The organism is Coprococcus sp. AM11-30B, from assembly GCF_027674365.1.
Classification (GTDB): domain Bacteria; phylum Bacillota; class Clostridia; order Lachnospirales; family Lachnospiraceae; genus Allocoprococcus; species Allocoprococcus comes.
Genome location: NZ_JAQDVB010000002.1, coordinates 1 through 57,671, shown reverse-complemented (window position 1 = coordinate 57,671; position 57,671 = coordinate 1). Strand labels below are relative to the sequence as shown.

Sequence of the window (57,671 nt, the reverse complement as noted above, 5' to 3'; positions counted from 1 at the left end):
GGGTGTAGGCACTTGGCCAGGGATTTAAGCCGCGGATCAGGCGTTCGATTTCTACTGCTGTTTTCGTCCAGTCGATCTCACCGGATTTTTTGTTGAGCATTTTTGCGTATTCGGTGGTGCTTTCGCCCTGTTTTTGTGGAGTAATGGTTCCTTTTTCCAGTTCTGCAAGGGTATGGACGCAGAGTGCGGCTCCTTTTGCGGAAAGTTTATCGAAAAGGCTTCCTCCTGTTTCTTTTTTATCTAATGTGATTTCTACTTTCTCCAGCATATCACCCGTGTCAAGTCCTTCATCCATCTGCATCGTTGTGACACCGGATACTTTTTCTCCATTGATGACCGCCCATTGGATCGGTGCAGCACCGCGGTATTTCGGCAGAAGGGATGCATGAACATTGATACATCCGTACGGTGTCATTTCCAGAATCTCTTTTGGAAGGATCTGTCCAAATGCCACGACTACGCAGACATCTGCCTGATATTTTTTCAATTCTTCGATACATTCCGGTTCCCGGATCTTCTTTGGCTGATAGACCGGAATATTATGTGCAAGTGCACATTCTTTTACCGGAGTGAACTGCATTTCTTTGCCTCTGCCCTTTGGCTTGTCCGGCTGTGTGACAGCGAGCACTACTTCATGTCCTGCTTCTACCAGTGCTTCCAGTGTTCCGACTGAGAAATCAGGAGTTCCCATAAATATTATCTTCATCTTATCTTCCTCCCGCTTCCAGCCTAGGCTTCTTCGTATTCTGTGCTGTGAAGTTCGCCTTCTACTTTTTCTACATAAAGATGACCGTCCAGATGCTCCAGTTCGTGACAGATTGCTCTTGCCATCAGTCCTTCGCCTTCGATCTCGTATTCTTTCATATCTTCATCAAGTGCTACTGCTTTTACATAATTCGGACGGGTAACAATACCGGATTTACCTGGTACACTAAGGCATCCTTCTTCCCCGGTCTGTTCTCCGCTGCTCTCTACGATGCGTGGGTTGATCATGACAACCGGACCTTCTCCGATATCGATGACAACGATTCTTTTGAGAATTCCAACCTGTGGTGCAGCAAGACCTACCCCCATTGCCTCGTACATGGTCTCTAACATATCATCGATCAGTTCTGTTGTTCTTGGTGTCATCTTTGTTACTTCCTTACACACCTTTGTCAGTACTTCATCGCCTATTTCTCTGATTTTTCTAATTGCCATTTGTTCTTCCTCCTGCCTTTTCTTTTAAAATCCACTCATCGGATCAAAATCAAACTGAATCCGCATCTTTGCAAATCCCCGGTTCAATTCAATATATTGTTCCATTTTATCTTTCATTTCAATCAGGATCTCATAGGATTCCTGCTTCAGATACAAAACTTTCCGGTACACATCCTTGACCTTTTCGACTGCCGGAGCTGCCGGACCGATCACCTGTACCTTGCGGTTCTTCGTGATCCGCATTGCATATAATTTGAGATAGTGCATTCCTTTTTCCAGAAGTGCTTCATCCTCACAGGCTACCAGTACCGCCATCAGATGCTCTGCCGGCGGATACCCCATCAGTTCCCTGTAATTCATCTCTTCTGTATAAAATGCCTGATAATCCTGACGTGCTGCCGTCTGGATACTATAATGCTCCGGGCTATAGGTCTGAATCACGACCTCTCCTTTTTTTTCCCCTCTTCCGGCCCTTCCCGCTGCCTGCGTCAGAAGCTCGAATGTCCTCTCTGCTGACCGGAAATCATCCGAGTATAAGGACATATCCGCGGCAAGCACGCCAACCAGGGTCACATTTGGAAAATCATGTCCTTTTACGATCATCTGCGTTCCGACAAGAATATCTGCCTCTTCATTTGCAAATGCAGATAGAATCTTTTCATGTCCTTCTTTGGATCTTGTAGTATCCAGATCCATCCGAAGTACCCTTGCCTGCGGAAATTCCTTTTTTACCAGTTCTTCAATCTGCTGTGTTCCTGCGCGGAAACCTCCGATATGAGGAGAGCCGCAAGACGGGCATTTTTTTGCAACCGGTTCTTCGTAACCACAGTAGTGGCACACCATTTTCCCATTATTGTGCGCTGCCAGTGAAACATCACAATGAGGACATTTTACTACATATCCGCAGGACCTGCAAGAAAGGAATCCGGCATACCCTCTTCGATTCAGAAACAAAATGATCTGTTCCTTCTTTTTCAGACGGTCTTCCATCAGCTCATGGAGCCTGTCACTTAAAATAGAACGGTTCCCTTTTTGCAGTTCTTCACGCATATCCACCGTGTAGACCTCCGGGAGTTCTGCTTTTGCAGTCCGCCTCTTTAATTCCAGCAACGTATACTCTCCCAGCTCGCACCGGTAAAATGCTTCCATGGAAGGGGTTGCCGATCCCAGTACCACACTTGCCCCTTCCAGGCTTGCGCGTTCGATTGCCGTCTCCCGCGCATGATACCGGGGAACCTGTTCACTTTTATAAGCTGCCTCATGTTCCTCATCGATCACGATCAGCCCAAGACTCGGAAACGGGGTAAAAAGCGCAGATCTTGGACCGATCATCACATCAATCTCTCCTTTTTTCGCCCGCATCATCTGGTCATACCGCTCTCCCGCTGAAAGTCTGGAATTCATGATGGAAACGCGTTCCCCAAATGTCCTGTAAAAGCGCATCACCGTCTGGTAAGTCAATGCGATCTCCGGGATCAGCACGATTGCCTGCCGCTTTTCCTTTACCACCTGCCGGATCATTTCCATATAGACCTCTGTCTTGCCGCTTCCAGTCACACCGTATAAAAGATAGGTCTTTCGGATCCCTTTTTTATAATCGTTTTCAAACGTCCGGATTGCTCTTTCCTGCTCCTCCGTGTAGGTAATAAAATGCCGCTGCTGCTCTTTTTCTTTCACAGGATTACGGTAAATCTTATGATTTTTGATTTCCAGAACCCCCTGCTCTTCAAGAGCTCTCACCACCGTCAGCGTGATATTCAGCTTCTGGCTGATCAGAGAATATTCTACCTCTTCATCATCCAAAAGTGCTTCCATCAGTCTTGCCCGCGCTTTCTGGTTCTTGTGAAGATATTCTTCCAGCTTCTTTTCGCCTGCTTCTCTGGAAATACATCTTTTTAAAATCCGCTGTTCCTTCTGCTGCTCGGTACGCTTGATCGGAAGCACCGTTTTCAATGCCTGGATCATTGTACCTCCATAATATTCTTTCATCCACGCTGCAAGTGCAACCAGCCTTGCCTCAATCGCTACACTTGATGTATCTGTGCGCAGAATATCCTTTATTTTTTCCGCATCATAATCACATGTTTCCGAAAAACCGACAATATACCCCTTCGTTTCCCGGTTCCCCCGTCCAAACGGCACAATGACGCCTGCACCGGTTCGTAAATCTCCTTCCAGTTCTTCCGGTACACGGTACTGAAATACTTTATCCAGTTTTTCATGTGTAATATCTATAATAATGTCTGCGTACATTCTGTCTGTTCCTTTTTTTGTCTCTTTTGTGCAGCAAGCCTGACGGCTTTTCGCACCAGTTCCCGGTCATCCATCGGATACCTGACTCCCTGGATCTCCTGGTAATTTTCATGTCCCTTTCCCGCAATCAGTAGGATATCCCCTTGTCTTGCCATTTCCACCGCAAAGAGTACTGCCTCTTCCCGATCCTGGATCATCCGATAGGCTCCGGAAGTTTCTTTGATGCCTTCTTCAACGTCTGCCATAATCTTCGCCGGCTCTTCCCATCTCGGATTATCTGAAGTGATGATCGTCAGATTCGCAAGCTCTCCTGCCACTCTTCCCATCCCGCTTCTTCTGCTTCCGGCACGGTTGCCTCCACATCCAAACACCAGTAAAATACGTTCTGGTTCGTAAATTCTCAGCATTTTAAGCACTTTTGCAAGACTCATGGCATTATGCGCGTAATCAATGTAACACAGGATATTTTCTCCTGCATCTACCCGTTCCATCCTGCCTCTTACCACCAGATGCTTTAACACGTCTCCTGCTTCTTCTCTTTCAAATCCAAGACAGCTCACCGTCTGTAAAGCAGCCAGTGCATTGTACACATTAAATTTTCCAGGAAGGGCAAGCTCATATTTTCTATCATCTGCATAAAATACCGTTTTAAGTTCTCCACCTTCCATCAGAAAACTGATTTTTTCTGCCGTCAGTACATGACTGTTTCTAAATCCTCTTTCCTGCCCTTCTTCTTCCCGACAGGTAAATCCGTATTTCGTGCAACATTTTCTCTGGAACATATAGCTGCACTGTGCATCATCCAGATTCCCTATTCCAATCCTGCACTGTTCAAAAAGACATGATTTGTAATATCGGTATTCCCCAAGACTTGCATGCTCGCCTGGTCCGATGTGATCCTCCCCGAAATTAGTGAATACCGCAATTTCAAACCAGATTCCATCGATCCGATGCTGCTTTATTCCCTGTGAAGATACCTCCATCACCGCATAGTGGCAACCTGCTTCTACCATTTTAGCAAAATACGACTGAATGGTAAAGGCATCCGGAGTCGTATTTTGCGAAGTTACCACTTCATTTCCAAGATGGTGGCCGATCGTACCGATCAGTCCGCATTTTTGGCCAATACTTTCCAACATCTCCCAGATCATCACTGCCACCGTACTTTTCCCCTTTGTGCCGGTCACGCCAATCACTTTCAACTTATCAGCAGGACTTCCAAACCAGATCCTGCTGATCCCGGCAAGAGCTTCCCGTGTATCTTTTACCAGAACGACGGCAACATTTTCCGGAAACTTCAGCATCCTTCCCCCAGATACCAGTTTTTCTATCAGAATGCAGGATGCCCCAAGGTTGCAGGCTTCTTCTATATAATCATGTCCATCTGCCCGGCTTCCCTGAATGCAGACAAACAGACTGTCTTCTTCTGCCTTTTGGGAATTACAGGTAATCCCCCGGATTTCCATCTCTTCTTCTAATTCCGGCATTTGGATCACCGCATGCTGAATCCTTTTAAACAGAACCGAAAGCTTCATAAGGCTCCTCTTTTTGGACTCTTTGTTTTCAGAATATGCTGTTTCCCATCAAACGTCACACCGGATATGAAAATATATAAAATGGGTGGATTTCCTGCTTTCGTTTTAACGCATCCTGTGCGTTTGCAGGAACACCCACCCATCTCTCAGTCTCTATTGATGCTTTTTATCATACTCGGCAAGATATTCTTTAACATACTGTGTATCTGATTTGCAGTCCAGATACTCACAGCCATATTTCTGCCTTGTCTCATTTCCTTTTCCGGTAATCAGGAAAATAGTCTTTCCCTCTGCTTCATCCATCGCTGCTTTGATTGCCTCTCCCCGATCCTCGATCATGGCATACGGACAGTTTTGTGCTTCCACATACTGTGCGATTTCTTTGGAAATCTGCTCTACCGGCTCATATCCCGGATCTTCCGCTGTCAGATAAACCTTTTTCGCATACTGACCAGCTACCGTTCCAAGGTCTCTTCTCCGGATAAATGCTTTCTTTCCTGGGCATCCGAAGATCGATACGATATTATAATCCGGATATTCATCTTTAATTGAAGAGAACAGCTTTTCAAAACTAAGCTTGTTGTGTGCATAATCCACAACAGCGATCAGATTCTTATCTGCACTTCCATAAAGCTCCATACGTCCGCTGGATCTTGCCCTCAAAAGACCGCTGTGCATATACTCCTTCGGGATTTCAAGAAGAATGGATGCCGCAATGACAGCCAGTGCATTTTCCACATTGAAAAGTCCCGGCATCGTCAGACGGAATTCTTCATCAAACAGCTCTGTTTTTACCATAAATACCGTTTCATGTCCGTCTTTCTGGATCTCATAACCATAAACATCCGCTTCCGGATTCTTTGTACTGAACGTCAGCACCTTCTCACAGACCTTTGACTCTTTCAGAATACGGTCTGCAAAATCTGCATCCATGTTCACAACTCCGTAACGTGATTTTCCGAAAATTTTCAGTTTAGACGAAAAATAGTCTTCAAAATCCGGATGCTCGATCGGACTGATATGGTCCTCTGAAATATTCAGAAAAATTCCCACATCAAACTGCATGTTATCGACACGATTGTATTTTAACGCCTGTGAAGATACTTCCATCTCGGCAAATGTAATACCACTTTCTACGGCATGGCGCAGATGCTCCTGCAATTCTACCGACTCCGGCGTAGTAATATGGGATTCTTTCTTGATCACTCCGTCATAAATATCGATTGAAGAAAGGACTGCACTTTCCTTTCCACCGGTTGCTTCCATATAATCATCCACGATTGCTTTCATATAGTAAGCAGAAGTGGATTTTCCTTTTGTTCCGCCGATTCCGGTGATCGTCAGTTTCTTCCACGGTGCATTATTGAACTTCTCTGCAAGTGGAGGCATCGCCTTACGGATATCGTCTACCAGAAAATATGGAACATCTTCTTTCGTTTCATATTTTACTTCGCTGACATAAGCAATCGCACCTTTTTCGATCGCTGCATCCAGATACTCAGCCTTAAATGCCGCACCTTTGCAAATAAACAATGTCCCTTCCGTCACCTCTCTGGAATCATAGGTCAGATATCCTACGTTTTTTTCTTCTTCCCCATTTGAATAAAATTCTTTCATCATACGCAGGTTCTGTAACAGATTTGCGTACTCCTGTAATGTGTATTTTTCCATCTGGTATTTATCTCCCTTATATTCTTTCCGGTATTATTCCCGGTACTCTGCGCCGGATCTGATGATGGATTCTCTTACCAGAACATCCATTGCATCCATGCAGTCTGCCGGTACCTGATAATATTCTTTGAATACCGAAATCTCTGTGCATGCAAGAATTACTGCATCACAGCCTTTTGCCTTCAGATCATTATAGGCACGGTCAAATTTGTTCTTGTCTCCCGGCTTTCCTTTTTTGATATCATCATAGATCAGCGACATCACATCTTTCTGGCAGGCTTCTCCCGGAACTACCGGTGTGATTCCAAATTTTTCGCAGGCTCGGTGGTAAGTCTTTGCCTGCATCGTTCCATCTGTTCCCATGATCCCGATCTTCTTCACTTTTGGATGAGCCTCTACTACATATCTGACACTCTCCTCTACCATATTGATGATCGGAACACTTGTAGATTTCTGGATATCTTCCAGGAAATAGTGCGAGGTATTGCACGGAATCGCAATATTTTCCACTCCCAGCATCTCCAGATCTCTTGCGTCCTGTGTGATTGCTTTCAGAAACGGAAGCTTATTTCCTGTAAGGATTGCCTGTGTCCTGTCCGGCATTGTCGCATGACTTAAAATGATCATGTTGATATGCTCCTGATCACTCTCCGCCTTTGTCCTCGCGATCACTCTTGCATAATAAAAACTTGTCGCCTCCGGTCCCATTCCGCCGATAACACCTAATTTTTTCAGCATATCATTCTCCCTGTTTCAGCTTCTCTTAGCTGTAATATTTCTTAAAGTTACCAAACTGTCTGAGATGATTCTTCACCATAGCAAGATAACGTCTTGGTTTAAAATCACCTCTCTTAAATACCGGATTGACCATCTTCTTTTCCTTAAGAAGGCGTCTCATCTTCTCACGGTTTGCTTCTTCTTTGATATATTTGAAAGCAACTGCCTTCGGTACTGTCATCCAGAGATGTTCTTCTTTTGCAAATTCAAACGGCAGTTCTTTTCCGTAAACATATTCTTCTACTACATATTTTGCAACATTGAATCCAGATCCTGTCACATAATAATTACTTCGTCCCTGGCGGGTGTTGATCTCGAAGAAACGGTATTTGCCATCACGCCTGTCATACTTGATATCAAAGTTGGAGAATCCTACATAGTGCAAATCTTCCAGCAGATTCTTCACCTTCATCATCAGCTCTTCGTTTGGCTCTGTGATGATAACTGCATGATTTCCAAGTCCGTGTGGTGTGTGTTCTTCCAGGAGTACATGTCCCAGACACATCATTTTAACTTTTCCATTCCGGTCAGAATAAGAAGTCAGAACACGCATATATTCATCATTTCCCGGAATCATATCTTGGATGATCAGTTTATCTGTATAACCTGCCCCATAGATATCCCGAATTACTTTTTCCAGTTCTTTTCTGTCCTTGATCGTGTAGATCTTATTCTGGGTTGCAAACGGATGCTCCCAGTAAGAAATACTGTCAGACGGCTTTAAAATTACCGGGTACGGGAAATTCATCTCAAAATCCAGTCCCATGGACTGATCGTAAATAATCGTTCCCGGATAATCTACCCCATGCTTTTCGCACAACTTGTAGAAAGTCTCTTTCTGCTGCAGACTGTTCATCAGATCAAAATCGATATATGGTGCGATAATATTTTTCTCAAGCTCTGCCTTATGCTTACTGATCAGCGCCACATAACTGTCACCACATCCGATGAGCATAATCTTTTTGTCTTTATGCTTTTTTGCAAATCCATTGACTGTCTGAAGAAAATAATCGTCCGTATCAATCTTCGGATTCGGATGATATTCGATGATCTTACTTCCGTAACTCGGTCCTGTTGCAAACTTTCCAAATATATATGTCTTCACCTGATACTGCTCATAAAATGCGCGGGCAACACTGTAAGTATTGATATCTCCACCAAGCAGTACCGGAATAAATTCTCTGTCTTTAAATTCCATTGTTTAAAGAAGCTCCTTTCTATCCCCTTATATTTCTACATATCATCTCATTATACTCCAGGGATTCTTTAGGTGTCAAGGCATGGAAACAGCTCTGAAAGTTTCCCGGGAAATTTTCAGAACTGTTTCTTTTCATATTTCTTCTCTTTTTCTCTCTGCTCCAGAACACTGCCCCGTATCACCGCATCCGCCCCATACTTTCCGCGGATCTCTCCCATTGCCGCACTGAGCTTTTTCAGCTTTTCCATGCTCTTCTTCGGCTTCTCAGATTTCACCTCGAATTGCAGGTCAAACAGGCTTAACTGCTCCGGTTCATCTTCATCCACAAGCTTCGCTGTGCGAACACCAAGCAATCTGATCGGCTCACCGTTCCACAACTCATCGAACAGACTGCAGGCCGCCTCGTAGATCACCTGATCTGCACCGGATGCTCTGCCAAGCTGCTTCTGGTGAGATACATTCTGAAAATCACTGTAGCGGATTTCCACACTAACCATATTGGCTTTCTGCCCTGCTTTCCTTAGTCTCTTTCCCACACTTTCTGCCAGAGAAAATAGAACCTTTTTTGCATCCTCTGCCTTTTCCACATCTTTTGGAAGTGTAGTGGAATTACCGACACCCTTTGCTGCGGTCTCCTCGGATTGCACCTTCGCGTCACCGATTCCATTTGCAAATTCCCACAGCGTTCTCCCATGACTTTTCAAATGAAATTCCAGAAGCTTCGGATCTGTCTGCGCAAGCTCACCAATTGTCCGGATTTCCAGCTTTTCCAGAATTGCCACACTGGACTTCCCTGCCATAAAAAGCTCACTCACCGGGAGCGGCCACATTTTTTCCTTGACCTCTTCCGGGAAAAGAGTGTGGACACGGTTTGGCTTTTCAAAGTCTGATGCCATTTTTGCCAGAAGCTTGTTTGTCGAAATTCCCACATTCACGGTAAACCCAAACTTTTCATAAACCCGGGCTTTGATTTCATACGCAGCCTCCACCGGCGAAGAAAAGCGCTGTGCGATTCCGGTAAAATCCATATAGCACTCGTCCACACTGACCTGCTCGATTTCCGGTGTATAGGTTTTCAGGAAATCCATCAGTCTCCGGCTATACTCCCTGTACATCCTGTGATTTGGCGGATCCATGTGAAGATTCGGACACTTGCGGAACGCATTTACCACCGGTTCTCCCGTCCGGATGCCAAATTTCTTTGCCGAAGGAGATTTCGCCAATACGATCCCATGGCGTGATTCTCTGTCACCGCCGATGATCGCGGGGATCGTACGGATGTCCACATCGGCACCATTTTTCAGTTGTTCTACTGCCGTCCAACTAAGGTAGGCTGAATTGACATCTATATGGAAAATGATGTGTGACATTCCTGCTGTCTCCTCTCTCTAAATAATCGAGCAGGCTGACTCCTGCTCGATTTGTATACTTTGTACACCATCTCGCTTAACAGCCAGGTGATGTACATTCGACAAATGCAGATCCTTGTGCAAGCACAAATCTGCACTTGGCTCGTCGTATACACAAAAAATACGGAATATGATATTCATTTTATCATATCCCGCATCCATTTTCATTATTTTATCTTTTATTTATCAAGCTTACTGCCGATTTCACTCCATCCACAGTTAAATACATATTGTGCAAATTCTTCCATCTGCTTTTCATTATATAAACTTAAATCCATCGTTTTCAGCTTGGATTCTACTATTTTTTTGTTGTATCTCAGATCGGATACATATGAACAGTCCACTCTCTTTATCATATCATCAAATATATCTCTTTCCATATGTTCCCTCTTTTCTACATAATGTTAATTATGTTGTAGTTTTCGATATAGGTATTTTGACTCGAAAATATGAAAATAAAAAGGAAAAAATAAATGTTTTACATAATTAAAGTGAAAGGACTGTTTTGCGTTTTTATAACGTTTTTTAATGTTGACAGTCTTTGTAATACAGACTAGAATATAGTTGGACTGAGTTTGGACGATTTATATTACAACATAATTAACATTATGTCGTCATTCTACAAGCATCTCTAACATTTCCATGCTCTTTTTCCATTCCATAATTCCATCCGAAGCATAAATCCTTGTCACCTCGATACTGCTGTGTCCCAGAATATCCGCAAGCTGCAACAGATTCCCAGTAACCCTGTAAAAAATTCTTGCAAACATATGTCTGAAATTGTGCGGAAATACTTTTTCGGTTTCCACCCCCGCACTTACTGCAAGCTGTTTTAATTCTCTCCATATATTCGACCGGTCTTTTTCATGACCCGATCTCGTTATAAACACATTTCCCTTTTGAATCCTGTTTTTTCTTATATAATATAACAGTCTTTTTCTCAACTGATCCGTTAAAATAACCGGTCTGTATTTTCCTTTATTCCACACCTTCACGATCCCGCTTTGAACACTATCAACTGAAAAATATCTTAGCTCACTGATCCGGATTCCTGTACCTGCAAGCGTCTCCATAATCATTACAAGCTGTTCCTTTCCCTGCTCTTTTGCTTTCCGCACCAGTTTGATATAATCGGATTTCTGCAGTTCTCTTTCCATCATCTTTGAATTACAGCCCTGTACACGGACTCTGCGGAGCTTCCATTTTCCAAGCCCAACGGCAAGTAAATACTGATTCAGTGCCACAAGCATCGAATTTACACTGCTTACTGCATAATGCTGCATCAGCCACTCCCGGTAAGCAAGCAGAAGTTCCTTATCTATTTCTTCCGCTTCTGCTGCATAGGAATAAAAAGTCGTTACATCTGTCATATATTTCTTCTTTGTTGCCTCCGATGCTTCCCGCTCGATCAAATACTTCATAAAGATTTCTTTTTCAAATTTCATTCCGCTCATAATGTGTCCTCCTAGTTTTTTCTTTTTACTCACATTATTTCACAGATCTGAAATTTTATTAACCGAAAAAGCAGTAGGACAAAAACTTTTTTCATTGTCCTGCTGCTCATATCCGCCTATTTTTCTTAATTGATTTTAATTTGCATGAATCCTATCATAGTAGTACTGGAAATCTGGAAGTGGAATATCCTTCTTTTTAATATTTTTCTGAGGATAAAAAAGTAATTCCACCTCTTTTGGTGGCATCATCTGGAGTTCTTCAATCGGAATTTCTCCCGCATGATAACGTTCCATAATCAAAGATAATGTTCCGGATCCAATCTTATACCGATCCATGCTAGAGCTTCTTAATTTTTATATTATATTGGCTTGAATCCTTTTCCACGCACTTCATTCGATTCCATTGTAACAAGAAACGCTGATGAATCTACTTTCTTTACAGCTTCTTGAATCGTATGCATTTCTTTATTGTTACATGCACACATTAATACTTCTTTTTCACGTCCTGTATAACTTCCTTCTGCCTTAATCAAAGTTGCCCCTCGTTGTGATAGCTCATCAATTTTTGCCGCAATTTGCGGCCCCTTTTCTGTTACAATCAAAGCAAGTTTTCCAGCATCAACGCCATACATTAGCTTATCTACGACAAATGATAGAATATACGTTCCAATTAATCCATAAATAATCTTATCAATGTTTCCATGCATCAGAATTCCACCAATAATTACAATAATAAAATCCATAACAATGATAATTTTTCCTACAGAAATATGTGGCTTTGCCTTGTGTATTGCCATCAAAACAAAATCTGCTCCACCTGTAGAGGTATCTCTCATGTAAATTAATGCATATCCGATTCCTGAGAATACACTCATACAAATACAAGATAACATCATATCACCTTGGTAAATTGGAAGCAATGGAACAACCCAGTCCATCAGTATATTAGAAATTAACATTGTCTTTATTGATCTTAAAAAAAATTGTTTTCCCAACAACTTGTAACAAATTAAAATAATTGGAATATTCAAAATTGTCGTCATTGTACCAATTGGAATTTTCCAAAAATAATAAAACACGATTGCAATACCTGATATACCTGCTACCGGAAATCCAGATGCCACTGCAAAATTATAGACTCCAATCGCAATGAAACAACCACCTACAATATCAAGTAAAATATCAATTAAAAATGTCTTTGCCTTTGATTTCAATGTGAATTCCTCCCTATTACGGAATCTTATTTCTTTTGCATCACAATACATTGATATGTTTGCAGTTTTATTGAACCTGTAAGGATTTCATCAGTAATCAAATTTGTATAACATTCATTCAAAACCATCTTCACAGGATGTCTGTTAAAATTCTGAAGAAAATATACATCATCTTTCTGTTCTTTTCCACTTCTTTTTGAAACAGTAACTCCATAAGGCAATGTTTCCGTCAAATTTGCTTCCACATTTGCTTCCTCAATTACATCGCCCAAAAATTCTTTCAAAAATTCCAGATCTGGTTGAACAGCAACATAGTAAGCTTTTCCTTTGCCATACGCATTTTCTGTAATTGCTGGAGTATTTACATTGTAATCTTGCAAGTATGTTCCCAACGGCTTTGCAGTTTGAAGTGTCACAACTTCTCTTAACACACCGGCTTTATATACACCGTCTTTATAGGAGAAAGTATTTGGAAAATATTCATTCCCCACATCAATCTCATCAACTGATAATCCTAGCAATCTCTCATGTGGTCTCTCTCCAATAAAACATAAATCTGTTTCATTTACTACTCCACTCCAATAAGTTGTTACATATATTCCACCTGCTTCCACGTATGCTTCTACTTTATGAATATACTCTTTTTTATGTAAGTACAAGGTCGGAGCAACCACAAGCTGATAATCTAACAACTCTCGATCCATGGAAATTATATCAACTTCAATTCCTTTTTCCCAAAAAACCCGATAATATTTTAAAAGTTCTTCCGTATAATCAAATTTTCTCGATATTGCTTGTGCGTCAGAAAGAGCCCACCAATTTTCCCAATCCATAATAATAGCTACCTTCGCCCTATTACATGTACTTAGTATTTGACTGCTTAGCTTTTCTAGATCTTTGCCAATCCAAGCAACTTCTTGAAAAACTCTATTCTTTTCTGACGCATCATGATCAACAACCGCTCCATGAAACTTTTCACTCGATCCTCTGCTTTTTCTCCATTGAAAATAAAGAACACTATTCGAACCTAACGCAATTGCCTGCATTGAAGATAAGTAATTCATCCCCGGTCTTTTTACATTATTTTCCTCATCCCAATTCACAAGTGATGGTGTTGATTCCATCATCAAAAATGGCTTCTTCTGAAATCCTCTCATCTGGTTATGCATAAAGGCTGCCCACACAGCAATCGGTACTTCATCTTCTTTTGTATGCCAACTCGGATAAGAGTCCCAAGAAATCACATCCAACTCCTTTGCCCATTTATCATAATCCAATGGTGAAAAATACATCATCATGTTTGTTGTAACTGGAAGATCCGAATATGTTTTAACAGCTCGAATCTCTTCTCTACAAAAGTCCTGTAACTGTTCGCTCACAAATCTTTTCCAGTCCAATTTCAAACCGTGTAATTCATCCTCTCCCCTCGGAGAAGGTGAATGAATCTGTTCCCAATCGGTATAAGTATGACTCCAAAACGCACTCCACCATGCATGATTCAATGCATCCAATGTTTTGTATTTTTTTTTCAACCATTTCCGAAATGCTTTTTGACATTCTTCGCAATGACAAGAAGCATCCCTAAAATTTCCTCCGTATTCGTTTGATATATGCCAAAGAATTACTCCTGGATGTTTTCCAAAGCGTTCTGATAATTTCAAATCCAACTTTCTAGTTTTTTCTCTCATAACAGCAGACGTGTAACAAAAATTATGCCTTTTTCCTGGTAAATTCTGTATCCCGTTTTCATCTGTCTGCATTACTTCAGGATATTTTTGAGTCATCCAATTTGGCATTGCACCTGTTGGTGTAGCTAGATTTGTATAGATGCCATTGTCATATAAACGGTTAATAATTTCTTCTAAATAGTCAAACTGATATTTTCCTTCTTCTGGCTCTAAAAATGCCCACGAAAATATTCCTAGTGAAACATTATTTACATGCGCTAATTTCATTAACCGGATATCCTCTTCAAGAATATCCGGTCTATCTAACCATTGTTCAGGATTATAATCTCCACCATGCAGAAGACCTGGCATATTTATTTTTTTATATTCCATTTCTAATCCCTTTCTTTATAGATATCATTTATTATTTTACAGCTCCAGTAATACCTTCTGCAAAACTCTTCTGTAAAATAAAGAATACTAAGGCGGTAGGCAATGTACATATTAAGACTGCCAACATAAGCATTCCATAGTCTGTTACATATCCCTCTGTCAGATTTGCTACAACCATTGGCATTGTCATGCTCTCGGATTGTGTCATGATTACTTTCGGCCACATATAACTATTCCAAGCATTCATAAATGTAATAGTCATAGCCGCTGCATATGTTGATTTCATTGTAGGAATAAACATCTGAAAGAAGATTCTAATTTCCGAAAGTCCATCTAATCTGGCAGCTTCAATAATATCACGAGGAAATGATCTTGCACTCTGCCGAAACATCATGATTAAAAATGGGGTTGATATCGTTGGTAAAATGAATCCCAACGTACTATTTAACATTTTCATTTTTGCAACCATCTGAAACAATGGGACCAATATCGTAATAAATGGAACCATCATCGCAAGAAGAATCACACCCATCACGGCATCTTTTGCTTTATCATGATAAATTTCAAATCCATATCCTGCCAAGGAACATATCACCATCGAAACTATTGTAAGTAATATTGCATATTTAAATGAATTGACCAATGCAGCCCATACATCTTGATTTGCCAGCAGATTTTTCAAGTTTTCTCCCAAATGAGAGCCAAACGATAATACACCTTTTGATACATCCACACTTTTGTTTGTGGATGCACTTACCATCCAGTACAAAGGAAATACTGAAATAAAAGTAACCAAAATCAAGAATGCATACATTCCTATATTTTTCATTTTTTTAATCACGTTTATCACCCACCCTCATTTGTATAAGTGCTAATACTGCAACCAACAGTAATATAAAGAAGGACATCGCTGCTGCATATCCAAAATTCGGCACATACTTAAAACATAAATTATATATGTAATGTGACATAGAGATCGAAGCATTCGCAGGACCTCCATCGGTCAAGTTAATTGATTCATCAAATAACTGTAATGTTCCATTTGTTGACATTATTGCTGTCAACAAGATAGTTGGTTTTAATAATGGAACAGTAATCTTAAAAAATGTCTGTATTGCTGATGCTCCATCAATTTTTGCAGCTTCGTATACTGAATATTCAATGTTTTGCAATCCAGAAAGGAAAAATACCATATTATATCCTGTCCATCTCCACAAAAGAGCCAATATGATAACTATTTTTGCCGCAAATGGTTGTGTCAAAAAATTATATGGTTTATCCAAAATTCCCAAATTCACTAGAACATAATTTACTAATCCATCATTTGCAAACAAAGACCGAAAAATAATTGAGTACGCAACCAATGAAGTTGTACACGGCAAAAAAATCATTGTTCGGAAAAATCCTTTAAACCGTAAGTCTTTTTTATTTAGAATACAAGCTAACACCATCGCTACTACAAGCATAATGGGCACTTGAAGAATGAAATAAAAAAATGTGTTTTTTATTGACTGAATAAATACATCATCTTGAAACATTCTGATGTAATTTGTAAATCCAGCCATCTGCATATTTCTACCTTTCCCCGTCTGAAAAGATAAAACTAATGCTTTGATCATTGGCCAAAAACTAAACACCGCAATCAAAAATGTTGCTGGTGCCAAAAAAGCCCATCCTGTTAAATTATGCTTTTTTTCTAACGTCATTTTTCTTGGTTTGTTAGACACAAAAACTCCTCCTTTCTATCCATAAGGGGGATGGTTCTACATTCCATCCCCTTGTATGATAGGAATCTCTCTTACTGTCCCATATTAAAATTAACAGTATCTTCCGCTTTTTTAAGCTCTTTCTCTAAATCTGCACCATTTGTAATATTTGTTGTCGCAACAGAGATTGCGTCTCTTGCTTCATGGAAATATGGTCCCGTAATAATAGAAGGAACTTTTGTTGAATAGTCAACTATTTTTTCAAACACTGCATCACCAGAGAAAAATTCATTCGGTACTGCATATGCATCAGAATCTCCTGCTGGTGTCCATGTAGCAATTGCTCCACAAGAGAGAATATTATTATATAACTCTGTACTTCCAGCAAATGTAGATGCAAGAAAATCTTCTGCTAACTCTACGTTTCCACAATTCCCTGAGATTGCCCAGGAAGAACCTCCAATATTTGAATAGTTTGTGGCACCCTTTACATTTGTAAGTTTTGGAATATTTGTAATAGCCCATTTTCCTGACTGATCCTCAGCTGTCTGAATTGTTCCCATAATCCAACACCCATTAATCACACCTGCAACTTCACTGTTCAACATTGAGCCAGTGTATTCATCCCAGTTATTTACTTCCTGTAACACACCTGAATCTTTCATTTTACAATATGTATCAATTACCTTCTTCAAAGTGTCATTTTTTGCAATATTCGTTGTTCCATCTTCATTAAACAAAGATGCTCCTGCAGACTGTAACATCATCGTAAGCAAATCACATTCGCCTGCTGTCGTTGTCAATAATGGTTTTCCTGTTTTTTCCAGTACTACTTTGCCTTTTTCAACCCACTCATCCCAGGTAATATCTGTAAAATCTTCTAAAGTCATTCCAGCTTCTTGCAAAATATCTGTACGATAACAAGCAATTGCTGCTCCGTTGTCAAAAGGCACTCCATAGTGTTTTCCATCTACAACAGAAAAATCTGTTTTACCAGGAGCAAATTCTGAAAAATCAATTTTCTTTTCAGAAATTTCTGTAAATACATCTGGATAAGATAATACATTTTTTTGGAATGCCTGGTCTTGCATCAAAAAAATATCTGGCAATGTGCTTAGATCTCCTGATATACCAGCCGTAGTAAGTCTAGACTGTACATCTACATCTCCAACTTCGACAATATCAATTTTCACATCTTGATGATCTTCTTGATAAATTTTTGCAGCTTCTTCCATTGCAAAAATATTAAATGTTTTGTCCCAACACCATACTGTAATTGTATTATCGTCTTTTTTGTCCCCTGAACCTCCGCATGCTGCAATCCCCATTGCCATCGTAGCTATCAATAAAATTGCCACTATTTTTTTTCTCATTCGTTATATTCTCCTTCTACCATGCCCCTTGATACCCTATTGTTACCGCACTATTCCGAGCTCCTGCTTCCATCGAATCTTGAACATTCAATCCATTCAAAATCCCATATAAAAATCCGGCAATAAAACTGTCGCCTGCACCCATTGTATCAACAACTTTACACTCTATGATTCCAAATCGATACCAAGAATTTCCATCATACCCAATGCTTCCATTTTTCCCCAATGTTGCAATAATGACTTTAGGTCCTTTTTGTTGCATTGCTTTCATGAATTCCTTTAATTGTTCCGTACAATTTTCTTTTTCTTTTAAGCCCATGCTATGATATTTCTGTCTAAACTCATTGCGTGATTCCTCGTCAAAAGAGAAGAATGCATATGTCACATATGGAATCGCTTTCTCAACAATTGGATTTGCAAATTTATTGGCAAAATCAAATGCAACTGGAATTTCTTTCGAAATAAGTGGAAGCTCATCTTCAATCATTCCCCAAATTCCTGTAACCGCTAAATCATGTTTCTTTATAAAGGAAATGTCTTGTTCTCTTAGCTTAAAGTCTGCCAAAACACCTTCTTCATATTTTCCAAACACTCTATCTCCGTCTACAATGTCAACATGTGTAACTGCGGTCTTTCCATCCAGCACTTGAATATGAGAAGTATCAACTCCTTTATTTTGAATTGCACTTATCATGATTTTTCCGAATGAATCAGTTCCAACAGCACCTGTATAAGAACTTTCTCCACCTAATCGTTTTATGTATACAGCAACATTCACTGGGTTTCCCCCTGGATAAGATTCATTCAATGAATCATAATAATCAATACAATTATCTCCTATTGCTGCTACTCTTATCTTTCTGTCCATTTTGCCACCTTAATAGTCCAGACATCTGTAATATCTTCTGATTTCCATAGGATGACAATTGACTTTTTCCATATGTACATCAATTCTCTGTGTTACCGCATGCATCACTAAATGTGATATATATCCTCTGTACTCTGGACTAATTCCTTTTAATTCAAATTTCTTGGTATCAATAATATTGTATTTTCCACAAATGCGTGGCAAGAAGTTTGCAACGCGCTCGCTCAATGATCTCTGAGAATCTTCCCCAATAAATACTGTAACTGGTGTATCTTTGTCAATTATTTCTAACATTCCATGGAAAAATTCTGCACTGTGGATAGATTTTGTACGAATCCAATGCTGTTCTTCCCAATAACACATTGCATAAGAATATGTGGCACCATACTGGTTCCCAGCCCCAACAAAATAATGAATTTTGTCGTCCTTATGACGATTTGCAAATTCTTCTCCGAAAGCATCTGCTTCCTTTTCAACTTCCACAAGTGCAGTTGCCAAATACTGATCCAACTCCTTGTATAAATCCTCATATTCTGGAAATTCTCCTGCATTATACATAAATCTATCTGCTACCATATAAAATTTCAATTGTTCATTGGCAGGATATGTAATCACATAGTCTACAAGTTTTGCAAGTTCTGCAGTAGCAACATCAATAAAACCAATCACCCTTGCTCCACTCTTCTGTGCTTTTTTTACTCCATCTACGATTTCAGAAGTTGTTCCTGTAACAGACGAAATAATTACAATAGTTCCTTCTCCAACTTTTTTATTTCCAGTTGTCAAATACTCTGCTGCGTTTTCAACAAAAAATGAAAGTTTTGATTTTTCTTTCATATGAACCTCTGCCTGGAGGCAAGATGCATATGTTCCACCGATACCGAGCCAACAAATATTCTTGTATCCTTCTTTACAAATTCCATCAATCAATTCATTAATTTGATTTCTCAGAGCAAGCGCTCCATTCACACTTTCAATCTGTTTCTGTTCATTAAATTTCAACATAGTGTTTTCCCTTTCCCTTCTTTTGTATTGGTGACTATTTTTAAATTTAATATACCACTTTTTTCATTTTTTTCAATATTTCACGCAAAAAATATTGAATATTGTTGTATTTTTATAAATATAAATGCATTTTTTTATACACAATGCATATATTTCTTTTATTCTGGTATGAAGCACATTTCAGGTTTACTATACCAGTTTTTATATTTATTTTTTATTTATTCATTTCTTTTTTCCTTTCCATTTGCTTTTTAAGAACTGACAACGTATAATTTGATTATAATTTACAAGTAAATTATAATATTAGGAGTTCTTATGAAAAAAAATTTATTAACTTTAGATGTTGCATTATCAAAAGAAATCAAATACATGCTAAAGGAAGAACACTATCTTCCAGGTGACAAACTGCCTTCGGAACGAAAGCTGGCAGAGCTGTTTCATGTACAACGCTTAACTGTTCGTGGAGCCTTGAATCTGTTACTTCAAGATAAAACAATTATCTCAAAACCACGAAGTGGTTATTACGTAGCGCCTAAACGCATTTTACAATCCATTCGTAATTTTTCCTTACATTCAGAGGAAGATAGCGGACAATTAACTTACGAATTATATGATTTCAAAAAAATAGAAGCAGATAACTATCTTGCAAGCGAAATGTTACTTCCTGAAAAATCGAAAATATACAAAATTGTTTGGCTTTATTCAGATGGTACTCAACCAATTTGTATCAATACAACTTATATTCCTGAATATATCTATCCAGATCTCACCCAACAAATTGCTGCTTCTGCTCCTGCAATTGATTTGATTACAAACAATTGTCAAATAACCTTGGCAAAATCGAATCAAAAAGTCACCTTACTTTACGCAGACACAAAGACTGCTCAAATTTTAAATATTCCTGTTGATAGCCCTTTAATGAAATACAAAGGGCTCATGTATGATAAACAAGGACATCTTGCAGTCTTTTTTGAAAATAATATGCTAATTGATCGTTTTGGTTTTATCAGGGAGGTAGTTTTATGAGCAATGATGATGTATTAGCCGCACAAATAAAATCTAGTATCATTACAAAAATTAAAACACAGGAATATCTTCCTGGGGAGTTGCTTCCTAGCGAACGGGATTTTGCAACAATGTATAGTGTAAGTCGGTATTTGATTCATGACATCTTTGACGAATTAATTAGCCAACATTACTTAATTCGCGTTCACGGAAAGGGAACTTTTGTCCGCAAACCCGAACAAAATCGAGTTGCTTTAGGAGTACTAAATGAATCAAAAAATGCCAGCTTTACCTCTTTAGTTCGTAACTTTGGTATTGAAATTTCCAATAAATGCTTAGGCACAGGTATAATCAAAAACAGAAAATACTTTGCAGATAAACTTGGACTTTCTGAAGAAGATGAAATATACGGTATTCATCGAATTCGTCTTGGAAACAAGGAACCTCTTGCAATTGAGTTTACCTATGTTCCTCTTCATTTTTTTTCAGATATCGATAATTACAATTTTGAGCACATATCGCTTTATGATTATATGAAATCCAAAAATCATTTGCCTGTAAAATTTAATGAGACAATGATGATGGTAGAAGCTGGCGAAAAACTTCAAAAGCACCTTCATCTTCCAAGTGCCACCTCTATCGTCAACTATATTGAATTCATAGGATACGATGAAAATGGTAATTTAGTTGAATATACAGAAAGTTATTCACGCCCTGATAAACTTGAAGTGCGCTTTGTCACAAATGATATCTAAATTCACTTTAATTTTACCATTTAGTATGTGTATGCACCATAAACAAAACAAGATAGAATATACACAAAATAATACTTTTTTAGGGGCGGGGAAAATTGACCACCTAAAGCCGCTTAGAATTAACCATTTTTAGTCGGATAGAAAAGCTTTTCCTTGAAATTTTCTTCACGCTTGTCATCGAATACAGCAGAAGCATTGTTTAGGGTGTCTTAATTTATGAGACCATTATAGTACTCAATATAACAAAAATAAGGACAGCTTTTTAGAACCTCATTAGTTCAAAAAACTGTCCTTATTTTCCATCCTATCGTTTTTTATCTTTTATGTTTTCTTTTCTGTATTTGTGCGGTGTCATTCCGTAACGTTTCTTAAATCGCCTGAAAAAATAGCTTTGATTCTCATACCCGACAATCCAGGGCTATTTCTTCAATCGAAAGCTTTGTATCGCACAACAGAAGAACCGTCATCTGAAATCTTTTTCTTTGCAGAAGCTCCTGAAAATTGTATCCGGTTTTTTGCTTTATCAGCTTGTATCGCGATTATGTGATTGAAGAAGCCATTTTATTCTCCGGTGCAAGCCCGAGGAGGGACGGCGTCTGCTTCAGTTCACGAATAAACCGATCAGTACAATCAGCACTTTTTTGTGTTTTTCAGGCCAGAACCACTTTCAGACTGCCTTCAAAAAACAGTTTGGTATAACTCCAAACGAATACAGGCGCAAGCGGTTATAAACCGTCCTGCGCCTGATGATGTCACCATGATCGGATTCGATGATCTGCCGATTGCAGATTCTTTATATGTCACATTTCTTATACTTCTCTTAAGTGCTGCTTGATCCTTGCAGTAAGTTTTCCATCCACATTATCGATCAGGATCGTATCTCCGCTGCCAACATTTCCTTCCAGAATCAGTTTAGCTGCCTCGGTTTCAACATTCTTCTGAAGATATCTCTTCAATGGTCTTGCACCATAGGTCGGATCATATCCGCCTTCCACTACAAGCTGTTTGGCTGCTTCGGTAAGCTCGATCCTCAGTTCTTTATCTGCAAGCCGTTTATTGATATCATTGACAAGCAGGCTGATGATAGAGTAGACATTATCTTTCGTCAGCGGACGGAACATAATCGTCTCATCCAGACGGTTCAGAAATTCCGGTCTGAAATGTGCTCTCAGATCATTCATGACCATCTCCTCTGCCTCTGGTTTGATATCGCCATTTTCATCGATACCATCCAGCAGATAAGAAGATCCGATGTTCGATGTCATGATCAGGATCGTATTCTTGAAATCAACGGTACGTCCCTGCGAGTCCGTGATACGTCCGTCATCCAGTACCTGCAGAAGTACATTAAATACATCCGGATGTGCTTTTTCTACTTCATCGAAAAGCACTACGGAATACGGTTTTCTGCGAACGGCTTCCGTAAGCTGACCGCCCTCATCATATCCGACATATCCCGGAGGCGCTCCGATCAGACGGGACACGGAATATTTCTCCATGTACTCACTCATATCGATACGCACCATATTGTTCTCATCATCAAACAGATTCTCGGCAAGTGCTTTTGCAAGCTCTGTCTTACCTACACCTGTAGGTCCAAGAAAGAGGAAGGAACCAATCGGCTTAGTCGGATCTTTGATTCCTGCTTTGGAACGGATGATTGCATCGGTTACTTTCGTAACGCCTTCGTCCTGTCCGATGACACGTTTGTGAAGTTCATCTGCAAGGTGCAGTGTCTTGCTTCTCTCGCTTTCGTTTAATTTTGCAACCGGAATACCAGTCCAGCGGGAAATGATCTTAGCAATCTCATCATCGGTAACACTTTCATGAACCAGTGACAGATCTTCATCTTTTACCTTTGCTTCCTCTTCTTCCAGCTGTTTCTGCAACTGTGGAAGACGTCCGTACTGAAGCTCTGCTGCCTTGTTCAGATCATAGCTCCTCTGAGCTGCTTCGATTTCACGGTTCAGCTGTTCAATCTGCTCACGGATCTTCTGTACATGTTCAACAGAATGTTTTTCGTTATCCCACTGTGCTTTCTGCTTTGCGAATTTTTCCCGTTCTTCGGCAAGTTCTTCCTGCAGTTTCTGCAGTCTTTCCTTGCTCAGTCGGTCATCCTCTTTCTTCAAAGCAGCTTCTTCAATCTCCAGCTGCATGATCTTACGGTTCAGTTCATCCAGCTCTGTCGGCATAGAATCCAGCTCTGTCTTAATGGATGCACATGCTTCATCAACCAGGTCGATTGCCTTATCCGGAAGGAAACGGTCTGAAATATAACGGTTACTCAGAGTAACCGCCGCAACCAGTGCGCTGTCTGTGATCTTGACACCATGGAATACTTCATAACGCTCTTTCAATCCACGAAGGATAGAAATGGCATCCTCAACTGAAGGCTCATCCACCATAACCGGCTGGAAACGACGTTCCAGAGCGGCATCCTTTTCAATATACTGGCGATACTCATCCAGAGTTGTCGCACCGATACAATGCAGCTCACCACGGGCAAGCATTGGTTTTAACATATTTCCGGCGTCCATTGCACCGTCTGACTTTCCGGCACCTACAATGGTATGCAGCTCATCGATAAACAGGATGATGTTTCCATCACTGTTCTTGACTTCTTCCAGAACTGCTTTCAGACGCTCTTCAAATTCACCACGATACTTGGCACCTGCAACCAGTGCTCCCATATCCAGTGCAAATACTTTTTTATCTTTCAAAGCTTCCGGTACATCACCACGCACGATACGCTGTGCCAGACCTTCTACTGCTGCTGTCTTACCTACACCAGGTTCACCGATCAGAACCGGGTTGTTCTTTGTCTTACGTGACAGGATACGGATCACATTCCGGATCTCTGCATCACGTCCGATGACCGGATCCAGCTTCTGCTCCCTGGCTTTTTCTACCAGATCTTCCCCGTATTTGTTCAAGGTATCATAAGTAGCTTCCGGATTATCACTGGTTACTCGCTGATTACCTCTTACCGAAGAAAGTGCCTGAAGGAAGCTTTCCCTTGTGATTCCAAGTTCCTTCATCATACCTTTGATCTCACGGTTCGCATATTTCAGAAGTGCGAGGAACAGATGCTCAACCGATACATATTCATCACCCATCTGCTTTGCCTCATCCTCGCCATGGATCAGCACATTATTCAGATTCTGACCAATATACATCTGACCGCCCTGTACCTTCGGACGCTTCCGTAAAAGCTCTTCCACACGGTTCATCATCGTCTCTTTTGTAATGCCCATCTTCTCAATCAGCTTGAGAATCAGGCTGTCATCTATTGTAAGCAAAGAATACAGAAGATGTTCCTGTTCAATTTCCTGGTTGCCATAATCTGCCGCAATCTTTTCAAGGTTCTGTACTGCTGCCATAGAACTTTGTGTAAATTTATTGATATTCATAACATGAGTCCCTCCTTTGCCTTGCTATCTTTGTTCTACTCGAACTATAGCACTTGTTATTAGCACTGTCAATAGTCGAGTGCTAAATCTATATAAATTTTTACTTCCCTGTCAAATCATCGAACTCATTTTATGAGTCCCATCTATATGAAACGCCCCGGATCCTTTATCTTCCTCCGGCAGCGGCTTTCTTATATTCCATCAGTTTCTGTCTTGCTTCTGCATTTAAATGTCTCGGAACCTGAATTTGTACCGTTACATACTGATCACCATGGACATTTGCATCCTTCATGGAAACGATTCCTTTTCCTCTTAAACGAATCTTGCTTCCTGACTGTGTTCCTTCTTTGATCTTACACATCACATCACCATACAGGGTATGCACCCTTGCTTCTCCACCAAACACAGCAGTTGTATAAGGAATGCTGACCGTTGTATAAACATCCATACCTTTTCGTTCATATCCGGCTTTTGGCTGAACAGTTACTTTCAGAAGAAGATCTCCTGCCCCACCTTTTCCGGTTCCCGGCATTCCTTTTCCACGAAGTCTTATGCTCTTTCCGCTGTCAATTCCTGCCGGAATATGCACCTCAAGTGTCTGTGCTTTTCCGCTCTGATCCTGCAGAGTAATTCTTTTATCACATCCAAATGCTGCCTCATCAAATGTAACAGACACACTGGCATTCAAATCCTGACCTTTCTGATCAAAGCCTGCTGACCCGTGGTCACCAAATCCTCCGAAGCCACCAAATCCGGATCCATCGTCATAGAAACTGCTTCTGTGAAAACCATGACCTCCGAAACCATCTGTGCTTTTACTGCTGCTTCCGTGGAAGATATCTTTAAACATATCTCCGAAAATATCATCTGCATTTCCTGTAAAATGATACTCCTGATATCCTCCAGGACCACTTTTGAATCCCTGGAAACCATTTCCAAATCCACTGCCCTGATAGCTGCCTCCTGCAGACTGGTCAAATGCAGCGTGTCCGAACTGATCGTACATCTTCTTCTTTTCCGGATCACTCAGTACCGAATAAGCTTCTGTTACTTCTTTGAATTTCTTTTCTGCATCCGGATTTCCGGCATTGGTATCCGGATGATACTTCTTCGCCAGCTTCCGGTAAGCTTTTTTGATTGTCTTCTCATCTGCATTCTTTGCTACTCCGAGCACCTCGTAGTAATCCCGCTTTGCTGCCATGCTCTGTCACCTCCTGCCTGTAAAACACCCCGGAGATTGCTCTCCGGGGGAAATTTATCTTCTATATTAACCTTCAATTGTGATATATTTCTTCTCTTCTACCGCTGGTTTTGCTTCTTTTTTCGGAACAAAGAGTTTCAGAATACCATGTTTAAATTCTGCTTTGATATCTTCTTCTGTGATATCTTCACCAACATAGTAACTTCTCTGACATGCTCCTGCGTAACGTTCACGGCGGATATACCTGCCGGTTTCTTTCTCCTGTTCATCCTGATCAAGACCTTTCGCTGCACTGACTGTCAGATAACCATCTTTCAATTCTGCAGTAACTTCATCTTTCTTGAACCCTGGAAGATCAATCTCAAGTTCATATCCATCTTTCATTTCCTTGATATCTGTCTTCATCAGATTATTCGCATGATGTCCATAGAGCTTCTTTTCTGCTCTGTTCTCTGCTTTATCTGCATATCCGTAAAACGGAAATCCAAACCAATCATCATCAAATAAATTATTATTAAAAATACTAGGCATTAACATAAGTCCTGTCTCCTTTCAAACACTCATAATACGTTCGGAACACTTTCTGGCGAACCTTTCTTTTCGTTCCCCTTCCTTTGTTCTATCTGTACTATAGCACGCATTATTAGCACTGTCAAGAGGCGAGTGCTAATTTTTTGAGATTTTTTTTGCACCAGCTTTTAAGATTGCTTGTATGTCTTTTCTATTTATTCCAATCATAAAGAATCCTTTCGATTTTACAAATGTCGCAGATTCACACGATATTCTTTTAAAGACGCTTCATCGGCATTGGAAATCTGATATTCCAAATGCTTAATCAATTTCTTCTTTCCAGTTTCCCTTTTGAAGCTCATACTGTGAGATTTGTGTCATTTTCGACTTGTTATCCAGATATTTCTCCAGTTCGATTTCTCCCATAACTCTGTCAAAAGTCAGCACTGGATCACAGATGTCCAGATAATCTTGAATTAGCATTGGCAAATTTTTTTCGGGACTGTTCTTTTTTCACAGCCCCTCAGCTACAGTTTTTTTACTCTCTAAACTTGAATTTGAAAACCACAATTTTATAAGTGGTTATTAACCCTCACAGGGTTTTAATAAAATCCTCCAAAAGCCTTGAAAATTAAGGGTTTATAGCAAAATGCTCACCTTAACTTATTATACGATTTCACACTGTTTTATTCTTCCCTTGGAAGCTGATAAGGGCAAACACAAGGGCAAGAAAATCTGATAACAAGATATAACAGAATGTGGCAATCGGAGAACTGCGACGTATGTGCGAATATATTATACTGGAGGATTTATTATATGGACAAGTACATTTTTGATAAAAGCAACGGTTTGTGGTATGAATTGCAGGGTGATTATTATATCCCTTGTCTGATACTTGCCGAAGAAGAAACACAGCCTATCGGCTTATGGGGACAACGCCACAAGCAGTATCTGAAAGAGCATAGGCACATTGTTTACACCACGATGCTGATTGATGGGACACTTAACCGCTATCTTGCAGATATTAACCAACAGGCGGAGCAAATGTTCCACAGATTGATTGAGGAAATGGTTCAAAAGCAGGGTGTGACAGAACAGTTAAAAGCAGAACAGCCTATGGAATGGATAGGATTGATGAATAACATACAAGCTTATGCAAGAGAAATTGTGAATAATGAAATAATTTTTTCATAGGATTAACGATACGAGGGCGAAGATGCTTCTACACATCTTCGCCCTTGGTTTTTTTATAGTCAATTTTTATTTCGCTTTGCGCAATACCAATAAAAATCGATGAATTTTTCCTTCAATACAACCGTTTTGCTCTAAAATTTGTTGTGCATACAGTAATCTGTTCTTGCAATTATCTACAGAGAAATTAGGAAATTCCCACTCTATAATATGCGCAAACCAAACAAGTGCACCTATATCAAAAAATTTGATTGGTCTGAAGCATTCCTGTGCATCCAAAATGTCAAAACCTACATCACAAAAACGTTTTTTAACTATATCAAGATACTGTTCTGGAAATGGAAGTTCAGTTTTTCCTAAGAGAAGCTCCACCAATTCACGGTCATTTTCAGCCCCAACCTGTTCAGTGATAAAAATTCCTCCACATTTCAAAACACGATGTATTTCTTTGGCATTAAAATCACCGTGACGATTAATGACAATATCAAATTCATAATCACCAAATGGCAACATATCCTTTCCATCACCTGCACGAAAATCAATACCGAGAGGGAGCAAGGTTTCTCTGCATAGCTGAATATTTGGGGGATAGGCTTCGGTTGCACTTGTCTTTACATAAGGATGGCGGAGAGATAACAAGAATTCACCACCACCAGTATCTATATCCAGCAGTTTCATTTCTGGGTTTAAGTAATCCAGTATGATGTGTTGATAATTCCAAGGCAAGTCCGTTTCTTCCGTATATCTTCCCTCAATGTGAGAAAAATCCCATCCATGGATATGTGCAACACTTTCTTCTTTTTTCCAAATGTCTATCAATTCTTTTTCTTTCATCGTAACTACTCCTATTTTGAATATTTTTGTTTTGTACATCAATTATAGGTGCAGCCAACTGACAACATCATAAAATAAGCTCGATACAATCTGTTGCCAGATTTACAACTGCACCGAGTAGTTACCTCGAATAAATCTCATTGTGTGAGTTCACCGCCTTTCGAATTGCCTTGTATCAGTGTATCACTTTTTGAACAAAAAAGAAAGTATCCTTAAAATGATATATTTCAAAACATAATTCTTGCCATTGGTTTTCAGTCAAATTTGTCTATGTAAGACCGCAAGGCAGGTTGCCCTGCGGTGTTGATTTCCTATGTCGTGATTATCTGTCCCTGTCTTGGGATTTCTTTCTCTGCTTCGGCTGAGCGTTCTGTTTGCCCTCTTCCTGAAGCTGTCTGAGCCTGTTACGCACACTTTGTCTTTCGGGCGGTCTGTGCTGTTTCTCGGCAGGTTTCCGTCCGTTCTTGACTGCCTGCTCCCATTCTGCAAGATCTTGGTTATACTGTGTCACAATAGCCTCTGCTTTGCGGTAAGTTTTCATAAACGCCTGTACATCAGGATAACCGTCATCTTTTAGAATATCGGGGATTTTATCCAGTTTTTCAGCAAGTTCGGTTTCAGTCTGCTGTATCTGCTTTTCCAGAGCCTTACGATCCTTGCCCTTGAAGATACCCGTTGTTTCTGCAAGCTGCTGTCGCAGATTCGGAAGTGTGACCTCCTGTATCTTCTTGATTGCTTTCGCCTGTTTCTGTACCTTTAGCATAAGGGTCTGCATTGTGCGGAACTCGTCCATATCCATATTGAGGACTGGCTTGGGTGGCATATCCTTTTCACGGATGATGGCTTGCAGAAATTCCTTTGCCTTGCCTACGATACCTCGGAACAGGTTTGGAAGCCAACCGTTTTCACGGATGGACTGACCGGCTTTGTCGTGGATTTCGGTCTGCTTGATTTCCAGTATCTTTGCTTCTTCAATGCCCGATACAAGAGCCAAATCCGCTGTTCTGTTCCATTCCTGCCTTGCGGTGTTATCTGCTTCGATTTCGGTAGCCTTGGGATTATTCTTACCTATCTTTTTTGTGGGGAGATACACGCTGTTCTTATCAAACACTTTCAATCGCTGTTCGGGATCTGAAATGTGGGAATTGATAAGCTCCGTGTAAACCTCTTTTGCTTCTGCTATGAACGCTTCTGTTTTGAAACGCTCGTCTTTGGTTGTGAATAAATGGCTTTCGTAAACTTCCCCCTTTTTGATAACGGTACAGCCTTTTCGGACTTGACCGTTCTCGTCTGTGATTTCTTTCTTGGTTCGTACCCTTTTTCCTGTTTCGTCATAAAATACGCTTCTGGTGGCAATCTTGATGTCAGGTTCGGGAAGCAGTTTCCTTTCACTGAATATGAGGTGGATGTGGTAATTGGTCTTGCGTTTGTTATGATGCAGAGCCGATACACATTCCACTCCGTACTGCTGTCTGAATTTGTTCGTAAATTCTTCAAGCACCTGCTGCGGGTCAAAGGTGGTATAAATCTCTGGCAGGGCAATGATTAACTCCCTTGCTTCAATACCCTTTCCTGTTGTTCCGCTTCGTAGGAACTCCTGCTGGCTTTCCCTGGCGAGATTGTTCCAAAAGGTATTGTCGGCGGTACGATAGGTGGCATAAAGGTTTTCCTGTTTGGCGTGGCTCGTGATATATGAGATTCTTCCCTTGACATTGGGCAGCTTCGACATCTGAATGAACGAATGTCTTGCCAAGCTTTTGCTCCTTTCTTCGCTGAGAATACCGTACTCATTACGCAACCGACTTGTCGGGTGCGGCTGTCACAGCTATCGGTGATTGGTGGGACAGCAATGGAAATTGCGGTGCAATTTCCTCTGTATCATAGCTGAGGTGATGGTGTCCAAAGCTGTGATACAGGCTCCCCGCAGGGGCGAAATACCCAGAGTACAAATCGCAGATTTGTGCGAGGGGTGTATTTCGCTCTCAAACGCCGAGGGCTTTGGAGAACGGTCATTCCACTTTTCGTACATCATTGGGATTTAGTAAATTCCTGCCCTGATTGACCGTCATAAAACGCTCCAGTGTATCCCTGCGGATAATGGTCTTACGTCCGACTTTCAGAACAGGCAGTTTGCCCCAGTCCACCAGTTTTCGCATTGTGTTCCTACCGATACCTGTACATTCTGCTGCTTCCTCGATAGTTAAACCCATTTTAATTGCTGTCATTATACATCCCTCCTTTCAAAATACTCATTTTGCAACCCTGCGATTATCATTATACTTATTTTGCTATTTCTTGTCAACTTATTTTACAACCCATTAAGATTGTTTTTTAACTTTTATCGAGAAAGTAGTTGCAAAATAGGTTTTGATATGCTATACTTGTATTCGTCAGGAGGTGAAAACCTTGAAAAAAGAAATTACATTCACCGCAAAACAGGTTGGTGAACGAGTGAAAGAACGTCGAACAGAATTGAATCTTACAATGCCGGAACTCGGCAAGCGTATCGGAGTGAACAAGTCAACGATACAGAGATACGAAGCAGACGGCGTAGACCCAAAGAGAACAATGATTATCAATGGACTTGCAGAAGCACTGCTTACCACTCCTGAATGGCTCACAGGTCTTTCAGAAGATAAGGAATATGACAGCAGAACGCTTTGTGAAAAGGACTTGGAAGAACATATCAAGAAGTACATTGATATAGTGTCTACGGTTGTGAATGGCGAACCGCACCAACAGCTCCTTACCACATTTCTCGGAAAGATGATTGATTTGTATTCCGTTCTCTGCTACCACTTCTCCGACGCTATGGCAGAGGTTGACCGTGTGGCAGAAGATGAAGGACTGAAACAGTCTCTCCGCAGATATGCGATTGAATCGGGAGCGATTACAGAGCGAGTTTACCATAAAGAAATGGAAGCACCGATTGAGGATATGAAACGATTCTTAGACGGAATTTTACATATCTACGATGAAGGACGCACCGCTGTAAAGATGAGTGACCTTTTCGGGATAGTAGCGGAAGCCGAAGCAAGGCTTGCCGAAAAAGAATAATTCCGTGGCTCTTTGACAATGAAAAAAGCCGATTAAGAACAATCGGCGGATGTGACATTATTTACTTTACGCACACCATACGTCACAGTTCCGATTGCCACGGATAGAAAGGAGACTATTTATCAATGGCAAAAGGATCTGTAAGAAAAAAGGGCAAGAAATGGTACTACCGCTTCTATGTAGAAGATGAAAGCGGAAAAATGGTACAGCGTGAATTTGCAGGCACAGAAAGCAAATCTGAAACAGAGAGTCTGCTCCGCAAGGCAATGGAGGACTACGAAGCGAAGAAGTTCGTGGCAAAGCCTGAGAACACCATTGTGGGTATGCTGCTTGATATGTGGGTGGAGGAAGAACTGAAACCCGGCAATCTGAGCAACGGTACAGTAATGGCATATATGGGAACAGTGAACAGGATAAAGAAATATCCTATCGGCGACAGAAAGCTGAAAACGGTCACTGCGGAACATTTACAGGCATTTATGGACTTCCTTACTTTCGGAGGACAAAACCCTGATGGAACGATAGCAAAGGCACTCAGCAAAGGGTATCTGAGGTTATTCTCAGCAGTATTGCAGGGAGCATTCCGATTTGCGGTATTCCCGAAGAAACTGATTTCCTTTAACCCTATGCAGTATGTGGTATGGAGGGGAAAGAAAGAGGAATACGAACTGTTTGCAGACGAGGACGGCGAAGTTGACAATGCACCTACCATTGACCATCATCAGTTTTTAATGTTGGAGGACTTTCTGAAAAAGAAAGACAATCCTGCATTGCTCCCGATGCAGATAGCCTATTACACAGGACTTCGTATCGGAGAAGCGTGTGCTCTGACTTGGCAGGATATCAACCTTGACGGACAGTACCTCACAGTGCGACGCAGTATGCGATACAACGGGCAAAGGCACAAGACAGAGATAGGTGCTACCAAACGCAAGAAAGTCCGCACCGTGGACTTCTGCGACACTCTGGCAGATATTCTCAGAAAGGCAAAGACGGAACAGCACAAGAACCGCTTCAAGTATGGCGAACTCTATCACCTCAATTACTACAAAGAGGTAAAAGAAAAAGGCCGTACTTACTATGAAGTCTACAGCCTGCCAAGAACAGAGGAAGTACCTGACGGATACAAGGAAATATCCTTTGTCTGCCTGAGACCTGACGGAGCATACGAGTCACCGAGTACGGTTGGTGTTATGACAAGGTCGGCAAAAAAGAAACTGGAAGGGTTTGAAGATTTCCATTTTCATATGCTGAGACACACATTCACCAGCAATCTGCTCTCCAACGGTGCAGCACCAAAGGATGTGCAGGAACTGCTCGGACACGCTGACGTAAGTACCACAATGAACATTTACGCTCACTCTAAGAGGGAAGCGAAACGAACTTCCGCAAGACTGCTTGATAAGGTGGTCGGGGAAACCTAAACAAAAAGTTTCCCTTGTTTCGGCTCATAAGGGCAAAAACAAGGGAAAATACATAAGGAACGAGTATTAAAATGCCGATTTTCCTTGAAAATACAAGGGTTTCGGAGGATTGATTAGATAAAACAGAATTTACAGGATATTTTTTATACAAAAAAAGAACCTCACTGGTCGTTATTCCTGTTGTTCTGGCATATTCCTTTGATGTAATCTGTCTGCCCTGTCTCCATTTCCGATAGACATACTCCAGAAGGTCTTCTTCCAGTTCTCCTCTGGCTTTTGCAGTATCAATATTTCTGTTTTCTGTTTTTTTATCCGCCATTACTTCACTCTCTGTGTTCTTGTTTTCCTCTTTTGCTTCTGGTCAGTTACTTCAAACCATGGTTTTCCCCATTATATTGTTCTTTTTTTAAGTTTGTCAATGCATTTTACCTGTTAATCATCCGTTTCCTTTAATTTTGTCTGGTCTGTTGTCTGGGTATCGATACATATCGCATGAACAGCAAACCGTTTGCTGTATCCATTCCCGGTACAGGTGGACAGCGTCAGGATCTTGTTCGTTGACTTTGGTCTGATCCCGGTATCAAAATCCGAGTCTTTTACCATCTCGTCAATAAACGTCTGGTATTCTTCCCCCGGCTGATAACCGACTTTATATACATTGCCGCCATTCACCGCATCCTCATAGGAGAAGATCTGATAGCGGTAGGCAGTGCTTTCGGTATAGACCGTAAAGTACTGGTTCTTTTTCCAGAAGCCTTCATCCTTGTATTTCTTCAGACTGCCGAACATACTGCCATTGTTCATGTTGTGTCCGTAAATGATGTTATAAAGGTCGGAAAAATCTGACTGATTCAGTCCTTCCAGAAAGATACTTCCGGCGATATGCTTATTGCCATGGATATCTTTGCGCAGATATTTTTCGTTGTCCCCGGAGTGCACGATAGGATAGTTGATACCAAGCTCATTCTGATCGTCGAACCGTATCCAGCCGATGCCGTCCGGGTTTTCTGTTTTTAACTGGTCAAATTCGACTTTAATGTCGGTGCTCCACCAGTCTTTTTCTTCTGCTTCCCGTCATCTGGTTCGGATTCATCACTGACATATTCTTCGGCAAGTTTTTCATAATCTTTCGTCGACTGCCATCGATCAATATACGGCGGCAGAATATTCCACAATGCCACACCTATCAGAATTACAGCCAGAAAAATCCATATCAGCCATCTATAAGAATTCTTTTTCCTCATGTCACGCTCCCGCTCTTGTTAGTTCTATCAAACTGCTATTGTCATTATGGAATGCACCGCCAGAAATGTCAATCCTTTTCTTCGCACTGTTTATCCATTGGAACTGCCAGCCAGTGTTTCTGATTCATGTACTTTGCCGGAGCAAGGTGATACATTTCGATATAATTGCTTATCATATCCGACTCTGCCTGAACTTCCATGATTAACATTGCAAATTCTGAATTTCATCTCTGGTTGGCATTACACGCAGTGCCCCTTTTCTTGTTGTAATCACAGATGCTGCCGCATTTGCAAAAGTCAGCATTTCCTTCAGGTTTTCTTCCTCTAAACCTTCCATTCCGTGTTCACAGATATAATGTAATACACAACCACAAAATGTATCTCCTGCTCCTGTCGTCTCAATTGTATTCTTCTGAAGGAACGGTTTTACTTCTACCATCGTTCCGTTATAGTATGCACGACTTCCTTCTTTTCCCATAGATACAAGGATCAGCGGAATCTGATATCTTTCTCTAATCCAATTTACCCCTGCCGTATAGTCTTCTTCACCTGTCAGCCATTGGATTTCATTGTCTGAAATTTTCAGAATCTGACAATGTGCTAATCCATACAATACCTGTTCCTTTGCCTCATCCAAAGAGTTCCAAAGTGGTGGACGTAAGTTCGGATCAAAGGAAATAACTGCACCGGATTCTTCTGCAATACGGATTGCTTCTTTTGTTGCTTCGCGCACTCCTCCATGTGTCATGGACAACGTTCCGAAATGGAAGATTTTTGTTTCTTTAATAAGTTCTGCCTGAACCTCTTCTTTATTCAGCATCATATCCGCTCCCGGATTACGATAAAACGAAAAATCTCTGTCTCCATCCGGATAAGTATGTACCATAGCAAGTGTCGTATGGATTTCCTTATCTGTACATAATCCACCTGCATCAATCCCTGCTTCTGTTATCGCATCTCTCAGCTGTTCTCCGAAAAAGTCTTCCCCTACTTTTCCGATAAATGCCGTCTTATGTCCGAGTTTCGTCAGCATTGCAAGTACATTGCATGGCGCTCCTCCCGGATTTGCCTCAAAAAGTGGATTTCCCTGATTACTTTTTCCATTTTCTGTGAAATCAATTAACAATTCTCCAAGTGCCACTACATCATATTTTTTCATTATATTCTCCATTCTGCCTCCAAAAATGACATTGCTTTTTCCATAAAATTCCTATTTTTTCACGCACCATCTGTACTGATAAGGATTCATCCATACCGAATTTATTTCCAGTTTTTCTCCTGTAAATAAATCCTCATATTCACCTTCCAGACAATTCAGCCATGCATTCTGTCCATATTCGGAAAAATTAGCCAGACAGATTAATTCTTCATTTCCTGCTGTTCTTCTAATCGCAAAAACCGCATAATTTCCTGTATCCCAGGTAGAAATACCGGCAGTTTCTCCAAAGCAATTTTCCTGACGCCGTATTTCTTCCATCTGCTTCAGACCATTCCAGATGTCGTACTGTACTGTACCCGCTTTTTTTCTCTTGTCTGCATTGTCCCACTGGAACGGACTGCGGTGCAGATACCTGCTATCCGCAGCAATATCTGGATTTTTCTTATAATCATAATCATTTACCTGACCGATCTCGTCCCCGGATGAAAGCATTACAAATCCTTCCATACTCATACATGCCGCATGCATCATGAGCACTCTTTGGATTCCTTGTTTCACCTGTTCTAAATCCCCTTCAAATCCACCTTTTTCAATTCCGCACAAACTCGCAGTTGTTCCACAGCTTCTGGCATCTTTCGTCGCTGGATCGTAATTATATAATTCTCCTCGCGCAAAGCTATATGGATAAGTACCTTCAAAGAAATGATACAAATATTCTTTGTGCCGGATTGGGTTTATTTCCAGCTTTTTCTCCTGTTCTTCATCCAGTCCCCAGCCAATATCATCATGACAGCGAAGGTAATTGACAAAATAGCAGTTCTTCGGAAGGCTGTGGATCACATCCATCTGATGCTTCAACATCCTTGTGTCTCTCGTAGCCAGTGCTGCCCACAGATTTACCATGCTGGAAACTCCATATAACATATGACATTCCGGTTCACTCTCTGTTCCAAAATAAACCGGCAGTTCTTTTGGTTCCATAACAACCTCACCTTTCAGGATCACAGCCGGGCAGATCATTTCAACAATGATACGCAGCATCCGGACAATACTATGAACCTGGGGAAGATTTCTGCAGCTTGTTCCTAATTCTTTCCAGATATAAGGAACTGCATCAATACGAAACACTTCTACTCCAAGATTTGCCAGATACAGGATATTCTCAATCATTTCATTAAATACTTTCGGATTATGATAATTCAAATCCCATTGATAAGTATAAAATGTTGTCAGTACATGCCTGTGCATCTCTTCACACCATGTAAAATTTCCCGGAGCGGTTTCCGGAAACACTTGCGGCATAGTCTTTTCAAATTGATCCGGAATTTCTCGCGTCTCATAGCACTGATAGCGATCCATATATTCCTGTTCGCCTCTCTTGGCTCGTATCGCCCACTCATGTGTATCTGCCGTATGATTCATAACTACATCCAGACATAAGCTGATGCCACGCTTTCTCAGCTCTTTTGTCAGTCTTTTTAACTCTTCGTTTGTTCCTATTTCCGAATCGACCTGCTTAAAATCTTCCACCGCATACCCACCGTCATTATATGGATGAGGCATCTTTAAAAGCGGCATCAAATGAAGATAGGTAATCTTCTGCTCTGACAGATAATCCAAGTGTTCTATCACACCTTTTAATCCCCCCGCAAACAGCTTCGGATACATCGTCATTCCAAGCATATTTCTGTTGCGATACCAGTTTGGTTCTTTCTCTCTTCTACCGTCTAATCTCCTAAGCTCCGCCGATCTGTCCTGATAAGCCCCTTCCAACATCTGCATTAGTTCTTCATAACATTGTTCATTGTGATATAACTGCAGATATTTTTCATGCAGTTCCTTCTCATATCTTTTTCTTCTTTCCTCTATCATCAATACTCTATGCTCCTATACTACAAAGGGGATTCCCGTTCCAGGAATCCCCCTATCATTATCCATACGTCTTCAAACTCCATGTAAGTTTTATCATGTATTTTCTAAACCAGATCGTATTTCACTACATCGATTTTAGCTGCACCTTCAGCAAAAAATGAAATTCCTTTTGCCTCTTGTTCTGTAAATAGGACAGCCGACATAACCTGCTCGCCATCATTAATAAATATCTCTGCGCTAAATCTATCCAAAATCACACGAAGCTTTAATTCATCGGCATCTCCATTTACCCGGCATCTTCTCTGATGAACCAATGCTCGTTCACTTCCTGAAAATTTTCTATCAATTTTCAGGACAGACTCATCCGGGCGGAAACTCAGTTCTGTATGAAACTTCTCATTCTGTGCAAAGCGTAATGCAAATTTTTTATAGACATTCCCCTTATCTTCCGGACGTATCACAAGTTCCATGTCTATGGTTCGTCCTTCGATTTTATCTAATGTGATTATATCATTATTTATTACCACATTGTTGTACTCAACTCTGTTTTTACGCATTGCATCAAGTTCTTTGACTGGAGTTTGGTAAAGTCTTCCATTTTTTACAGACAATTCTCTCGGCAGACTCATTTGTGCAAACCACTTCGAATCGTTATCACGATGAGCTAGTGTATCCCAGTTCTGCATCCAACCAATCATAATTCTCCTGCCATCTGGGGCTTCCAACGTCTGCATTGCATAAAAATCAATTCCATAATCCACAGATTGCGTAAACTGCTCTTTTAAGGTATATGTATCTTTGTCCATTTCTCCTATGATACATAAAGTACCGTTTCCATTATGAAATTCGAAGCCTTCCGGCAACATATCCTGTGGACTGGTCAAAAGAACGTGTTTTCCATCCAGTTCAAAGAAGTCCGGACATTCCCACATCTTTCCAAAACGTTTCTTATTTTCTGCAAGGATGCTGACAAATCCCCACTCAAATCCATCCTTGCTTCTATAAAGAAGAATCTGTCCACTTCCGTCTGCCGGTCTGCTTCCGATAACACAATAGAAGTTCCCGTCTTTTCCTTTCCAGATCTTTGGATCACGAAAATCCACTTTACTTGCACCTTCCGGAAGATCTTTGGCTGTCAGAACCGGATTCTTCTCATATTTCTTATAATCTTTTCCGTTGCCAACAGCCACTGCCTGTGTCTGAATATCCCTTACCGTTCCATCTTCCATTTTCTCCTGATCCACTGCAGTATAGATGAGCAGCTGTCTGCCGTCTCCTAACTCTGTTGCACTTCCTGAAAAGCATCCAATCTTATCATACTCTTCATCCGGTGCCAAAGCTGCCGGAAGATATTCCCAGTGAAGCAGATCCTTACTAACCACATGCCCCCAATGCATACTGTTCCAGTATGTATCATATGGATGATACTGATAAAAAAGATGATACTCTCCCCGATAGTATGAAAAACCATTCGGATCATTCATCCATCCGACATATGGACTCACATGAAAAACCGGTCTGTCTTCTGCTTTTATCTGCTTTCCCTGTTCATCTTCATATTTTCTAGCCTTTTCTAACATCTCACTCATGCGAATCCTCCTATTATTCGTATCGTTATTTTTCTTCACTCAATGACTCTTGATACTGATCAAAGTATTTCTGTTTAATTGAAAGATAATCAGAAAGTCCATACTGTTCCATTTTCTTCAGATAGGAATCCCACTCTTTTTCAATTCCTCCATTCAGGATCCAGTCTGCTTTCTTCTGCTCTGCATATTTTTTAATATCGGTATCGTACTGAGATACTTTATTGGTATCATCAATGCTCATAAAGACATTTGGGTAAACATACTTGCTATTCATATCCTGTAAATAAGTTTCATGCATATTGTCTAAACGCCATTTTGCATCTTCCGGCTGTGTTACATATACATCATAATATTCATTCAGTACTGCAAGTGGACCATTTACAGATTGTGCCTCACGTACTTCTACCGGCGACTGCGTTCCAAGATCCATGTGCTTCAGCATTTCTCCGCCATCTTTATTTTTGGTCAGTTCAAAAATGTTAAAAGAATCCTTTTCTCCATAAGTTCCCCAGTTATTCTGTGGTGACTGAAGGGGTGCATACATCTGATCGATCCATGCAGCAGCAAGTGCTGTGTCACGACAGCTGGATGTAAGGACACATCTTCCACGATCGAATCCGCTTGTTTCGCTGTTGTTCTGTCTTGTGATATTTCTCATTCCATTCGGTCCTGTCAAAGCCGGCAGCATAACATAATCTTCATTGTTATCAATATTTGCAATATCCCATGTAAAGCAGAGACCATATCGATGATTCTTTCCTTTTGCTACATAGGTGGACCACTCTTGTGTAAATGCTTCCGGGTCAACCAGATCCTCTGTTACAAGCCTATGCAACCATTCAATTCCTTCTTTATACCCCTCCTGAACCGTTGTATAAATAACTTTTCCTTCATCCGTTACAGCGAAATGATCCCCTGTATCTCCATAACCCTCTCCAAATCCATTGATCAAAATTGCAGGATCCTGATCTCCATTATTGATAATAAATGACATTGGGATCACATCACCTTCAATTGAAAATTCTTTTTCAAGTTCATCTGCATGATCACGGAACTGAATTAATACCTGTTCCAATTCATCTGTTGTTGTCGGAATCTCAAGTCCAAGATAATCCAGCCATTTTTTGTTAATATACGGAATATCTCCGATTGCCTGAATGGCTTCTTTCCCAGCTCCAAGCTGTTCAATCCATGGAAATGAATAAATATGCCCATCCGGTGCTGTACACATTGTCCTGTATTCTGGGTATTTTTCAAATACTGCCTGTAAATTCGGCATATATTTATCTATCAGATTTTCCAATGGAATAATGATTCCCTGCTTTGCATAACGCAACAGATCATACTCACTCATTCCGGCATTGAATAATCCATCCGGCAGATTTCCAAACTGGGCAAGTGCCAGGTTTTTCTTATCAGAAAACTGATCTGATACAAAACAAGTCCAGTCAATATGAACATTGGTCTGCTCTTCCATACGCTGAAAGATCACTCGTTCATTTGGCTCCTGTGTTGATGTAGCCGGTGCACTTGTAATAAAGGAAAGTTCTGCGGTTTCCTTCAATGGAAACTGCACTTCCGATACAGGTGTATCCGGATCAATTTCAGCTGCAAGCTGCCGCTCTTTTCCACATCCTGCAACTCCTACCATCATCGTCATAGACAGTACAATTACAAGTAATGCATTTACTTTTCTTTTCTTCATATCTGTATCGTTCCTTTCTTATTAGCCTTTTACCGATCCTACCATAATTCCTTTGTCAAAATATTTCTGGAAGAACGGGTACATTACTAACAGTGGTAAACTTGATACTACAATGGTTGCATATTTAAGCTGTTCTGCTATTTTTGCCATTTCTGCCGTGCTCTGGATATCGGCGATCATTCCCGGCTGTGGTGTATTCTGTACCAGGATAGAACGGAGCACTAACTGCAACGGCTGCAGATTTGCATCATTCAAATAAATCATTGCATCGAAATAACTGTTCCACATTCCAACGAAAGACCAGAGTGCCAGAACTGCAATGATCGGCTTACATACCGGAATCATAATTTTAAAGAAATGCTGGATCTCATTCGCCCCGTCAAGCGCAGATGCTTCTCTTAATTCTGTCGGAATTGATTGATAATAAGTTCTTGCGAGAATCATATTCCATACATTAAATGCCCCCGGAATCAGGATTGCCCACACCGTATTCACCATGTGCAGCTGATTGATCAAAATGAATGTAGGAATCATTCCACCCCCAAAGAACATTGTGATCAGGAAAATAATATTGAAAAATTTTCTTCCTACAAATTCTTTTTTAGACAACGGATATGCTGCCAGCAATGTCACAAAAACGGAAATAACTGTAAATGCAAGTGAATACAGGAAAGAATTTAAGAATCCACGCCAGATCATTTTATTCTGTAACACTCTTCGATATGCGTCTAATGTCCAGTCCTTAATGTTAAAACTCAATCCCTGGTTATTCAAAACAGTCGGATCCATAAAGGACGCTAATACCACATAGATAATCGGTATTGCTATAGAAAGGACGAATAAACCAAGAATGGTAAACCCGATTCCAAGGATTACTTTGTCTGTCCTTGAATATTTTTTCTTCTTTTTTTTCTCCATCTTTTCTCCCTCTTTCCTATAATCCTTCTCCGTCATTCAGTTTCTTAACAACCCAGTTTACAAAAATCAGCAAGATAACATTTACAACAGAATTGAAAAGACCTACTGCTGTAGAATATCCATAATCTCCATTCAAAAGTCCGATACGGTATACATATGTAGACAGGATTTCTGATGCCGGCAAGTTCATATCTGTCTGTAACGCATAAGCTTTTTCAAAACCTATACTCATAATATTTCCGGCCTGTAAGATAAACTGAATTACAATAATATTTTTAATTGCCGGCAGCTCTACATACCAAATCTGCTGCAGAAGATTCGCTCCATCCATGATGGCTGCTTCTTCCAGCTCCTTGCTGGCATTTGCCAATGCTGCTGTGTACATAATAGATGACCATCCTGCCGCCTGCCAGATTCCACTTGCAATATAGATTGTCCGAAATGCAGAAGGCATTGTCATCCAGTTTGTACTGATTCCGAGTACTTTATTCAGCGGTCCTACAGGTGATAAAAGCATACGGACCATACCACAGAGTACAATGACTGAAATAAAGTTCGGCATATAGATCAAAAGCTGGACTTTCTTCTTAATTCCTGTCTTTCGGATACGATTCAGAAGCAATGCAAGAATAATCGGAACCGGAAAGCCCCACAGCAATCCGTAGATACTCAATTTTAATGTATTCATCAGATAGTTCATAAAATCCGGTGAAGATAAAAATCGTCTGAAATACTCAAGTCCGACCCAGGGACTCCCAAGAATTCCTTTGATTACATTGTAGTCTTCAAAAGCAATCAGAAGACCACCCATCGGGAGATACTTAAAAATAATTGTCAGCAAAAGTCCCGGCATCAGGAAGAAAAGATATAACTGCCAGTTTTTCTTCACATAAGTCATCTTTTCTCTCCAGGTTCGCTTACTTACGGACTTTGCTTGGTTTTGCATTCTTTTCATGCATTTCTTCCTCCATTCCTTTAACTTATCGTGCAAAACCGGTTAAGTAACCGGTTACTTTATGATTTGATAATACTATATCCATCTCACTCTGTCAACACTTTTATGTACTAAAATAACCGGTTACGTAATCGGTTATTTTTCCATTGCGTTTTTCCATGAGAATTGCTATACTAAAGAATATTATAGACTATTAGCCGTCATATTGAAGGAGATTCAACTTTTATGAGTAAAAAACAGGTAACTTTTGCAGATATTGCAGAATACACAAATTTTTCAAAGACTACAATATCAAGATACTTCAATCATCCTGATTCTCTTACCTTAGAAAATCAGGAAAAGATTTCACAGGCTCTTGACACACTTGGATATAAAAAGAATAAGCTGGCAAAGGTTCTGGCGAATGGAAAAAGTGAATTTATCGGAATCATTGTTCCAAACCTCTACCTGCACTATTATTCTGAGATGCTGGCACAATTTCTTTCCAGCTACAGAGATTATCATTATAAATTTCTTGTTTTCGCCAGCGAACATGGAGCTGAAGAAGAACAACAGTACATTGAGGAACTTCTATCTTATCAGATTGAGGGACTGATTGTTTTAAGTCACACGCTTCCATCCGAGAAGCTCGCTTCCTATCAGATTCCTGTCATCGCAATTGAACGTGAAGCAGAACATATCAGCAGTGTCAATACCGATAACTATATGGGCGCACTTCAGGCTACTTCCCTGTTGATCCGGGATAAATGTGACATATTGATTCATATAAATGTCAATGTGGATAAATCCATCCCAGCTTATGACCGCATCCGGGCCTTTCAGGAAACTTGTGAAGAATATCATGTTCCATATGATATCGATCTGAGTGTAGAAGGTAATTCTTATCATGAGATTTTAAATGTGATCCGGGAGATTTTTAATAAGATAGAAGCAAAATACCCAGATCAAAAAAAAGGTATCTTTCTTGCGAATGATACCTATGCCAATATGTTTCTTAATTTAATTTTCCAAAAATACGGAACCTTTCCTTCAACTTATGAGATTGTTGGATTTGACAATTCCCCGATTGCCAGCGAGGCAATCCTTCCAATCACAACCGTTGGCCAGCAGATTGATGTAATTGCTAAAACCGCCATGGATCTTCTGGTCCGACAGATGGATGAGCAGAAAAAGCGTGCTCCCAAACCATTGGGCGAACCTATTCACAAACAAATTACACCTGTATTGATCCGCCGTAATACAACACAATAGTTTATTTTTCCAGATTAAAAAACACTTTCTGCTACCACTAGGTTTCCTATATTATTTTAACATCCAAGTTATATGCAAAAAACAAGAAGTTTTTAAGGTTAAACCGTAAAAACTTCTTGTTTTTACAATTTTTTACACCCCTAAACATTCCATAATGATCTTCTCACATCTGTCATATTCAAGCTGCGAACTGTTCAGACATAAGGTATAATTGCTGGCTTTTCCCCATTTCTGATCTGTGTAAAAATTATAATTTGTCATACGCCTTTTATCTGTATCTGCCAGCATTTTGGCAGCTTCCTTTTCACCGACATGATATAACTGACCGATACGCTGTATTTTTTCCGGCATATTCCCATGAATAAACACATTTAGCACATCCTCCCTGTCTTTCAGGATATAATCTGCATTTCTTCCAATGATCACACAAGATTCTTTCTCTGCTATATCTAAAATCACTTTTCTCTGTGCCTCGTATACCATATCTTCTACTGATTTTCCTGTAATGTCACGCCCTGCAAATGCATAGGCAAATAATCCTTTCTTCGGTGATAATTCTGCATTTTCCTTGACGTATTCCGGTGATAAACCAGACTGTTACCAGCTACCTTCGCAGCTTTTTTCCTGTTCCCCTGTCCAAGTGTCCTTGCCAGAAGTGCATTGGTTCCTACACCGGTTCCGATTCCTACTGCTACCATGAGCATCTGCACCGGAAATACCAGAGTCAAAGCATTTAATGCTGCTTCACTGCCTGCTTTCATATTTCCTACAAATGCACTGTCTACGATATTATAGACTGCCTGTAATGCCATGGATAAGATCATCGGGATCCCCATTTGGACCATCAGCTTATTCACCGGCATCTCCTTCATCTTGTTGCTTTCTACCATTTTGTTTTAACTCCTCTCTTTTTGGCACAAAAAAAATATCTTGTAAATTCTGTTTCAGATGGTGCAAAGGCAATTGACTTTTCTATCACAGAAGAAAAACAGCTGTTAGCAATATAAGAAAAAAATACGAATGATACTTAAAACCGTGCTACTAAACTTGTCGGGATTTTGCTATAATGTATGTCAGAAGGAAAAATCTGAAAAAAGAAGAAAAGGAGTATTTTTGAGATGGATTTACAGCAGATTTTTAACGACACGGATTTTGTCCATACAAGTGGGACAAAAGAAGAATTGCAGGTTGCAGGATATCTGAAAATGCAGTGTGAGAACATGGGGGTTCCGGCACAGATCGAAGGTTTTCGCGTGGCAATGGGCGATATTGAAGAGGTTCATTTGTATGCAGATGGGGAAGAGATAACATGCAAGGCTTTTTCCTGCTGCGGAAGCGGTGTGGCAGAAGGAGAGCTGTATTACATGCCGGGAACAGATCCAGTATCGATTGCAGGAGCCAAAGACAAGATTGTTCTGATGGACACACAGGGATTTGGATTCTTTACTTACCGGGATCTGATGAAGGCAGGTGCAAAGGCAATTCTCTGCCAGTATGGTAACTTATATTATCCACAGCAGGATATTGACCAGAGAGATCTTCGGGAAGCAGTTGTCAGAGAAGAAAAGAAAGTCCTTTGTGCAATGATTCATACAGGAGATGCGGTTAAGCTGGTAAAAAATCATGCGAAAAAGATGCGGTTAGAGATTAAGCAGAAGGAATATGACGGAGAATCCCATAATGTGATCGCAGAACTTCCGGGAAAAAAGGAAGAGTGGATCATGCTTAGTGCACATTATGATACAACCGCTCTTTCACATGGTGCTTATGACAATATGAGTGGATGTGCAGGACTTCTCGGAATTATGGAATACATGAAAGACAAAGAACGCAATTACGGTCTTCGCTTTGTGTTCTGCGGAAGCGAGGAACGTGGTTTATTAGGATCGAAAGCTTATGTGAAAGATCATGAGGCAGAGCTGGATAAAATCGTATTCAACATCAATCTTGATATGATCGGAACCTATATGGGTAAATTCATTGCATGCGTGTCAGCAGAAGAGAAGCTTTCTCATTACATCAGCTATATGTCAGCGGAAATTGGATTCCCGATAGCTTCTGAGACAGGCGTGTACCCCAGTGATTCCACTCCATTTGCAGATAAAGGTGTACCGGCAGTCTCATTTGCCCGTCTTGCAAGCGGAAATGTTGCACCGATCCATTGCCGGTACGATGTGAAGGCTGTGATGTCCATGGAGCAGCTGCAGAAAGATATTCATTTCCTGAGTTTATTTACAAATCGTTTCACAAACGCTGTGGTATGCCCGGTGAAGAGAGAAATTCCGGAAAATATCAAAAAAGAATTAGATGAATATCTTTTCCGTAAAAGAAAAGAGAATTAAATGAAAGGAAGAACTGTCGCAGTGTAAGAAAAATTTATTTGACTTTTGAAAAAACTGGAAATATAATTATAGTAGACGAGTAGCAGGTAAGCGTAAATCCAGCTTAGCAGCTACTCGTTTTTTGCTTTGTTAAAATAATATATTTGCTATGAAAAAAGTGTGTAGCTTGTCAGCGTAAGTCCAGCTTATAAGACAAGGTGCTCACTTTTTTGTGCCAAAAAAAGAACCGCCCTGATCGTTTCATCAACCATCTGAGGTTCTTCTTTTTACGCATAACAAAAGCGGGTGATGGGAATCGAACCCACGTATCCAGCTTGGAAGGCTGGTGTTCTACCATTGAACTACACCCGCGTCTTAAAGACAAATAATATAATATCACATCTCAGAAAAAATGCAAGTCTTTTTTTCATTTTTTGATCACTTTTTTAATCACTTTGATTACTTTTTGTCCACTTTATTTTCTGACCTCTATTTTATCTATTTCGGTTCTTTTCCTTCCATTTCCACATATATTTTATCAATCACCTGTTTTCTATCCGATCGGAGTTCCTTTTATGTTTTCCAGATTAAAATCAAAAAATATTATACGGATCTGTTTTCTTTTCCTTGCGGCTTTCTTTGTGGGAATCGGCGCTGCATTTCTGCATGATCATTTCTTTTCAGCCGCTGTTCCCACCTCTTCTGAAGGCAACTGGGGGCTCAGCTTCCAAACTGATGGGGATCCCCCTGTCGGCAATGCCACATTTGACGAGTTGAAAAAATTTGATGCCTTTTACGCACAGGACACCGGTGAAAAGGTAATCTACCTTACTTTCGATGCCGGTTATGAAAATGGAAATACACCGGCTATTCTGGAAGCTCTTACGAAACATCAGGCTCCGGCAACGTTCTTCGTCGTCGGCACACTTCTGGAAAGCAATCCAGAACTTATCAAACAGATCCTCGCTGCCGGTAACACCATCGGCAACCACACCTGGCATCACAAAGACATGTCACAGATCTCTACAATGGACTCCTTTTCTGAAGAAATCCAGACAGTTGAAAAACTGTATCAGCAGATCACCGGACAGGAAATTTCCAGATTTTATCGTCCACCACAGGGCAAATACAGCGAAGCCAACCTGAAAATGGCGCAGGAGCTTGGCTATCACACATTCTTCTGGAGTCTCGCCTATGTCGACTGGTATCAGGATAACCAGCCATCCCACGAAGAGGCTTTTGAAAAACTGCTTGGAAGGATCCATCCCGGTGCCATCGTTTTACTCCACAGTACGTCCTCTACAAACGCTGAAATCTTAGATGAACTTCTCACCAAATGGGAAGAAATGGGCTATCATTTTGGTTCTCTTGATGATCTTATAAAAGCTGCTGCATCTTAGAAAATTTTCTCTGTAACTTTACCGGAGGATTCTCTAATCGATCAGTCCATATTTCTTCATCGCATAAGCAATTCCATCTTCTTCAACGGTCTTTGTCACAAATTCTGTATAAGGTTCCAGCACCTGGTCATGCGCGCCCATCGCAATCGCATGCCCGGCATGCTGGAACATTGCCAGATCATTGCTGCTGTCTCCAAATACATATGACTGGTCTCTCGTCATTCCAAAATGCTCCAGTACCCAGTCAATCGCAGTTCCTTTTGTATAGTCCTTCAGGATACATTCAAATGTATTACTTCCACGGTCGATTACTTCCATATCATCTTTAATAAATTCAAAAAATGCTTTTACATCACTTTTTTCATCCGTATAAATAAAGATCTTATCATATGGACATCTTCTCTGCTCCATATAACGCTCGATTCCAAGTCCACGGTTATTCATGTGTTTTTTTGTATTTTCCAATCTGTCAAATCTTGAAACTCTTGAAGTGAAATACACATCTTCTGCTCCCTCAAAAATCCCATCAATCTGACATTTTGTCATATAATCAGCGATCTCATCGCCCCTCTCCGGATCCAGATGCTTTTCAAAAATAACTTCTTCATCAAATGTAAAATAAATCCCACATCCACACAGATATCCATCAAATGGAAGTTTTTTCAGTTCCACCGGGACACTGCAGTACGTTCTTCCTGTATTGATAAACAAAAAATGTCCTGCGTCGTGTGCCCTTTTAAGTGCATCTACCGTACTTGCGGGAATCTCTTTTGTAATTTCACTGAGTACGGTCCCATCAATATCAAAAAATAATGCTGCTCTATTCATTCTACCTCTTCCTCCCGATTATACTCCAATTACACGATACTCATTATACTCATATCTCACCATTATGCGCAACCCTTTTTCATTTTCTGCAAAATATCTGTGATAAATACCATTTTGACTTCTCCATATAAAAGTAATATAATAGATGTTGTACAATTTGAAAAAGGGGTAATAATAATGAATAAAAGAATCGATAAGAAAAAACAGAAAAGAACACTTGAATCAGCAGTAACTGCTACAGCTACATCATCAGCACCGGCTACAGCAACTCCTGTTGTAGAGATAAAAGAAGTTGTAAAAGAAGTCAAAGTACCAGTAGAAGTTCCTGCCAAAAATCCTGCATTCTATGTTCAGTACCAGAGTGCAGAATATACTGTAGCCGCTATCACAGAACGTGTGATTGCTGACTGCAATGCAAAGGGACACGCTGTAGAAACTCCGGAAGCTCTCTCCATTTATCTGAAACCAGAAGACAAAAAAGCATATTACACCCTTGGAGGGTTCAATGGATATATTGAATTATAAAGGAGTATTTTATGGCGCTTAACTTTCAACAGCTTGGAATGCTTGCAAAACTGAAATCCGCATTTTCCACTTTTCAACAGGAGCATCCTAAATTTATGCCTTTTATTCATGCAGTAAAAGGAGATGCATGCCGCAAAGACAGCATCATCGAAATCTCCGTCAAATCTCCGAAAGGACGGAATTATACCACTAATTTCCGTGTTACCGAAAAGGATTTGGAACTTATCCAGATGCTGAAAGATATGCAGGAAAACCAATAAAGTAAAAAAAGCAGGTAAGAAAGGATAAAATTTCTTACCTGCTCTTTTTCTATCTTACTTTAGCATTTCTTTGCTAATACAAAGGAATGGCCTTCCATTTTTATTGCCTGAAGGCTGACTTTTTTACCGGTATATAAATCCATATACTCTCCCTCTTCTTCGATCCAGGCTGTCCGGTCCTCTTCTGCGAAATTAAAAAGTGCTGTCATCTGCTCGCCCTCCAGTTCCCGCACAACTCCAAGGATTCCATTTTCCCAGGTATCAAGCGTCCAGACATTTGCCGATGCGTCAAATACTTTTTCCTTACTTCGAATGGATCTAAGTTTTCCAATTCCATCAAACAGTTCTTTTTGTACCGTTCCTTTTCTCTTTCGTCCGTCTGCCAGCTTCCAGTCAAATTTTCCTCTGTGGATATACCTGGAATCAACCCGTTTTTCCGGATCATTTTTATAAGTATAATCATTTACCTGACCAATCTCATCTCCACTGTAAAGCATTGGAATTCCGGATTGCACCATCATATATGCATGCAGCATCAGATCAAATCTGACTGCTCTTTTTTTCTTTTCTTCATTTTGTTCAAATCCGGCACTTTCAATTCCACACATGGAAGCTGTCGTTGCACAGAATCTGGCATCTCCTGTTATCGGATCTTCATTATAAAGTTCCCCGCGGCTCACACTTTCTGCGATTTTTCCTGTGAAAAAGTCATTCAGATATCTTTTGTGTGGGACTTCCTGCATTCCCCAACCGGCAAGTGTCTGGAAATCCAATCCCCATCCAATATCATCATGACATCTGAGGTAATTTAAGAAAGTATACTCTTTCGGAAGGTTGTTCATAATATCAAGCTGCATCCGTAAAAGTCTGGTATCTCTCGTCGCAACCGTATTCCATGTAGTAGCCATCATAGTTACATTATAAAGCATATGACATTCCGGCTTTTCTATGGTACCAAAATAAGGAACTACTTTTTCCGGTTTCATCACGACTTCCCCTAATAATACAACCGACGGACACACAATCTCCCCGATCATACGCATCATCCTGACTATCGTGTGTACCTGTGGAAGATTTCTGCAGCTTGTCCCCATTTCCTTCCAGATATAAGGAACTGCATCGATCCGCAGAATGTCAATCCCCTGATTGACCAGGAAAAGGAAATTATACATCATTTCGTTAAACACCCTCGGATTCTTATAATTCAGATCCCACTGGTAAGGATAAAAGGTAGTCAACACGTAGTGTCCGATTTCAGGAAGCCAGGTGAAATTCCCCGGTGCAGTTTCCGGAAATACCTGTGGCACTGTTTTCTCATATTCTCTGACATAGTTTTCATTGTCACAGAAAAAATACCGGCTCATATATTCGCCTTCACCCATTCTTGCCTTCTGTGCCCATTCATGATCTTCGGAAGTATGGTTCATTACAAAATCCATACACAGATTCATGTCTTTTTCATGGCAGGCTTCAGCCAGATCTGCAAGGTCTTCTATGGTTCCAAGTTCCGGCTTTACTTTTCTGAAATCCGCAACCGCATAGCCTCCATCGGATCTTCCCTTTGGCGAATCAAGAAACGGCATCAGATGAACACAGTTTACACCACATTCTTCCAGATACTTAAGCTTTCCTTTGACTCCTCTTAAATTTCCGGCGAAATTATCAATATACAGCATCATTCCCAGCATGTTTTTTTTACGATACCACGCCTGATCCTTTTCCTTCTCCAGATCTCTCTTTCGAAGTTTCGCATTTCTTGCTTGATAGTAATTCTTCATCTGTTCACAGAGCTCTGCAAACATTGCTTCATTATCATATAATTCCATATAGAGCCAGCGAAGCTCATCCATATGCTTCGCCAGTCTCTTTTCAAAAATATCATTTGTTTTTCTCATTTTTACTCGACCATTTCCAGATAAATCTGATATGCTTTGTACTCACCAAATTCAAGAGGCATCGGAATTCCAACTTCCATCAGAGCCTCTGCCGGATAAATTTTTCCGGTTCTTGAATCTTTATAGAATTGTCCGGCACACAGACCTTTCAGTTTCACATAATTTACTGTCATATTTCCATGGATTTCAAGCATAACTACATTTACGAGTACTTCTTTCCCATCTTCTGATGCAAATTCCCATGCGCCGATTTCTTCTGCGAATGGATTACTCAGTCGATAGTAAAGTCCATTTTGTACAAGCTGTGCATATTTTTTGTATTCTACTATCTGTTCCCGGATCTCTCTGCGCTCTTCATCTGTCATTTTCGCCGGATCCAGTTCATAGCCGAAGGTTCCTGCCATGGCACAGACACCTCTTGTATGGAGTGATGTCTTTCTTCCTGTCTGATGATTCGGAACTGCAGATACGTGAGATCCAACTGCAGATACCGGATACCCAAAGGATGTTCCGTATTGGATCCTTACACGATCCACTGCATCGGTATTGTCACTGCACCAGATCTGTGGTGTATAATACAGCATTCCCGCGTCAAAACGACCTCCACCACCACTGCAGCCTTCGATCAGAAGGTCTGGATAGCGGCTTATAATACGCTCCAGAAAATCATAAAGCCCAAGCATGTAGTCATACTGCACACTGCCCTGTTCTTCTGCTGTCATAGAATATACTTCTGCCATACTTCGGTTCATATCCCATTTTACATATTCGATATTTCCCTGATCGAGCACCTGACACATCTGCTCATAAACAGCATCCACAACTTCTTTTCTCGAAAAATCAAGGAGCAGCTGGTTTCTTCCTTTTACCGGTTTTCTTCCCGGAATCTGAATTGCCCAGTCCGGATGTTCACGGTAAAGATCACTGTCTTCATTTACCATCTCCGGCTCAAACCAGAGCCCGAATTTAACACCTAACGCATTGATCCTGCTGATCAGGTCACCAAGACTTCCCTGCAGCTTTTCTTCATTTACTTTCCAGTCGCCAAGTCCACTGTTGTCATCATTTCGACTTCCAAACCATCCATCGTCCAGTACAACCATATCGATTCCCAGATCCTTTGCCTGCTCGGCAAGATGATAGATATCTTCTCCCGTAAAATCAAAATAGCATGCTTCCCAACTGTTGATCAGTACCGGTCTTACTTTTTCTTTATATTTTCCGCGACACAGATTTTTACGGATACATCTCTGCAGATTCTGGGAAAGCTTTCCAAGTCCCTGATTGCTGCAAGTTAAAATAACTTCAGGAATCACAAATTCCTCTCCTTTTTTCAGTGGATAAGAAAACTGTTCTTCCTGCAGTCCCATCTGCATTCTTGTCTGCCCGAACTGATCCTTTTCTACTTCTGCTTTAAATCCTCCGCTGTATACAAAAGACATTCCATAACAAGTACCTGCGTCTTCCGTCGTTTCTTTTTCTGCCAGTATCATCATCGGATTGTACTGATGGCTGGATGTTCCTCTGCGGCTTCCAATTACAAAAGCTCCATGTCCTACCGATGTTCTTTGCATATTTCTTTCCATCGCATGGCGGCCGTAAAATGAAATCACATCAAACTCACCGTGAAGGAAATCAATACAGGCTGCCTGTGCTTTTGTCAGTCTGATTTTATCTTCTTCTGTATTGATCACTTTTGCACTTCTTGTGATCACATCATACTCCGGAAGAACTCCATAAAGTAATTCTACCTGTAATCCTGTCACCTGATCTTTCATATAAATGATCAGAGTCTGGGCTTCCTCTTCTGCAGCATAAACTGCAGGAAGCCCCTTCAAATTGTATTTTCCATCACAAATCTCATATCCCTGATATCTAAGATCGCATCCAAAAGAACCATCTGCATTTACAAGGTCAAGCACCGGACTCCTGAAATCTCCTGTCAGTCGGCATGGAAATTCCTGCGGCAGCACATCAAGGGAATATGTTCTGTCATTTCCTGCATCCTGCGGATTTCCAGAGAAGCCACGGTCTGCATAGGTCAGAAGATAGTCCATAACTCCATCTGTCTTTCTTCCATAATATAAATGCAGTAAAAATCCATATGCATCAATCTGCATCTGATACGTTGTATTATGGGTATGTAATGTAAATGTTCTTGCTTTCTCGTTGTATATGATTCCCATGTTCTTCTCCTTAAGCTTCTGTCAAATTTATTTTACTGCTCCATTTACAACACCGTTCAGAATCTGTTTCTGGCAGATCAGATAGAAAATCAAAATCGGAAGCAGTGCCAGTAAATAGGACGCAAATGCAAGATTATAATTTGTTCCAAACTGTGTCTGGAATGTCATCTGTGCAAGTGGCAGTGTGTTCACATCGCTACCTGCCAGAATTACAAGTGGTGTCATAACATCATTCCATGTACCAAGTGCTGTGAGTACCGCTACTGTTGCATGCATCGGTTTCATGATCGGAAAAATAACACTCCAATAAGTTTTCCAGGTTGTTGCCCCGTCTACATGTGCAGCCTCTTCCAGTGCCATCGGAATATTTTTCAGATAACCGGAATATAAGAGCACATTCATCGGCATATAAAATACAAGATAACACAAAATAACACCGAAAATATTGTCAATTCCCATCTGTGCTGTCTGCTTCACAAGTGGCATCATCAAAATTGCAAATGGAACAAACATACCGCTTACAATATAAAGATAGGCTACTTTGTAAAATTTACTGGTACTTTTACTTCTTCCGATCACATAACCGATCATAGAATGAATCAGAATGGAAAGAACTACCGTTACAATCGTTATCAGCACACTGTTGCCCAGTGAATGCCAGAAATCTGTTACACGCATTGCTTCTGCAAAGTTAGAAAAGCTCCAGCTTTTTGGCAGTGATAAGATTCCGGAAATACTGTTTGTCATTTCCGACGGTTTCTTAAATGCAATCACAACTGTAAGATAAAGAGGAAAAATAACGGTTACAAGACCCAGAATCAATAAAATTGTGATTGGCCAGTTTACTCTTTCTTTCACCTTTACTTTCATTATAACTGTTCCTCCTTATTTCCCAAAAAGTTCATCTGTAATACAGAGATCACAACGATCACTACAAAGAACACAACTGCATTGGCACTCTGGAACCCAAACTGTCCTCCGGCCATACCATTGTTATAAATCAAAAATGAAATTGATTCTGTACTCTGCGCCGGGCCTCCTTTGGTAAGAGCCATGATCTGATCAAATACCATCAGAAAATTCTTCATGCAAAGTACCATATTGATGGTAAAGAATGGAAGGATCAGTGGAAATGTCAGATTCTTGAATTTTTTCCATCCGGTCGCTCCATCAAGAGAACCTGCTTCGTATACATCCTCCGGTACCGTCTGAAGTCCGGAAATATAAATAATCGTATTCATTGCAACAGACTGCCATGCACATACAATTACGATCGCAACCCATGCCCATTTTGAGCTTGCCAGGATACTGTCACCTTTTCCGCCCATCATTTTTACAACTGCCGGAAGAATATAAGTGAAAAAGTAATTGAAAATATAACCCACTACAAGTGCTCCTAAAATATTTGGAACGAAATACATTCCTCTGAGTGCACTTTTAAATTTAATTTTACTGTTTAATCCAAGAGCTAAAACAAGACTTAACACATTTACAACTATTGTTGCAACAATTGCAAGCTTGAATGTAAACAGGTAGGATTTCCCGACTCTTGCATCAGTAAATAAGTCTGTATAATTCCGAATACCTACCCAGTCAAACTCGCCATATCCTCGAAAATTTGTAAAACTATAAATAACACCTTTAATAAGAGGCAGCGTATTAAAGCAGAAAAACAACGCAAGTATCGGTATCGTAATCAGTAAAAATGTCCGCTCTCTGCCATTCATCCTTTTCAATTTATTCATGATCTGTATCCCTCCTACTTGCCTGCTTCATAATCTTCTATCATACGAATGATATCCCTGTTATATCTGATCCAGTCTTTGTCAAATTTTTTCAGGAATGCGTCAACATCCTGGTTTATGAGAAATGTCTGGATTTGTGCATCGACTGCCATTTCTGACGGATAATAGTGATCCTGGTAATCCGCCATACGGTTATCCTGAATATATGGTTTCATATCTTCCAGCTCTGGAGCCAGTGCAAAATCTTCATCTTTACAAGGCACTGCATTCTGCGCATCTAAGTATGTCTGGATACTTTCATGATCCATCAGAAAATCAAGTACTTCATATGCCGCTTCTTTATTTTCACATGCATCCATCACGCAGAACTGAAGGTCTACTCCTGAATTTAATACATTGTCCTCTTCAGAATCATTAGCCGGCATAACAAAGGATCCGATATTCATATCCGGATTTACAGATTTGATCTGCGGAATTGCATAGCTTCCGATTGTATACATCGCTGATTCACCATTTGCAAATGCAGTACATGCATCGTTGTATCCGTATCCAAACGGTCCATCTTCACCATAATTTAACAATTCAAGCATTTTTTCTGCCACTTGCGGATATTCTTTGGAGAAGGTTGTTTCTCCCTTATTCACCTGCTGACAAACATCGGATGGTGCAAGTCCGACTGCAAGTGCATTCCAAGGTGCAAGGCAGGTCCAGGTATCTTTATATCCAAAATAAAGTGGCTGGATTCCTTCATTCTGAATCTCCTCGCAAAGAGAAACAAATTCATCCCAGGTCTGCGGAATCTCCCATCCATGTTCCGCAAACATATCTTTGTTATAGAGCACTCCTGCCGCATTTGCCACATACGGAAGCCCATATGTTCCTTCTGTCGGAACAAACTCCAATCCTTCAATAATATCCAGATAAGCAGGTTTTACCTCACTAAGTCCTTCATAATCTGAAAGGTCAGCCAGTATTCCTGAATCAACAAAATACGAATAATTGATATCTCCTCCGATTCCGATAATATCCGGATAATCTTCTCTGATAAAACGTGTTTTCAAAATTGTTGTCGCATCATTTGGGGAAGATATTTTTAAATGGATATCATCATGTGTCTCATTAAATTCTTTTTCGAGCTGTTCAAATATATCTACCGCCTCTGGTTTATACTGAACAAGTTCAATTTCCACTTTTCCGCTTTTTGGATTTTGCTGACATCCCTGTAATACAGCTGATGCCATCAGAATACAGGACATTCCCAAAACAATTGCTGCTCTTTTCCTTCTCATTTTTTCTCCTTCTTCACAGGTATATTCGTTTTTAGTTACCGCTCGATATATCAAGTGCTTTCTTTATAGTTGTATTATAACATACCATTATGCGACTATAAATATCATTGTATTTGAATTTTTATTCCAAAATGCTATTATTTTCTTCTTTTTTGCTAAATGCATAGCATTTTGGTATATTTTAGTTGCAATCTATTTATTAAATCAGTAGAATAAATATATATCAACTGACTTAACATCTGCTAAACATCATTTTTTCACGGCAGAGCACCTATGAGAAAGGAATTATTATGAAAGAACTTATGTTTTCAGTATTTCCAAGCGAGAATTTTGTCGATCTTGGATTGTATCAGTTTGGTTACGAACAATGTGAACCGGCGCATAGTTTTGGTCCTGCCGTCCGTAATCATTTTCTTTTTCACTACATTATCTCCGGCACCGGAATTTTAATGGCAAATGATTCTCACGGTGTAACACAGACCTATCACGTAAAAAGTGGTCAGGGCTTTATGATTTTCCCCGGTCAGATCAATACCTATATCTCTGATGAAAAACTCCCCTGGGAATATACATGGATTGAATTTGACGGACTGCGTGCAAAGGAAACCATTGAACTTTCCGGACTTAGTTTGGATAATCCGATTTATAAAGCTACTTCTAAAGATCTTCGCGAAATACTGAAAGAAGAACTTCTCTATATTGCAAGCCACGGAGACGCAACACCTTTTCACCTCATCGGACATCTCTATCTTGCAATTGATGCTCTAATCCGTTCTACGGCTACTATGCAGACATCGAAAATCAGCCGCCTTCAGGATTTTTATATCCATGAAGCGTTATCCTACATAGAGCAGAATTTTCAAAACGATATTTCAGTTGAAAACATCGCTGCTGTATGCGGATTAAACCGCAGTTATTTCGGAAAAATTTTCAAAGACGGAATTGGAAAATCTCCTCAGGAATTTTTGTTGAATTATAGAATGATTAAAGCTGCTGAATTATTAAAACTGACAAAGCTTTCCATTAAAGATGTAGGTAATGCAGTCGGTTATCCCAACCAATTACATTTTTCCAGAGCATTTAAAAATATTTATGGAATATCGCCAAGAGACTGGCGTAATCAGAACAGACTTAAACAATAATAGAAAAAGAATGCTGCAGTTCAGACTGTGCATTCTTTTTCTATTATTTAATATGTAATACTATAAAGAATGTGCCTAGGCTCGTAGTGCCTTTTATTTAACAGGAAGTTCCTACGGATTTTGCTATGCAATAAAAAAACTGCAAACCCTTACGGTCTACAGCTCCCTTACTTTTTTCATGTACCTTCAAAACCACATACAAATTTAAATCTTTACTTCATCCATTCTTCCTTACCCTGTCCTACCTTCTTGGTTATGCCCTCGACCGATTAGTAAC

General features: G+C 40.4%; 54 protein-coding genes, 1 tRNA gene and 2 pseudogenes (1 of these 57 running past the window's edge). 12 read left to right on the top strand and 45 right to left on the bottom strand.

Annotated elements, in window-relative coordinates; translation table 11 throughout:
- From fmt to PGU50_RS01185, 18 genes are all read right to left on the bottom strand, one after another.
- A protein-coding gene (gene fmt / locus PGU50_RS01270; RefSeq protein WP_270245997.1) for a methionyl-tRNA formyltransferase crosses the window boundary here: on the bottom strand, positions 1 to 706 show its 5' portion. It extends 233 nt beyond the left edge of the window; the window shows 706 of its 939 coding nt (coding positions 1–706); its start codon is at positions 704 to 706; its stop codon lies beyond the left edge, outside the window.
- A 23-nt stretch (positions 707 to 729) separates the two neighbouring features.
- Positions 730 to 1,200: a peptide deformylase gene (def, locus tag PGU50_RS01265; RefSeq protein WP_008370813.1), complete on the bottom strand. Its 471-nt coding sequence runs from the start codon at positions 1,198 to 1,200 to the stop codon at positions 730 to 732.
- A gap of 24 nt (positions 1,201 to 1,224) precedes the next feature.
- Positions 1,225 to 3,453, bottom strand: a complete 2,229-nt coding sequence (priA, locus tag PGU50_RS01260) for a replication restart helicase PriA (protein WP_270245996.1) — start codon at positions 3,451 to 3,453, stop codon at positions 1,225 to 1,227.
- Positions 3,432 to 4,988, bottom strand: coding sequence for a UDP-N-acetylmuramoyl-L-alanyl-D-glutamate--2,6-diaminopimelate ligase (locus PGU50_RS01255; protein ID WP_055246345.1), 1,557 nt, complete (start codon positions 4,986 to 4,988; stop codon positions 3,432 to 3,434). The genes priA and PGU50_RS01255 overlap by 22 nt, the downstream gene beginning before the upstream one ends.
- 153 nt (positions 4,989 to 5,141) lie before the next feature.
- Positions 5,142 to 6,659, bottom strand: a complete 1,518-nt coding sequence (locus PGU50_RS01250) for a Mur ligase family protein (RefSeq protein ID WP_008370817.1) — start codon at positions 6,657 to 6,659, stop codon at positions 5,142 to 5,144.
- Between the two features lie 33 nt (positions 6,660 to 6,692).
- Positions 6,693 to 7,397, bottom strand: a complete 705-nt coding sequence (locus PGU50_RS01245) for an aspartate/glutamate racemase family protein (protein ID WP_008370818.1) — start codon at positions 7,395 to 7,397, stop codon at positions 6,693 to 6,695.
- A 25-nt stretch (positions 7,398 to 7,422) separates the two neighbouring features.
- Entirely contained in the window at positions 7,423 to 8,634 is a 1,212-nt protein-coding gene (locus PGU50_RS01240; protein ID WP_270245995.1) for a carboxylate--amine ligase, read from the bottom strand.
- A 116-nt stretch (positions 8,635 to 8,750) separates the two neighbouring features.
- The gene (locus tag PGU50_RS01235; RefSeq protein ID WP_055158263.1) at positions 8,751 to 10,004 is read right to left on the bottom strand and encodes a Y-family DNA polymerase; all 1,254 of its coding nucleotides are present in this window, start codon (positions 10,002 to 10,004) and stop codon (positions 8,751 to 8,753) included.
- A 218-nt stretch (positions 10,005 to 10,222) separates the two neighbouring features.
- Positions 10,223 to 10,423 (bottom strand): hypothetical protein, encoded by a 201-nt coding sequence (locus PGU50_RS01230; protein ID WP_270245994.1) that lies wholly within the window; start codon positions 10,421 to 10,423, stop codon positions 10,223 to 10,225.
- Between the two features lie 234 nt (positions 10,424 to 10,657).
- Positions 10,658 to 11,497 carry a tyrosine-type recombinase/integrase gene (locus tag PGU50_RS01225; RefSeq protein WP_118217602.1) on the bottom strand — a complete coding sequence of 280 codons (840 nt, stop codon included), beginning with the start codon at positions 11,495 to 11,497 and terminating at the stop codon, positions 10,658 to 10,660.
- Between the two features lie 135 nt (positions 11,498 to 11,632).
- On the bottom strand, positions 11,633 to 11,833 hold the full coding sequence (locus PGU50_RS01220) for a hypothetical protein (protein ID WP_008370830.1): 201 nt from the start codon (positions 11,831 to 11,833) through the stop codon (positions 11,633 to 11,635).
- Positions 11,834 to 11,856: 23 nt separating this feature from the next.
- Entirely contained in the window at positions 11,857 to 12,762 is a 906-nt protein-coding gene (locus PGU50_RS01215) for a YitT family protein (RefSeq protein WP_055297615.1), read from the bottom strand.
- The gene (locus PGU50_RS01210; RefSeq protein WP_118198800.1) at positions 12,738 to 14,771 is read right to left on the bottom strand and encodes a beta-galactosidase; all 2,034 of its coding nucleotides are present in this window, start codon (positions 14,769 to 14,771) and stop codon (positions 12,738 to 12,740) included. Before PGU50_RS01210 ends, PGU50_RS01215 begins: the two co-directional genes overlap by 25 nt.
- A gap of 31 nt (positions 14,772 to 14,802) precedes the next feature.
- Positions 14,803 to 15,612, bottom strand: coding sequence for a carbohydrate ABC transporter permease (locus PGU50_RS01205; protein WP_008370839.1), 810 nt, complete (start codon positions 15,610 to 15,612; stop codon positions 14,803 to 14,805).
- Positions 15,605 to 16,498, bottom strand: a complete 894-nt coding sequence (locus tag PGU50_RS01200) for a carbohydrate ABC transporter permease (protein WP_055297617.1) — start codon at positions 16,496 to 16,498, stop codon at positions 15,605 to 15,607. The genes PGU50_RS01205 and PGU50_RS01200 overlap by 8 nt, the downstream gene beginning before the upstream one ends.
- Positions 16,499 to 16,569: 71 nt before the next feature.
- Positions 16,570 to 17,850, bottom strand: a complete 1,281-nt coding sequence (locus PGU50_RS01195; protein WP_118198799.1) for an ABC transporter substrate-binding protein — start codon at positions 17,848 to 17,850, stop codon at positions 16,570 to 16,572.
- Between the two features lie 16 nt (positions 17,851 to 17,866).
- Complete coding sequence (locus tag PGU50_RS01190; RefSeq protein ID WP_055246327.1) at positions 17,867 to 18,718, bottom strand: PfkB family carbohydrate kinase; 852 nt, start codon at positions 18,716 to 18,718, stop codon at positions 17,867 to 17,869.
- A 9-nt stretch (positions 18,719 to 18,727) separates the two neighbouring features.
- On the bottom strand, positions 18,728 to 19,723 hold the full coding sequence (locus tag PGU50_RS01185) for an SIS domain-containing protein (RefSeq protein WP_004074321.1): 996 nt from the start codon (positions 19,721 to 19,723) through the stop codon (positions 18,728 to 18,730).
- A 315-nt stretch (positions 19,724 to 20,038) separates the two neighbouring features.
- On the opposite strand from PGU50_RS01185, the gene PGU50_RS01180 reads away from it, so the two are divergent.
- Positions 20,039 to 20,749 carry a GntR family transcriptional regulator gene (locus PGU50_RS01180; protein ID WP_118198798.1) on the top strand — a complete coding sequence of 237 codons (711 nt, stop codon included), beginning with the start codon at positions 20,039 to 20,041 and terminating at the stop codon, positions 20,747 to 20,749.
- Positions 20,746 to 21,483 carry a GntR family transcriptional regulator gene (locus PGU50_RS01175; RefSeq protein ID WP_008370857.1) on the top strand — a complete coding sequence of 246 codons (738 nt, stop codon included), beginning with the start codon at positions 20,746 to 20,748 and terminating at the stop codon, positions 21,481 to 21,483. Before PGU50_RS01180 ends, PGU50_RS01175 begins: the two co-directional genes overlap by 4 nt.
- Positions 21,484 to 21,787: 304 nt before the next feature.
- On the opposite strand, the gene PGU50_RS18060 is transcribed toward PGU50_RS01175, so the two are convergent.
- A complete protein-coding gene (locus PGU50_RS18060) occupies positions 21,788 to 21,895 on the bottom strand; it encodes a helix-turn-helix domain-containing protein (RefSeq protein ID WP_227084887.1) in 108 nt (35 codons plus the stop codon).
- 151 nt (positions 21,896 to 22,046) lie between these two features.
- Here PGU50_RS18060 and PGU50_RS18055 point away from each other — a divergent pair, with 151 nt between their 5' ends.
- Positions 22,047 to 22,214, top strand: coding sequence for a helix-turn-helix domain-containing protein (locus tag PGU50_RS18055; RefSeq protein WP_082421158.1), 168 nt, complete (start codon positions 22,047 to 22,049; stop codon positions 22,212 to 22,214).
- A 78-nt stretch (positions 22,215 to 22,292) separates the two neighbouring features.
- On the opposite strand, the gene clpB is transcribed toward PGU50_RS18055, so the two are convergent.
- The 4 genes from clpB to PGU50_RS01145 all read right to left on the bottom strand — a co-directional run bounded on the left by clpB (position 22,293) and on the right by PGU50_RS01145 (position 27,087).
- Entirely contained in the window at positions 22,293 to 24,893 is a 2,601-nt protein-coding gene (gene clpB, locus PGU50_RS01160) for an ATP-dependent chaperone ClpB (RefSeq protein WP_118198797.1), read from the bottom strand.
- Between the two features lie 166 nt (positions 24,894 to 25,059).
- The gene (locus PGU50_RS01155) at positions 25,060 to 26,094 is read right to left on the bottom strand and encodes a DnaJ C-terminal domain-containing protein (protein WP_270245993.1); all 1,035 of its coding nucleotides are present in this window, start codon (positions 26,092 to 26,094) and stop codon (positions 25,060 to 25,062) included.
- 66 nt (positions 26,095 to 26,160) lie between these two features.
- Entirely contained in the window at positions 26,161 to 26,631 is a 471-nt protein-coding gene (locus PGU50_RS01150; protein ID WP_008370865.1) for an Hsp20/alpha crystallin family protein, read from the bottom strand.
- Between the two features lie 294 nt (positions 26,632 to 26,925).
- Positions 26,926 to 27,087, bottom strand: a complete 162-nt coding sequence (locus PGU50_RS01145) for a hypothetical protein (protein ID WP_243000039.1) — start codon at positions 27,085 to 27,087, stop codon at positions 26,926 to 26,928.
- A gap of 333 nt (positions 27,088 to 27,420) precedes the next feature.
- Between PGU50_RS01145 and PGU50_RS01140 the strand changes: the two genes are divergently transcribed.
- Positions 27,421 to 27,798 (top strand): TnpV protein, encoded by a 378-nt coding sequence (locus PGU50_RS01140; protein WP_044998821.1) that lies wholly within the window; start codon positions 27,421 to 27,423, stop codon positions 27,796 to 27,798.
- Positions 27,799 to 27,864: 66 nt separating this feature from the next.
- On the opposite strand, the gene PGU50_RS01135 is transcribed toward PGU50_RS01140, so the two are convergent.
- From PGU50_RS01135 to PGU50_RS01125, 3 genes are all read right to left on the bottom strand, one after another.
- Positions 27,865 to 28,629, bottom strand: a complete 765-nt coding sequence (locus PGU50_RS01135; RefSeq protein WP_173826571.1) for a class I SAM-dependent methyltransferase — start codon at positions 28,627 to 28,629, stop codon at positions 27,865 to 27,867.
- A gap of 322 nt (positions 28,630 to 28,951) precedes the next feature.
- The gene (locus PGU50_RS01130) at positions 28,952 to 30,382 is read right to left on the bottom strand and encodes a MobA/MobL family protein (RefSeq protein ID WP_117469313.1); all 1,431 of its coding nucleotides are present in this window, start codon (positions 30,380 to 30,382) and stop codon (positions 28,952 to 28,954) included.
- Positions 30,383 to 30,638: 256 nt separating this feature from the next.
- Complete coding sequence (locus tag PGU50_RS01125) at positions 30,639 to 30,854, bottom strand: helix-turn-helix domain-containing protein (RefSeq protein WP_008371081.1); 216 nt, start codon at positions 30,852 to 30,854, stop codon at positions 30,639 to 30,641.
- 181 nt (positions 30,855 to 31,035) lie between these two features.
- Between PGU50_RS01125 and PGU50_RS01120 the strand changes: the two genes are divergently transcribed.
- Both PGU50_RS01120 and PGU50_RS01115 read left to right on the top strand, forming a co-directional pair.
- A complete protein-coding gene (locus PGU50_RS01120) occupies positions 31,036 to 31,686 on the top strand; it encodes a helix-turn-helix domain-containing protein (protein ID WP_044998824.1) in 651 nt (216 codons plus the stop codon).
- A 125-nt stretch (positions 31,687 to 31,811) separates the two neighbouring features.
- The gene (locus PGU50_RS01115; protein ID WP_117469314.1) at positions 31,812 to 33,110 is read left to right on the top strand and encodes a tyrosine-type recombinase/integrase; all 1,299 of its coding nucleotides are present in this window, start codon (positions 31,812 to 31,814) and stop codon (positions 33,108 to 33,110) included.
- On the opposite strand, the gene PGU50_RS01110 is transcribed toward PGU50_RS01115, so the two are convergent.
- From PGU50_RS01110 to PGU50_RS01065, 10 genes are all read right to left on the bottom strand, one after another.
- Positions 33,049 to 33,429, bottom strand: a complete 381-nt coding sequence (locus PGU50_RS01110; RefSeq protein ID WP_270245992.1) for a hypothetical protein — start codon at positions 33,427 to 33,429, stop codon at positions 33,049 to 33,051. The genes PGU50_RS01115 and PGU50_RS01110 overlap by 62 nt on opposite strands.
- Before the next feature lie 113 nt (positions 33,430 to 33,542).
- The gene (locus PGU50_RS01105) at positions 33,543 to 34,064 is read right to left on the bottom strand and encodes a class B sortase (RefSeq protein ID WP_270246051.1); all 522 of its coding nucleotides are present in this window, start codon (positions 34,062 to 34,064) and stop codon (positions 33,543 to 33,545) included.
- 59 nt (positions 34,065 to 34,123) lie between these two features.
- The gene (locus PGU50_RS01100; protein ID WP_118198794.1) at positions 34,124 to 34,354 is read right to left on the bottom strand and encodes a hypothetical protein; all 231 of its coding nucleotides are present in this window, start codon (positions 34,352 to 34,354) and stop codon (positions 34,124 to 34,126) included.
- Between the two features lie 68 nt (positions 34,355 to 34,422).
- A complete protein-coding gene (locus PGU50_RS01095; RefSeq protein ID WP_207660977.1) occupies positions 34,423 to 34,563 on the bottom strand; it encodes a hypothetical protein in 141 nt (46 codons plus the stop codon).
- Entirely contained in the window at positions 34,557 to 35,513 is a 957-nt protein-coding gene (locus PGU50_RS01090; protein WP_117555945.1) for a carbohydrate kinase family protein, read from the bottom strand. The genes PGU50_RS01095 and PGU50_RS01090 overlap by 7 nt, the downstream gene beginning before the upstream one ends.
- 51 nt (positions 35,514 to 35,564) lie before the next feature.
- The gene (locus PGU50_RS01085; protein ID WP_118198793.1) at positions 35,565 to 37,385 is read right to left on the bottom strand and encodes an amylosucrase; all 1,821 of its coding nucleotides are present in this window, start codon (positions 37,383 to 37,385) and stop codon (positions 35,565 to 35,567) included.
- A gap of 104 nt (positions 37,386 to 37,489) precedes the next feature.
- Positions 37,490 to 38,974 carry a glycoside hydrolase family 32 protein gene (locus tag PGU50_RS01080; RefSeq protein ID WP_118198792.1) on the bottom strand — a complete coding sequence of 495 codons (1,485 nt, stop codon included), beginning with the start codon at positions 38,972 to 38,974 and terminating at the stop codon, positions 37,490 to 37,492.
- A gap of 25 nt (positions 38,975 to 38,999) precedes the next feature.
- Positions 39,000 to 40,679 carry an ABC transporter substrate-binding protein gene (locus tag PGU50_RS01075; protein WP_117822665.1) on the bottom strand — a complete coding sequence of 560 codons (1,680 nt, stop codon included), beginning with the start codon at positions 40,677 to 40,679 and terminating at the stop codon, positions 39,000 to 39,002.
- A 21-nt stretch (positions 40,680 to 40,700) separates the two neighbouring features.
- Positions 40,701 to 41,597 (bottom strand): carbohydrate ABC transporter permease, encoded by an 897-nt coding sequence (locus PGU50_RS01070; protein WP_173826182.1) that lies wholly within the window; start codon positions 41,595 to 41,597, stop codon positions 40,701 to 40,703.
- A gap of 16 nt (positions 41,598 to 41,613) precedes the next feature.
- A complete protein-coding gene (locus PGU50_RS01065) occupies positions 41,614 to 42,552 on the bottom strand; it encodes an ABC transporter permease (RefSeq protein ID WP_117822661.1) in 939 nt (312 codons plus the stop codon).
- A gap of 225 nt (positions 42,553 to 42,777) precedes the next feature.
- Between PGU50_RS01065 and PGU50_RS01060 the strand changes: the two genes are divergently transcribed.
- Positions 42,778 to 43,803 carry a LacI family DNA-binding transcriptional regulator gene (locus PGU50_RS01060; RefSeq protein ID WP_117555433.1) on the top strand — a complete coding sequence of 342 codons (1,026 nt, stop codon included), beginning with the start codon at positions 42,778 to 42,780 and terminating at the stop codon, positions 43,801 to 43,803.
- Positions 43,804 to 43,935: 132 nt separating this feature from the next.
- Here the strand turns inward: PGU50_RS01060 and PGU50_RS01055 are convergent.
- Positions 43,936 to 44,400 (bottom strand): annotated as a pseudogene (locus PGU50_RS01055) (AAA family ATPase); the annotation flags it as partial.
- Positions 44,394 to 44,693, bottom strand: a pseudogene (locus PGU50_RS01050) (MATE family efflux transporter); the annotation flags it as partial. The pseudogenes PGU50_RS01050 and PGU50_RS01055, both read right to left, overlap by 7 nt.
- 228 nt (positions 44,694 to 44,921) lie before the next feature.
- On the opposite strand from PGU50_RS01050, the gene PGU50_RS01045 reads away from it, so the two are divergent.
- Positions 44,922 to 46,145 carry a M28 family metallopeptidase gene (locus tag PGU50_RS01045; protein WP_118198790.1) on the top strand — a complete coding sequence of 408 codons (1,224 nt, stop codon included), beginning with the start codon at positions 44,922 to 44,924 and terminating at the stop codon, positions 46,143 to 46,145.
- A 280-nt stretch (positions 46,146 to 46,425) separates the two neighbouring features.
- Here the strand turns inward: PGU50_RS01045 and PGU50_RS01040 are convergent.
- Positions 46,426 to 46,496, bottom strand: a tRNA-Gly gene (locus tag PGU50_RS01040).
- Between the two features lie 203 nt (positions 46,497 to 46,699).
- On the opposite strand from PGU50_RS01040, the gene PGU50_RS01035 reads away from it, so the two are divergent.
- On the top strand, positions 46,700 to 47,524 hold the full coding sequence (locus PGU50_RS01035; RefSeq protein WP_118198789.1) for a polysaccharide deacetylase family protein: 825 nt from the start codon (positions 46,700 to 46,702) through the stop codon (positions 47,522 to 47,524).
- Between the two features lie 33 nt (positions 47,525 to 47,557).
- On the opposite strand, the gene PGU50_RS01030 is transcribed toward PGU50_RS01035, so the two are convergent.
- A complete protein-coding gene (locus PGU50_RS01030) occupies positions 47,558 to 48,352 on the bottom strand; it encodes a Cof-type HAD-IIB family hydrolase (RefSeq protein ID WP_117555425.1) in 795 nt (264 codons plus the stop codon).
- Between the two features lie 177 nt (positions 48,353 to 48,529).
- On the opposite strand from PGU50_RS01030, the gene PGU50_RS01025 reads away from it, so the two are divergent.
- Entirely contained in the window at positions 48,530 to 48,877 is a 348-nt protein-coding gene (locus tag PGU50_RS01025) for a DUF6465 family protein (RefSeq protein ID WP_117555423.1), read from the top strand.
- Positions 48,878 to 48,888: 11 nt separating this feature from the next.
- Positions 48,889 to 49,137, top strand: a complete 249-nt coding sequence (locus tag PGU50_RS01020; RefSeq protein ID WP_270245991.1) for a hypothetical protein — start codon at positions 48,889 to 48,891, stop codon at positions 49,135 to 49,137.
- Between the two features lie 59 nt (positions 49,138 to 49,196).
- On the opposite strand, the gene PGU50_RS01015 is transcribed toward PGU50_RS01020, so the two are convergent.
- Genes PGU50_RS01015 through PGU50_RS00995 form a run of 5 tightly spaced genes read right to left on the bottom strand, consistent with a single transcriptional unit; the run spans position 49,197 to position 56,252 of the window.
- The gene (locus PGU50_RS01015; protein WP_118198788.1) at positions 49,197 to 51,032 is read right to left on the bottom strand and encodes an alpha-amylase family protein; all 1,836 of its coding nucleotides are present in this window, start codon (positions 51,030 to 51,032) and stop codon (positions 49,197 to 49,199) included.
- Between the two features lie 2 nt (positions 51,033 to 51,034).
- Positions 51,035 to 53,218, bottom strand: coding sequence for an alpha-galactosidase (locus PGU50_RS01010; protein ID WP_118198787.1), 2,184 nt, complete (start codon positions 53,216 to 53,218; stop codon positions 51,035 to 51,037).
- A gap of 27 nt (positions 53,219 to 53,245) precedes the next feature.
- Complete coding sequence (locus PGU50_RS01005) at positions 53,246 to 54,088, bottom strand: carbohydrate ABC transporter permease (protein ID WP_117555417.1); 843 nt, start codon at positions 54,086 to 54,088, stop codon at positions 53,246 to 53,248.
- The gene (locus PGU50_RS01000) at positions 54,088 to 54,963 is read right to left on the bottom strand and encodes a carbohydrate ABC transporter permease (RefSeq protein WP_008370893.1); all 876 of its coding nucleotides are present in this window, start codon (positions 54,961 to 54,963) and stop codon (positions 54,088 to 54,090) included. The genes PGU50_RS01005 and PGU50_RS01000 overlap by 1 nt, the downstream gene beginning before the upstream one ends.
- Before the next feature lie 14 nt (positions 54,964 to 54,977).
- The gene (locus PGU50_RS00995) at positions 54,978 to 56,252 is read right to left on the bottom strand and encodes an ABC transporter substrate-binding protein (RefSeq protein ID WP_118198785.1); all 1,275 of its coding nucleotides are present in this window, start codon (positions 56,250 to 56,252) and stop codon (positions 54,978 to 54,980) included.
- 290 nt (positions 56,253 to 56,542) lie between these two features.
- On the opposite strand from PGU50_RS00995, the gene PGU50_RS00990 reads away from it, so the two are divergent.
- Positions 56,543 to 57,394, top strand: a complete 852-nt coding sequence (locus PGU50_RS00990; protein ID WP_117822643.1) for an AraC family transcriptional regulator — start codon at positions 56,543 to 56,545, stop codon at positions 57,392 to 57,394.
- Positions 57,395 to 57,671 lie beyond the last annotated feature (277 nt).

What these genes read in the sequence shown, in the direction of transcription:
- PGU50_RS01065 (WP_117822661.1), bottom strand. Translation starts at nt 42,552, where the DNA reads ATGAAAAGAATGCAAAACCAAGCAAAGTCCGTAAGTAAGCGAACCTGG.
- PGU50_RS01140 (WP_044998821.1), top strand. Translation starts at nt 27,421, where the DNA reads ATGGACAAGTACATTTTTGATAAAAGCAACGGTTTGTGGTATGAATTG.
- PGU50_RS01210 (WP_118198800.1), bottom strand. Translation starts at nt 14,771, where the DNA reads ATGGAATATAAAAAAATAAATATGCCAGGTCTTCTGCATGGTGGAGAT.
- PGU50_RS01125 (WP_008371081.1), bottom strand. Translation starts at nt 30,854, where the DNA reads ATGACAGCAATTAAAATGGGTTTAACTATCGAGGAAGCAGCAGAATGT.
- PGU50_RS01100 (WP_118198794.1), bottom strand. Translation starts at nt 34,354, where the DNA reads ATGAGGAAAAAGAATTCTTATAGATGGCTGATATGGATTTTTCTGGCT.
- PGU50_RS01030 (WP_117555425.1), bottom strand. Translation starts at nt 48,352, where the DNA reads ATGAATAGAGCAGCATTATTTTTTGATATTGATGGGACCGTACTCAGT.
- def (WP_008370813.1), bottom strand. Translation starts at nt 1,200, where the DNA reads ATGGCAATTAGAAAAATCAGAGAAATAGGCGATGAAGTACTGACAAAG.
- PGU50_RS01070 (WP_173826182.1), bottom strand. Translation starts at nt 41,597, where the DNA reads ATGGAGAAAAAAAAGAAGAAAAAATATTCAAGGACAGACAAAGTAATC.
- PGU50_RS01010 (WP_118198787.1), bottom strand. Translation starts at nt 53,218, where the DNA reads ATGGGAATCATATACAACGAGAAAGCAAGAACATTTACATTACATACC.
- PGU50_RS01000 (WP_008370893.1), bottom strand. Translation starts at nt 54,963, where the DNA reads ATGAATAAATTGAAAAGGATGAATGGCAGAGAGCGGACATTTTTACTG.
- PGU50_RS01185 (WP_004074321.1), bottom strand. Translation starts at nt 19,723, where the DNA reads ATGTTGAAATTTAATGAACAGAAACAGATTGAAAGTGTGAATGGAGCG.
- PGU50_RS01115 (WP_117469314.1), top strand. Translation starts at nt 31,812, where the DNA reads ATGGCAAAAGGATCTGTAAGAAAAAAGGGCAAGAAATGGTACTACCGC.
- PGU50_RS01225 (WP_118217602.1), bottom strand. Translation starts at nt 11,497, where the DNA reads ATGAGCGGAATGAAATTTGAAAAAGAAATCTTTATGAAGTATTTGATC.
- PGU50_RS01060 (WP_117555433.1), top strand. Translation starts at nt 42,778, where the DNA reads ATGAGTAAAAAACAGGTAACTTTTGCAGATATTGCAGAATACACAAAT.
- clpB (WP_118198797.1), bottom strand. Translation starts at nt 24,893, where the DNA reads ATGAATATCAATAAATTTACACAAAGTTCTATGGCAGCAGTACAGAAC.
- PGU50_RS01155 (WP_270245993.1), bottom strand. Translation starts at nt 26,094, where the DNA reads ATGGCAGCAAAGCGGGATTACTACGAGGTGCTCGGAGTAGCAAAGAAT.
- PGU50_RS01045 (WP_118198790.1), top strand. Translation starts at nt 44,922, where the DNA reads ATGGATTTACAGCAGATTTTTAACGACACGGATTTTGTCCATACAAGT.
- PGU50_RS01090 (WP_117555945.1), bottom strand. Translation starts at nt 35,513, where the DNA reads ATGAAAAAATATGATGTAGTGGCACTTGGAGAATTGTTAATTGATTTC.
- PGU50_RS01085 (WP_118198793.1), bottom strand. Translation starts at nt 37,385, where the DNA reads ATGATAGAGGAAAGAAGAAAAAGATATGAGAAGGAACTGCATGAAAAA.
- PGU50_RS01220 (WP_008370830.1), bottom strand. Translation starts at nt 11,833, where the DNA reads ATGGATCGGTATAAGATTGGATCCGGAACATTATCTTTGATTATGGAA.
- PGU50_RS01180 (WP_118198798.1), top strand. Translation starts at nt 20,039, where the DNA reads ATGAAAAAAAATTTATTAACTTTAGATGTTGCATTATCAAAAGAAATC.
- PGU50_RS01035 (WP_118198789.1), top strand. Translation starts at nt 46,700, where the DNA reads ATGTTTTCCAGATTAAAATCAAAAAATATTATACGGATCTGTTTTCTT.
- PGU50_RS01020 (WP_270245991.1), top strand. Translation starts at nt 48,889, where the DNA reads ATGGCGCTTAACTTTCAACAGCTTGGAATGCTTGCAAAACTGAAATCC.
- PGU50_RS00990 (WP_117822643.1), top strand. Translation starts at nt 56,543, where the DNA reads ATGAAAGAACTTATGTTTTCAGTATTTCCAAGCGAGAATTTTGTCGAT.
- PGU50_RS01075 (WP_117822665.1), bottom strand. Translation starts at nt 40,679, where the DNA reads ATGAAGAAAAGAAAAGTAAATGCATTACTTGTAATTGTACTGTCTATG.
- PGU50_RS01235 (WP_055158263.1), bottom strand. Translation starts at nt 10,004, where the DNA reads ATGTCACACATCATTTTCCATATAGATGTCAATTCAGCCTACCTTAGT.
- PGU50_RS01005 (WP_117555417.1), bottom strand. Translation starts at nt 54,088, where the DNA reads ATGAAAGTAAAGGTGAAAGAAAGAGTAAACTGGCCAATCACAATTTTA.
- PGU50_RS01230 (WP_270245994.1), bottom strand. Translation starts at nt 10,423, where the DNA reads ATGGAAAGAGATATATTTGATGATATGATAAAGAGAGTGGACTGTTCA.
- PGU50_RS01250 (WP_008370817.1), bottom strand. Translation starts at nt 6,659, where the DNA reads ATGGAAAAATACACATTACAGGAGTACGCAAATCTGTTACAGAACCTG.
- priA (WP_270245996.1), bottom strand. Translation starts at nt 3,453, where the DNA reads ATGTACGCAGACATTATTATAGATATTACACATGAAAAACTGGATAAA.
- PGU50_RS00995 (WP_118198785.1), bottom strand. Translation starts at nt 56,252, where the DNA reads ATGAGAAGGAAAAGAGCAGCAATTGTTTTGGGAATGTCCTGTATTCTG.
- PGU50_RS01190 (WP_055246327.1), bottom strand. Translation starts at nt 18,718, where the DNA reads ATGGACAGAAAGATAAGAGTAGCAGCAATAGGAGATAATTGTATTGAT.
- PGU50_RS01135 (WP_173826571.1), bottom strand. Translation starts at nt 28,629, where the DNA reads ATGAAAGAAAAAGAATTGATAGACATTTGGAAAAAAGAAGAAAGTGTT.
- PGU50_RS01015 (WP_118198788.1), bottom strand. Translation starts at nt 51,032, where the DNA reads ATGAGAAAAACAAATGATATTTTTGAAAAGAGACTGGCGAAGCATATG.
- PGU50_RS01095 (WP_207660977.1), bottom strand. Translation starts at nt 34,563, where the DNA reads ATGTTAATCATGGAAGTTCAGGCAGAGTCGGATATGATAAGCAATTAT.
- PGU50_RS01245 (WP_008370818.1), bottom strand. Translation starts at nt 7,397, where the DNA reads ATGCTGAAAAAATTAGGTGTTATCGGCGGAATGGGACCGGAGGCGACA.
- PGU50_RS01145 (WP_243000039.1), bottom strand. Translation starts at nt 27,087, where the DNA reads ATGCTAATTCAAGATTATCTGGACATCTGTGATCCAGTGCTGACTTTT.
- PGU50_RS01080 (WP_118198792.1), bottom strand. Translation starts at nt 38,974, where the DNA reads ATGAGTGAGATGTTAGAAAAGGCTAGAAAATATGAAGATGAACAGGGA.
- PGU50_RS01110 (WP_270245992.1), bottom strand. Translation starts at nt 33,429, where the DNA reads ATGGCGGATAAAAAAACAGAAAACAGAAATATTGATACTGCAAAAGCC.
- PGU50_RS01255 (WP_055246345.1), bottom strand. Translation starts at nt 4,988, where the DNA reads ATGAAGCTTTCGGTTCTGTTTAAAAGGATTCAGCATGCGGTGATCCAA.
- PGU50_RS01025 (WP_117555423.1), top strand. Translation starts at nt 48,530, where the DNA reads ATGAATAAAAGAATCGATAAGAAAAAACAGAAAAGAACACTTGAATCA.
- PGU50_RS01215 (WP_055297615.1), bottom strand. Translation starts at nt 12,762, where the DNA reads ATGTATTGTGATGCAAAAGAAATAAGATTCCGTAATAGGGAGGAATTC.
- PGU50_RS01175 (WP_008370857.1), top strand. Translation starts at nt 20,746, where the DNA reads ATGAGCAATGATGATGTATTAGCCGCACAAATAAAATCTAGTATCATT.
- PGU50_RS01195 (WP_118198799.1), bottom strand. Translation starts at nt 17,850, where the DNA reads ATGAGAAAAAAAATAGTGGCAATTTTATTGATAGCTACGATGGCAATG.
- PGU50_RS01240 (WP_270245995.1), bottom strand. Translation starts at nt 8,634, where the DNA reads ATGGAATTTAAAGACAGAGAATTTATTCCGGTACTGCTTGGTGGAGAT.
- PGU50_RS01150 (WP_008370865.1), bottom strand. Translation starts at nt 26,631, where the DNA reads ATGTTAATGCCTAGTATTTTTAATAATAATTTATTTGATGATGATTGG.